Origin of the sequence: Brevibacterium sp. CT2-23B, assembly GCF_013168765.1 — a bacterium.
Taxonomy (GTDB): Bacteria; Actinomycetota; Actinomycetes; order Actinomycetales; family Brevibacteriaceae; genus Brevibacterium; species Brevibacterium sediminis.
Genome location: NZ_JABBYK010000005.1, coordinates 285,389 through 343,059 on the forward strand (window position 1 = coordinate 285,389; position 57,671 = coordinate 343,059).

50 protein-coding genes, 1 tRNA gene and 1 pseudogene (1 of these 52 cut by a window edge) are annotated in these 57,671 nt (G+C 64.6%); 35 read left to right on the forward strand and 17 right to left on the reverse strand.

Features of this window, described 5'->3' with window-relative positions:
* The 5 genes from dnaB to HIM68_RS14250 all read left to right on the forward strand — a co-directional run.
* On the forward strand, positions 1–1,180 hold the 3' portion of the coding sequence (gene dnaB / locus HIM68_RS14230) for a replicative DNA helicase (RefSeq protein ID WP_039211746.1). It extends 158 nt beyond the left edge of the window; the window shows 1,180 of its 1,338 coding nt (coding positions 159–1,338); its start codon lies off the left edge, out of view; the stop codon is at positions 1,178–1,180.
* Between the two features lie 14 nt (positions 1,181–1,194).
* Positions 1,195–1,896 (forward strand): hypothetical protein, encoded by a 702-nt coding sequence (locus tag HIM68_RS14235; RefSeq protein ID WP_172173212.1) that lies wholly within the window; start codon positions 1,195–1,197, stop codon positions 1,894–1,896.
* A gap of 91 nt (positions 1,897–1,987) precedes the next feature.
* On the forward strand, positions 1,988–3,160 hold the full coding sequence (locus tag HIM68_RS14240) for an MFS transporter (protein ID WP_172173215.1): 1,173 nt from the start codon (positions 1,988–1,990) through the stop codon (positions 3,158–3,160).
* An 85-nt stretch (positions 3,161–3,245) separates the two neighbouring features.
* Entirely contained in the window at positions 3,246–4,151 is a 906-nt protein-coding gene (locus HIM68_RS14245) for a LysR family transcriptional regulator (protein WP_172173218.1), read from the forward strand.
* A gap of 23 nt (positions 4,152–4,174) precedes the next feature.
* On the forward strand, positions 4,175–5,005 hold the full coding sequence (locus HIM68_RS14250; protein ID WP_172173221.1) for a uroporphyrinogen-III synthase: 831 nt from the start codon (positions 4,175–4,177) through the stop codon (positions 5,003–5,005).
* Positions 5,006–5,007: 2 nt separating this feature from the next.
* Here the strand turns inward: HIM68_RS14250 and HIM68_RS14255 are convergent, their stop codons facing one another.
* Positions 5,008–6,216, reverse strand: coding sequence for a winged helix DNA-binding domain-containing protein (locus tag HIM68_RS14255; protein ID WP_172173224.1), 1,209 nt, complete (start codon positions 6,214–6,216; stop codon positions 5,008–5,010).
* Between the two features lie 92 nt (positions 6,217–6,308).
* On the opposite strand from HIM68_RS14255, the gene HIM68_RS14260 reads away from it, so the two are divergent.
* The 6 genes from HIM68_RS14260 (at position 6,309) to HIM68_RS14285 (ending at position 10,436) form a co-directional block, all read left to right on the forward strand.
* A complete protein-coding gene (locus HIM68_RS14260; protein WP_172173227.1) occupies positions 6,309–6,812 on the forward strand; it encodes an SRPBCC family protein in 504 nt (167 codons plus the stop codon).
* 81 nt (positions 6,813–6,893) lie between these two features.
* Complete coding sequence (locus HIM68_RS14265) at positions 6,894–7,340, forward strand: acyl-CoA thioesterase (protein WP_367647548.1); 447 nt, start codon at positions 6,894–6,896, stop codon at positions 7,338–7,340.
* Positions 7,341–7,431: 91 nt separating this feature from the next.
* On the forward strand, positions 7,432–8,343 hold the full coding sequence (locus HIM68_RS14270) for a helix-turn-helix domain-containing protein (protein ID WP_172173230.1): 912 nt from the start codon (positions 7,432–7,434) through the stop codon (positions 8,341–8,343).
* On the forward strand, positions 8,340–8,753 hold the full coding sequence (locus HIM68_RS14275; protein WP_172173233.1) for a cupin domain-containing protein: 414 nt from the start codon (positions 8,340–8,342) through the stop codon (positions 8,751–8,753). The genes HIM68_RS14270 and HIM68_RS14275 overlap by 4 nt, the downstream gene beginning before the upstream one ends.
* A gap of 56 nt (positions 8,754–8,809) precedes the next feature.
* A complete protein-coding gene (locus HIM68_RS14280; protein ID WP_172173236.1) occupies positions 8,810–9,832 on the forward strand; it encodes a zinc-dependent alcohol dehydrogenase family protein in 1,023 nt (340 codons plus the stop codon).
* 34 nt (positions 9,833–9,866) lie between these two features.
* Complete coding sequence (locus tag HIM68_RS14285) at positions 9,867–10,436, forward strand: DapH/DapD/GlmU-related protein (protein ID WP_172173239.1); 570 nt, start codon at positions 9,867–9,869, stop codon at positions 10,434–10,436.
* A 90-nt stretch (positions 10,437–10,526) separates the two neighbouring features.
* Here the strand turns inward: HIM68_RS14285 and HIM68_RS14290 are convergent, their stop codons facing one another.
* The 3 genes from HIM68_RS14290 to HIM68_RS14300 all read right to left on the reverse strand — a co-directional run bounded on the left by HIM68_RS14290 (position 10,527) and on the right by HIM68_RS14300 (position 14,523).
* Positions 10,527–11,750, reverse strand: coding sequence for an amidohydrolase (locus HIM68_RS14290; RefSeq protein WP_172173242.1), 1,224 nt, complete (start codon positions 11,748–11,750; stop codon positions 10,527–10,529).
* A 241-nt stretch (positions 11,751–11,991) separates the two neighbouring features.
* Positions 11,992–13,491: an AbgT family transporter gene (locus tag HIM68_RS14295; protein ID WP_253903971.1), complete on the reverse strand. Its 1,500-nt coding sequence runs from the start codon at positions 13,489–13,491 to the stop codon at positions 11,992–11,994.
* Between the two features lie 114 nt (positions 13,492–13,605).
* The gene (locus tag HIM68_RS14300; protein ID WP_139467573.1) at positions 13,606–14,523 is read right to left on the reverse strand and encodes an isoaspartyl peptidase/L-asparaginase family protein; all 918 of its coding nucleotides are present in this window, start codon (positions 14,521–14,523) and stop codon (positions 13,606–13,608) included.
* Positions 14,524–14,631: 108 nt separating this feature from the next.
* Between HIM68_RS14300 and HIM68_RS14305 the strand changes: the two genes are divergently transcribed.
* Complete coding sequence (locus tag HIM68_RS14305) at positions 14,632–15,474, forward strand: MurR/RpiR family transcriptional regulator (RefSeq protein WP_139467572.1); 843 nt, start codon at positions 14,632–14,634, stop codon at positions 15,472–15,474.
* Positions 15,475–15,540: 66 nt separating this feature from the next.
* Here the strand turns inward: HIM68_RS14305 and HIM68_RS14310 are convergent, their stop codons facing one another.
* Positions 15,541–16,170, reverse strand: coding sequence for an HAD family phosphatase (locus tag HIM68_RS14310; protein WP_172173245.1), 630 nt, complete (start codon positions 16,168–16,170; stop codon positions 15,541–15,543).
* Positions 16,171–16,268: 98 nt separating this feature from the next.
* Between HIM68_RS14310 and HIM68_RS14315 the strand changes: the two genes are divergently transcribed.
* The gene (locus HIM68_RS14315; RefSeq protein WP_172173248.1) at positions 16,269–16,913 is read left to right on the forward strand and encodes a GNAT family N-acetyltransferase; all 645 of its coding nucleotides are present in this window, start codon (positions 16,269–16,271) and stop codon (positions 16,911–16,913) included.
* A 71-nt stretch (positions 16,914–16,984) separates the two neighbouring features.
* On the opposite strand, the gene HIM68_RS14320 is transcribed toward HIM68_RS14315, so the two are convergent.
* The 3 genes from HIM68_RS14320 to HIM68_RS14330 form a co-directional block, all read right to left on the reverse strand.
* The gene (locus HIM68_RS14320; protein WP_172173251.1) at positions 16,985–17,482 is read right to left on the reverse strand and encodes a GNAT family N-acetyltransferase; all 498 of its coding nucleotides are present in this window, start codon (positions 17,480–17,482) and stop codon (positions 16,985–16,987) included.
* A gap of 49 nt (positions 17,483–17,531) precedes the next feature.
* Positions 17,532–17,720 (reverse strand): hypothetical protein, encoded by a 189-nt coding sequence (locus tag HIM68_RS14325; RefSeq protein WP_172173254.1) that lies wholly within the window; start codon positions 17,718–17,720, stop codon positions 17,532–17,534.
* A 227-nt stretch (positions 17,721–17,947) separates the two neighbouring features.
* Positions 17,948–18,151: a cold-shock protein gene (locus HIM68_RS14330; protein ID WP_062240453.1), complete on the reverse strand. Its 204-nt coding sequence runs from the start codon at positions 18,149–18,151 to the stop codon at positions 17,948–17,950.
* Positions 18,152–18,700: 549 nt separating this feature from the next.
* Here HIM68_RS14330 and HIM68_RS19210 point away from each other — a divergent pair.
* From HIM68_RS19210 to HIM68_RS14370, 7 genes and pseudogenes are all read left to right on the forward strand, one after another.
* A complete protein-coding gene (locus HIM68_RS19210; protein ID WP_172173257.1) occupies positions 18,701–19,792 on the forward strand; it encodes an LCP family protein in 1,092 nt (363 codons plus the stop codon).
* 138 nt (positions 19,793–19,930) lie between these two features.
* Positions 19,931–20,368, forward strand: coding sequence for a thioredoxin (trxA, locus tag HIM68_RS14340; protein WP_172173260.1), 438 nt, complete (start codon positions 19,931–19,933; stop codon positions 20,366–20,368).
* On the forward strand, positions 20,365–21,087 hold the full coding sequence (locus tag HIM68_RS14345) for a class I SAM-dependent methyltransferase (protein WP_172173263.1): 723 nt from the start codon (positions 20,365–20,367) through the stop codon (positions 21,085–21,087). Before trxA ends, HIM68_RS14345 begins: the two co-directional genes overlap by 4 nt.
* A 173-nt stretch (positions 21,088–21,260) precedes the next feature.
* Positions 21,261–24,437 (forward strand): annotated as a pseudogene (gene fdnG, locus HIM68_RS14355) (formate dehydrogenase-N subunit alpha); the annotation flags it as partial.
* A gap of 395 nt (positions 24,438–24,832) precedes the next feature.
* Complete coding sequence (locus HIM68_RS14360; protein ID WP_172173269.1) at positions 24,833–25,960, forward strand: 4Fe-4S dicluster domain-containing protein; 1,128 nt, start codon at positions 24,833–24,835, stop codon at positions 25,958–25,960.
* On the forward strand, positions 25,957–27,252 hold the full coding sequence (nrfD, locus tag HIM68_RS14365; protein ID WP_172173272.1) for an NrfD/PsrC family molybdoenzyme membrane anchor subunit: 1,296 nt from the start codon (positions 25,957–25,959) through the stop codon (positions 27,250–27,252). Before HIM68_RS14360 ends, nrfD begins: the two co-directional genes overlap by 4 nt.
* A 320-nt stretch (positions 27,253–27,572) precedes the next feature.
* Positions 27,573–27,791, forward strand: a complete 219-nt coding sequence (locus HIM68_RS14370; RefSeq protein WP_172173275.1) for a hypothetical protein — start codon at positions 27,573–27,575, stop codon at positions 27,789–27,791.
* A gap of 77 nt (positions 27,792–27,868) precedes the next feature.
* Here the strand turns inward: HIM68_RS14370 and HIM68_RS14375 are convergent, their stop codons facing one another.
* Both HIM68_RS14375 and HIM68_RS14380 read right to left on the reverse strand, forming a co-directional pair.
* Positions 27,869–29,515, reverse strand: a complete 1,647-nt coding sequence (locus tag HIM68_RS14375; RefSeq protein ID WP_172173278.1) for an amidohydrolase — start codon at positions 29,513–29,515, stop codon at positions 27,869–27,871.
* Positions 29,512–30,777: an MFS transporter gene (locus tag HIM68_RS14380; protein WP_172173281.1), complete on the reverse strand. Its 1,266-nt coding sequence runs from the start codon at positions 30,775–30,777 to the stop codon at positions 29,512–29,514. Before HIM68_RS14380 ends, HIM68_RS14375 begins: the two co-directional genes overlap by 4 nt.
* Positions 30,778–30,951: 174 nt before the next feature.
* Between HIM68_RS14380 and HIM68_RS14385 the strand changes: the two genes are divergently transcribed.
* The gene (locus HIM68_RS14385; RefSeq protein WP_172173284.1) at positions 30,952–31,560 is read left to right on the forward strand and encodes a TetR/AcrR family transcriptional regulator; all 609 of its coding nucleotides are present in this window, start codon (positions 30,952–30,954) and stop codon (positions 31,558–31,560) included.
* A gap of 4 nt (positions 31,561–31,564) precedes the next feature.
* Here the strand turns inward: HIM68_RS14385 and selD are convergent, their stop codons facing one another.
* Together selD and HIM68_RS14395 are read right to left on the reverse strand one after the other, a co-directional pair.
* Positions 31,565–32,551 carry a selenide, water dikinase SelD gene (gene selD / locus HIM68_RS14390; protein WP_172173287.1) on the reverse strand — a complete coding sequence of 329 codons (987 nt, stop codon included), beginning with the start codon at positions 32,549–32,551 and terminating at the stop codon, positions 31,565–31,567.
* Between the two features lie 111 nt (positions 32,552–32,662).
* The gene (locus tag HIM68_RS14395; RefSeq protein WP_172173290.1) at positions 32,663–36,655 is read right to left on the reverse strand and encodes a phosphodiester glycosidase family protein; all 3,993 of its coding nucleotides are present in this window, start codon (positions 36,653–36,655) and stop codon (positions 32,663–32,665) included.
* 199 nt (positions 36,656–36,854) lie between these two features.
* Here HIM68_RS14395 and HIM68_RS14400 point away from each other — a divergent pair.
* The 3 genes from HIM68_RS14400 to selB all read left to right on the forward strand — a co-directional run bounded on the left by HIM68_RS14400 (position 36,855) and on the right by selB (position 40,229).
* Positions 36,855–36,949, forward strand: a tRNA-Sec gene (locus HIM68_RS14400).
* Positions 36,950–37,012: 63 nt separating this feature from the next.
* Positions 37,013–38,332, forward strand: coding sequence for an L-seryl-tRNA(Sec) selenium transferase (selA, locus tag HIM68_RS14405; RefSeq protein WP_172173293.1), 1,320 nt, complete (start codon positions 37,013–37,015; stop codon positions 38,330–38,332).
* Entirely contained in the window at positions 38,325–40,229 is a 1,905-nt protein-coding gene (gene selB, locus HIM68_RS14410) for a selenocysteine-specific translation elongation factor (RefSeq protein ID WP_172173296.1), read from the forward strand. Before selA ends, selB begins: the two co-directional genes overlap by 8 nt.
* A gap of 35 nt (positions 40,230–40,264) precedes the next feature.
* On the opposite strand, the gene HIM68_RS14415 is transcribed toward selB, so the two are convergent.
* Complete coding sequence (locus tag HIM68_RS14415; protein ID WP_172173299.1) at positions 40,265–41,230, reverse strand: YafY family protein; 966 nt, start codon at positions 41,228–41,230, stop codon at positions 40,265–40,267.
* A 123-nt stretch (positions 41,231–41,353) separates the two neighbouring features.
* On the opposite strand from HIM68_RS14415, the gene HIM68_RS14420 reads away from it, so the two are divergent.
* Together HIM68_RS14420 and HIM68_RS14425 are read left to right on the forward strand one after the other, a co-directional pair.
* Positions 41,354–41,749: a RidA family protein gene (locus HIM68_RS14420; RefSeq protein ID WP_172173301.1), complete on the forward strand. Its 396-nt coding sequence runs from the start codon at positions 41,354–41,356 to the stop codon at positions 41,747–41,749.
* Between the two features lie 394 nt (positions 41,750–42,143).
* Positions 42,144–43,520, forward strand: coding sequence for an NAD-dependent succinate-semialdehyde dehydrogenase (locus tag HIM68_RS14425; protein ID WP_172173303.1), 1,377 nt, complete (start codon positions 42,144–42,146; stop codon positions 43,518–43,520).
* A 78-nt stretch (positions 43,521–43,598) separates the two neighbouring features.
* Here the strand turns inward: HIM68_RS14425 and HIM68_RS14430 are convergent, their stop codons facing one another.
* A complete protein-coding gene (locus HIM68_RS14430) occupies positions 43,599–44,459 on the reverse strand; it encodes a nucleotidyltransferase domain-containing protein (protein WP_172173306.1) in 861 nt (286 codons plus the stop codon).
* A 125-nt stretch (positions 44,460–44,584) separates the two neighbouring features.
* Here HIM68_RS14430 and HIM68_RS14435 point away from each other — a divergent pair, with 125 nt between their 5' ends.
* The 7 genes from HIM68_RS14435 to HIM68_RS14465 all read left to right on the forward strand — a co-directional run bounded on the left by HIM68_RS14435 (position 44,585) and on the right by HIM68_RS14465 (position 50,320).
* On the forward strand, positions 44,585–45,685 hold the full coding sequence (locus HIM68_RS14435) for a MerR family transcriptional regulator (RefSeq protein ID WP_172173309.1): 1,101 nt from the start codon (positions 44,585–44,587) through the stop codon (positions 45,683–45,685).
* Positions 45,686–45,696: 11 nt separating this feature from the next.
* Entirely contained in the window at positions 45,697–46,908 is a 1,212-nt protein-coding gene (locus HIM68_RS14440; RefSeq protein ID WP_172173312.1) for an MFS transporter, read from the forward strand.
* 240 nt (positions 46,909–47,148) lie between these two features.
* Entirely contained in the window at positions 47,149–47,715 is a 567-nt protein-coding gene (locus HIM68_RS14445; RefSeq protein WP_308423777.1) for a hypothetical protein, read from the forward strand.
* 88 nt (positions 47,716–47,803) lie between these two features.
* Positions 47,804–48,406 carry an NlpC/P60 family protein gene (locus HIM68_RS14450; RefSeq protein ID WP_172173318.1) on the forward strand — a complete coding sequence of 201 codons (603 nt, stop codon included), beginning with the start codon at positions 47,804–47,806 and terminating at the stop codon, positions 48,404–48,406.
* Between the two features lie 562 nt (positions 48,407–48,968).
* Positions 48,969–49,562 (forward strand): hypothetical protein, encoded by a 594-nt coding sequence (locus HIM68_RS14455; RefSeq protein WP_172173321.1) that lies wholly within the window; start codon positions 48,969–48,971, stop codon positions 49,560–49,562.
* A 105-nt stretch (positions 49,563–49,667) separates the two neighbouring features.
* Complete coding sequence (locus HIM68_RS14460) at positions 49,668–49,913, forward strand: type II toxin-antitoxin system prevent-host-death family antitoxin (RefSeq protein ID WP_172173324.1); 246 nt, start codon at positions 49,668–49,670, stop codon at positions 49,911–49,913.
* Positions 49,910–50,320, forward strand: coding sequence for a type II toxin-antitoxin system VapC family toxin (locus HIM68_RS14465; protein WP_172173327.1), 411 nt, complete (start codon positions 49,910–49,912; stop codon positions 50,318–50,320). Before HIM68_RS14460 ends, HIM68_RS14465 begins: the two co-directional genes overlap by 4 nt.
* 12 nt (positions 50,321–50,332) lie before the next feature.
* On the opposite strand, the gene HIM68_RS14470 is transcribed toward HIM68_RS14465, so the two are convergent.
* The 3 genes from HIM68_RS14470 to HIM68_RS14480 all read right to left on the reverse strand — a co-directional run bounded on the left by HIM68_RS14470 (position 50,333) and on the right by HIM68_RS14480 (position 54,886).
* The gene (locus HIM68_RS14470) at positions 50,333–51,601 is read right to left on the reverse strand and encodes a M20 family metallo-hydrolase (RefSeq protein WP_172173330.1); all 1,269 of its coding nucleotides are present in this window, start codon (positions 51,599–51,601) and stop codon (positions 50,333–50,335) included.
* A 116-nt stretch (positions 51,602–51,717) separates the two neighbouring features.
* Positions 51,718–53,466 (reverse strand): thiamine pyrophosphate-dependent enzyme, encoded by a 1,749-nt coding sequence (locus HIM68_RS14475; RefSeq protein ID WP_172173332.1) that lies wholly within the window; start codon positions 53,464–53,466, stop codon positions 51,718–51,720.
* An 88-nt stretch (positions 53,467–53,554) separates the two neighbouring features.
* Positions 53,555–54,886 carry an MFS transporter gene (locus tag HIM68_RS14480; RefSeq protein WP_172173335.1) on the reverse strand — a complete coding sequence of 444 codons (1,332 nt, stop codon included), beginning with the start codon at positions 54,884–54,886 and terminating at the stop codon, positions 53,555–53,557.
* Positions 54,887–55,076: 190 nt separating this feature from the next.
* On the opposite strand from HIM68_RS14480, the gene HIM68_RS14485 reads away from it, so the two are divergent.
* Entirely contained in the window at positions 55,077–56,291 is a 1,215-nt protein-coding gene (locus HIM68_RS14485; RefSeq protein ID WP_172173338.1) for a helix-turn-helix domain-containing protein, read from the forward strand.
* A gap of 268 nt (positions 56,292–56,559) precedes the next feature.
* The gene (locus tag HIM68_RS14490) at positions 56,560–57,588 is read left to right on the forward strand and encodes an LLM class flavin-dependent oxidoreductase (RefSeq protein ID WP_172173341.1); all 1,029 of its coding nucleotides are present in this window, start codon (positions 56,560–56,562) and stop codon (positions 57,586–57,588) included.
* The last annotated feature ends 83 nt before the right edge of the window (positions 57,589–57,671 follow it).

The window sequence follows — 57,671 nt, forward strand, 5'->3', positions numbered from 1 at the left end:
CATCTACGAGGCGGTCCTCGACCTCTACTCCAGGGGTGAGCCCGCGGACTCGGTGACGGTGGCGAACTACCTGACGAAGACCGGTGACCTCGCCCGCGTCGGCGGTGCCGCCTACCTGCACACCCTCATCTCGTCGGTGCCGACCGCCGCCAACGCCGGCTACTATGCCGCGATCGTCAGCGAACAGGCCGTGCTGCGCCGCCTCGTCGAGGCCGGCACCCGCATCGTGCAGATGGGCTACGACGCCGAAGGCGATACCGATGACGTCGTGAACTCCGCTCAGGCGGAGATCTACAAGGTCACCGAACGCCATACGACAGAGGATTACGTCATCCTCTCCGACATCCTCGGCGAGGTGGCCCAGGAGATCGAACGCAACGGCAACACCGATGGGCAGACCGCGGGTGTGCCCACCGGTTTCACCGAGTTCGACAACCTCACCAACGGTCTGCATCCGGGCACGATGATCGTCATCGCCGCGCGTCCCGGTGTCGGCAAGTCGACTCTGGCGCTCGACTTCATCCGTTCGGCTGCGATCCACAATGATGCGGCCGCTGTGTTCTTCTCGCTCGAGATGGGCAAGAACGAACTCGTCATGCGTCTGCTCTCGGCCGAGTCGGAGATTCCGCTGCAGAACCTGCGCCGCGGCGAGCTCAGTCCGCACGACTGGACGACGCTGGCCGCGACCGAGGCCCGGATCAACAATGCGCCGCTGTTCGTCGACGATTCGCCGAACATGGCGCTGACCGAGATCCGCGCGAAGTGCCGCCGGCTCAAGCAGCAGCACAATCTGCAGATGGTCTGCGTCGACTACCTGCAGCTGATGTCCTCGGGCAAGCGCGTCGAGTCCCGTCAGCAGGAGGTCTCGGAGTTCTCCCGTTCGCTCAAGCTGCTGGCCAAGGAGCTCGAGGTGCCGGTCATCGCACTGTCTCAGCTCAACCGAGGCAGCGAGCAGCGCACGGACAAGCGGCCGATGATCTCGGATCTGCGTGAGTCCGGTTCGATCGAGCAGGACGCGGATATGGTCCTCCTCATCCACCGTGAGGACATGTACGACAAGGAACACGAACGCGCTGGTGAGGCCGACATCATCGTCGCCAAGCACCGTGCCGGTCCGACGATGGACATCCCCGTGGCGTTCCAGGGCGCGAAGTCCCGATTCGTCAACATGCCGCAGTGACGAACGGGGCTTGAATGGACGCCTACTGGATGCGCGGCAAGTGGGGTGACGGCGGGAAGAGTGAGCGCCGCTGGAACCAGGGCAGCCGGAATCCGCTGACCATCATCATCACCGGTGCTGTCTTCTTCGTCGGCACGGGTGCGGTCTTCACGATCGGATACCTGTATCCGGACCAACTGCTGTTCACGATCATTCTCGGATGCTTCGTGTTCCTCGGCGTCACTTTGGCGATGCGCAGGTTCATGGGACACACGCCGGCGTATTGGTACACCGGACCGTTCGTGGCCATTGCACTCATCGGCACTGTGATGCTCGGCGAGGATCTTGCTTTGTCTCAGGCGGGCGAACTCACCGAGGTGGTCGTCGCCGATCACAAAGTCGAGCAGAAGACCGTGCACAGTTCCAATCCGCCCAGTTCGCGGCAGGTCTATGTTCATACCTACAGCCTCGAACGCACCGACGGCACCCCCGTCGCCGAACCGCTGATCTACCGCGGTAAGGACGGATACGACGACTTCGATGAGGGCGACACGATCTCCGTCCTCATTGATCCGGAGGGGAAGGCACCGACCAAACCGGCCGAGGACGTGGATCTGCCTGCCGATATCGGCATCCTCGTCACCGGACTGGTCACCTCGGGGATCGTGTTCCTCATCTGTCTGATCGTCGTGCTGCTGCGCTGGACGCGCTCGCCGTCGCAGCAGCACGTGCGCTGAGCAATGGGAAGGATAGTCCGGAAGGTCCCCGCTTGATCGTTGATAGATCGGGAAGTGTGCGGTCGGAGCATCGGGCGTATGGTTGTCGACCGTGAGTGAGAAACCTGCTGATTCGTCGGCGACCAAACCCCCGTTTTCGATCGCTGCGGCGGCCTTCGTCTCGAGCTTCGACCGGTTCGCGGTCAGTCCGCTGCTCGTCCTCATCGCCACCGACCTCGGCGCAACTCTCACTCAGAGTCTGTCGGTCGCCAGCCTCTATTACCTTGCATACGGGTTCAGCCAACCGCTGTGGGGAGTGCTCTCCGACCGGTTCGGCCGCGTCCGTCTCATGCGTCTGACGCTCATCGCCGCCGCGCTCGCCGGACTCGCCTCAGCGCTGGCGCCAGGGCTGGTCACACTCATCATCGCTCGGGCCTTCGCAGGTGCCTTCTACGGGGCGATCGTCCCGACTTCGCTGACCTATGTCGGCGACACCGTTGCCGAGAAGCACCGCCAGCCGGCCTTGGCCGATCTCATGGCGGCCATCGCCATCGGCACGGCTTTGGCCACGGCGGCCTCGGGCCTCATTGCCGACTGGCTCGACTGGCGGATCGTCTTCGCGGTCCCCGCAGTGCTCGCCGTGGTCTGCTGCTTCGGACTCAGCGGACTCCATGAGATCCGCAGCGAGGACGCCGTCGGAATGCTTCGGACACTGTGGTCGGCGATCAGCCACCGCTGGGTTCTGCTCGTCGTGGGCTTGGCTTTCGTCGAGGGCGCCGCAGTGCTGGGCGTACTGACACTGCTGGCACCGGCGCTGCAGGCGCAAGGAGTCGGTGCCGGACCGGCCGGTCTGGCGACGGCCGCCTATGGTCTCGGGGTCATCATCACCAGCCGCATGGTCAGGTTCCTGTCCTCACGGCTGACGATGCCGCGCCTCATGGCGCTCGGCGGGTCGACCACCGTCATCGGCTACGCGCTGGTTGCCGTCCACGTATCGATTCCGACGATCTTCATTGCCGCTGCACTGCTCGGTGCTACCTGGTCGTTCCTGCATTCCTCCCTGCAGACATGGTCGACTTCGGTGCTGCCGCAGGCCAGAGGCACAGTGGTCTCGCTCTTCGCCGGGTGCCTCTTCGGCGGCAGCGCCCTGGGTGCTGCCGTCGGCGGTGCTGTCGGTGCGGCGGGTCAGTGGACGGTGCTCTTCGCCTCGACCGCCGCGGTCATGCTCGTCCTCGTGATTGTCACCGTGATCAGCCGCAGAGTCTACGAACGACGAGCCGGCTGAGTCTGAACGGTCGCACCCCGGGGCCATCAGGCACGGAGAATGCTGAGGATCGGACCGTCCATGCAGGTGTGCCACCATGGCAGGCATGGACACCACTCCTAACGATCTGCTCGTGCTGCTGGCCGTCTCCCGCACCGCCAAATTCACGACGGCGGCACACAACCTCGGTCTGACCCACTCGACGGTCTCCCGCCGCATCGCCGCGTTGGAGAAGTCCTTGGGCGGACGCGTTCTGGCTCGCTCGGATGACGGATGGGAGCTGACCGACCTCGGGGAACGAGCCGTTGTGGTGGCCGAACAGATGGAGACCGCGGTCGCCGAACTCGAGAGTCCCGGCCAGGGCCCGGAGACGGTGTCCGGAGTGGTGCGGATGACCGCGACGGATGGGTTCAGCGCCTATATCGCCTCCCCGGCGGTCGCGAAGCTGCGACGTCGGCATCCCGGGCTGAGTGTCGAGATCGTCACCGTCACCAGGCAGGCCCTGCAGCAGCGGTCCGGTCTCGATATCGAGGTCGTCGTCGGCGAACCGCGCGTGCACCGGGCGGAGGCGATCGAGCTCGGTGACTACGAACTCGGTCTCTACGCCTCGCGTGACTATCTCGCGGCCAACGGCACCCCCGCCTCGGTGGAGGAAGTCAGCGACCACCGGCTCGTCTATTTCGTCGATTCCATGCTCCAGGTCGACGACCTCGATGCGCCGAGGCGGCTGTTTCCCGAGATGAAGGATGCACTGACCTCGACGAACGTTTTCGTTCACGTCGAAGCGACGCGTGCGGGTGCCGGAATCGGCTTTCTCCCGTGTTTCATGGCCGACCGTCACCCCGACCTCGTGCGACTCTTCCCCGATTCGGTGGCCGAGCGACTGCCCTACTGGATGGTGCTCAGACCCGATTCGATGCGGCGACCGGCGATCGCCGCCGTCGTCCAGGGACTCAAGGATGAGATGCTCGCCCACCAGACTGCTCTCGAAGGCCGGAAGTTGCCCCGGTGACGCGGCGCGACCAGGATGTGAGCATGAACCAGCCCCAAAATGACATCGGCGACGAGCTGGCCGGACGTCGCATCGTGCTCACAGCTCAGCGGCGCGCGGAGCAGCTTGCCTCCGCCCTCGAGCGTCACGGTGCCAAGATCGTGCACGCCCCGACCCTCTCCGTCATTCCTCACATCGATGACCCTGAACTCGTCACCCGCACCCGTGAACTCATCGAGGACCGGCCGGACATCGTCGTGGTCACGACCGGAGTCGGATTCACCGGCTGGGGTGACGTGGCTGAAGCCGCGGGTCTGCGCGAGGAGTGGCATTCGATGCTCGCCGGAGCACGGATATACGCTCGCGGTCCCAAGGCACGCGGAGCGATTCAAGCGGCCGGACTGAGGGCTCACTGGGTCGCCGAATCCGAGACGAGCGCAGAGATCCAGCAGGTCCTCCTCGGCGAGGGCGTGGACGGTCAGCGCATTGCCGTACAGCATCACGGTGCCGGCGCCGACGGACTTGATGAGGCCTTCGCCGCAGCAGGCGCCGATGTCCGTTCCCTCGTCATCTACCGGTGGGGCCCGGCCCCCGTTCCGGCCGCCGTGGTCGACGCGGTCCGACTCGTCGCGGAGCGCAGGTGCGATGCCGTGGCCTTCACCTCAGCACCCGGGGCGGCAGCCTTTCTCACCGCGGCCGACGAGCAGGAACTGCTGCCGGCCGTGATCGAGGCGTTCAACGAATCGGTGGTGGCGGCAGCAGTCGGCGACGTCACCGCAGCGCCGCTGCATGAACAGGGCATCAGAACCGTGATTCCCGAGCGATTCCGACTCGGAGCCCTTGCTCGCGTGCTGATCAGCGAACTCGCCGTATGATCTCAGTCTGACGCGAACTCGATGTCGACGGCATCTGCCTCGCGCAGTTCGCCGATCGCCTCCGCCTCAGCGGTCAGTGCGCTCTTCATCGACTTCGGGACGGTGCCGAACGGTGCGATCGTCATGCTCAGCCGTCGATTCCGCTTCCGCGCCCTCCAGGTCCCCGCGACCCGACCGTCGACCAGCAGCGCTCCTGGATCGCCCACGGTCTTCCAGATCTCCCGATGGAACTCCTTGGACGCGATCGTCTCCCGATCCCGCATCTGCGTATAGGGATCGTGTGAGGGAAGCAGACGGACGCCGTGCGGAAGCTGCGCGCGATGCAGCTGATCGACATCCTCGGCGAGCATCCAGGTCCGTCGCCCGCGATCGATTTCGGTGATCTCCCCAGCGATCAGATCCCACCAAGGTGTCGCCTCCGTGGACCGGATTCCGATCCACGCGGCGAAGTCGGCGCGTGTCGACGGTCCATAGCAGTGCAGATAGCGGCGCAGCAGTTCGGACCTGGCCCGGTCGCGTTCACTCTCGGTGGGTGCGGTCGAGGGCATCGAACGCGGATCGACCCATTCGTCGAGCAGAACGAACGGAGCCGTGTTTCCCTCGCGCGGGGCGAAGCAGAGGATCTGCCGCAGAGTGAGCAGCCGAATGCAGAAATGGATCACGCCGGCACCGAGGCTCTGGCCCTTCGCATACGGGCCCTGAGATTCCCAGGTGCTTCGCTGTTTCGTCGTCAGGGAGTCTGCGAGCACGTCGGCGAGTTCCTCGCCGAGCTCGGTGATCGTCATCCTCCGCCCTCTGAGCACCCCGGCGACCTCCTGCTCGACCCGATCGAGGATCTGGCTCAGCGGGATCCCGAGCGAATCGACCGACTGTTCGACTCCGAGGACGAAATGGCGCATCGCCTTCTCATTCGTCGGTTCGACCCCGGTGGTGAAGACCGGGAGATCGGCAGCGGGAAAGAAATGGGGTGCCCCTCGCATGCACCAGCTCTGCAGCAGCGACTTCTCCTCTTCGACGGCCGAAGCAAACGCTGTCGCACTCATGTCCTCGACCCGCGCATGGAGTGCGGTCAGCGCGGATCCCGGTGGGCTGTTCTGGATGCCGCAGGCTCCCGCGGCCTCAGTGAGTGAGTTGCGGCTGAGTCGCTCATCGAGGTGATGGGCGCGGAGGCGGAAGGCGATGATCTCGTCGTTCGTCGCGGAGTCGGCCATGTGCCCAGGCTAGCTCAGGACCCGTGTTTGAATGGGGCCACGTGCTCGGCCGGCATCTGGTGCGTGCACGACCACAATGAGAAGGGACGACGATGACGCGAACGATGCAGGTCAGCGACAGTATGGTGATCAAAGCCGACGCCGCCGGGCTCTGGGAGCAGATCGCCGATCCGACCCAGATGGCCCGATGGAGCCCGGAGAACACGGGCGCAAGCACGCGCACGACTGCAGGTCCGCTGCAGACAGGCGACGTCTTCGAAGGCACGAACCGTCGCGGGCCGGCGACGTGGGTGACCGAATGCGTCGTCACCGAATCTGTGCCCGGCAAACGGTTCGCCTTCACCGTGCGCCGGATCGGGCCCCGAACTCCGAGCATCGAAGGGGCGAACGCGAGTTGGGCATACGAGTTCGAGGACCTCGGTGGGACGACTCGAGTGACGGAGTCGTGGACAGACGATCGTCGCGGTTGGCCCGACTGGCTGGCCTGGGTCTTCGACCACATCGTCACACGTGGGAGGAGCTTCGCGGACTTCCAGCGATTGAACATTCGGCGGACGCTCACGACCATGAAGGACGATTTCGAACGCGAAGGATGACTTCGACAATTGAAAGACGACGTCGCACAGCGGTGACGTGATCGAAACGAGGGCGAAACAACTCCTCGCTACTCTGATCGCATGACAGCGACGGCACAGTCCACAGAGAGCTCCGCCCGCCACGATGTGGAGGGGATGAACTTCTATACCCGCAAATGGGTGCGGCCTGAGGACCTCAACGCCAACGGCTCCCTCTTCGGCGGCAGCCTGCTGAGGTGGATCGACGAGGAGGCCGCGATCTACGCGATCATCCAGCTCGGCAACCATCGAGTTGTCACGAAGCTGATCTCGGAGATCGACTTCCAGGCTTCGGCGAGGGAAGGCGATCTCATCGAGATGGGACTCATTGCTACCCAGTTCGGGCGTACGTCGCTGACGATGAAGGCGAGGGTGCGCAATATGATCACCCGGAAGACGATCCTCAGCATCGAGAAGATCGTATTCGTCGGAGTCGACGAGGACGGCGCACCGGTTCCACACGGGTACACGACGATCACCTACGATCGCGACCGAATGCCCCACCCATAGCCGTAGACACGCTCGGTGCTGCGAGAGTGATGCGCAGAGGTGCCCTGACAGGGTATCCCTCTCAGATGAGAACGCGTCTAGCCTGGAGAATATGGACAACCGGGCCGAAGTACGCGAATTCCTCATGTCACGGCGGGCGAAGATCACCCCTGATCGGGTCGGCCTTCCCACCCACGGCACGAGGCGAGTGCCGGGCCTGCGTCGCAGCGAGGTCGCGGCCCTGGCCGGACTGAGCGTCGAGTACTACTCAAAACTCGAACGGGGCGCGATCGGAGGGGCTTCCGCGGCTGTCCTCGAAGCGCTCGCCGAGGCTCTGCTGCTCAACGACACCGAGCGGGGCCACCTCGTTGATCTCGCCCGTGCCGCCGACGGCATTCCGACCTCGGGTCGCAGACGACGTCCCGTGACCGCTCAACGTCCACCGCACGAGACGCTGTTCTGGATGCTCGATTCGATCAAGGAATCGATCGCCTTCGTCCGCAACGATATGCAGGACATGGTCGCCGTCAACGAACTCGGCCGAGCTTTCTACTCGCCGGTCATCGGGGATGGGGGACGGACACCGAACCTGGCGCGATTCCAGTTCCTCGATCCCGCATCGAAGGACTTCTATCCGGACTGGGAACTCTTCGCGCAGATGTGCGTGGCGATCATCCGCAGCGCGGCAGGAAGGGATCCGCATAATCGCGGAATCCAGGACCTCGTCGGGGAACTGTCGACTCAGAGCGAGACGTTCCGAACCCTGTGGGCCCAACATGATGTCCGCACGCACGGGACGGGGATGAAGCGGTTCAACCATCCGGTCGTGGGCGAGCTCGTCCTCGCCTTCGAGGAGCTGCGGATCACCGCCGAAGACGGCCTCGCGCTCCTCATCTACACAGCAGAACCTGGCTCGGAATCGGAGCAGAAGCTGCGTCTGCTCGCCTCGTGGGCGGCACCGACGACCGAGACCGAACGACCACCCGAGAACCAACTTCCTGAGAGCAGAGCACACCGATCATGAGCCACCGCATTCTCCCAACGACACCGACAGCGAAGAACCCGCCCGAGCAATTCAGCGGCGATGTGTGGGTCGACCCCATCGCCTCCCCGCAGGAGGACGGCCAGACCATGGTCGTCGCACGGGTCCGATTCTCCCCTGGCGCACACACCGGATGGCATTCGCACGCCAAGGGTCAGACTCTGCATGTGACCAGCGGAACCGCTCTGTTCGGCACACGCGACGGTGACGTTATCGAGGCCCGCCCGGGGCAGACCGTCTACTGTCCGGCAGGCGAGGAACACTGGCACGGAGCCGCCCCCGAGACATTCATGGAACACATCGCCATGCTCGAGAACGCCGAGGATCCCGCTCAGACGACCACCTGGCTCGAGCACGTGGACGAGGCGGACCTGAATCGTCCGCGAGGCTGAGCCCCACGACCAGAACCGAACAGCAGCGAACAACCGAACTTTTCAAGGAGAGAACAATGCGCGGAGTGATCATGCACGGGCCCGGCGACGTCCGGGTCGAAGAACGACCCGATCCGACCATCGAGGCACCCACTGATGCCGTCATCCGGATCGTGGCCGCATGCGTCTGCGGATCGGACCTGTGGCCCTACCGTGGTGCCGACGCACCGGATCAGCAGCTCATGGGCCACGAATACGTCGGCATCGTCGAGGAAGTCGGCGACGAGGTGCGCACCGTCAAACCCGGTGACTTCGTCGTCGGATCATTTGTCATCTCCGATAACACCTGCTTGATCTGCACCGCCGGCTACCAGTCCCGCTGCGTCAACGGAATCTTCGTCGACGGCGGGATCGGCACCCAGGCCGAATTCGCTCGCATTCCCCATGCCGACGGCACCCTGGTCGCCACGCCGGGACAGCCTGATGACGATCTCATCCCGTCGCTGCTGGCCGCATCCGATGTGCTCGGCACCGGGTGGTTCGCCGCAGATGCCGCCGAGGTGGGCCCCGGTAAGTCGGTCGCCGTCATCGGCGACGGCGCTGTCGGACTGATGGGAGTCCTTGCCGCCAAGCAGATGGGAGCGGAGACGATCATCGCCATGAGCCGTCACGTCGACAGGCAGAACCTCGCCCGCGAATTCGGTGCCACCCACATCGTCGAAGAACGCGGCGACGAGGGCGTGGCGAAGATCAGAGAGCTCACCGACGGACTCGGCGTCCACAGCGCCATCGAGGCGGTCGGCTCACAGGAATCGATGATGCAGGCGATCCGGTCGACCCGACCCGGCGGTCATGTCGGCTATGTCGGTGTCTCACACGATGTCGAGCTGCCCGGAGGAGAACTGTTCTTCGGTCTGGTTCATCTGCACGGCGGGCCCGCACCGGTTCGTCGCTTCCTGCCGAACCTCATCGAACTCATCTGGAACCGAGAGATCGACCCGGGTAAGGTCTTCGACCAGACGATGAGCCTCGACGACGCCGCTGCCGCCTATTCGGCCATGGACAGCCGCGAAGCCGTCAAGGTCCTGCTGCGGCCCTGATCTCTTCATCTGTCAGTACAGGAAAGGTGACACCGTGGACACAGCAGATCTGCTGAAAGCCCTCAACGCCGGAGAGATGATCACGGGCGGCTCGCCTCTTCATGAGGTCATGCACCGCACCAGCCAGGAAGCCCTGCGCATCACGGCGGAAATCAACGGCAGCTACCATGAACCCGATGAGGTTCGCGCGCTGCTGGCCGAGCTGACGGGACGCCCGGTCGATCCGACTGTGACCATGTTTCCCCCGTTCCACACGGACTTCGGGAAGAACATCACTTTAGGGCAGCGGATCTTCATCAACTCCGGGTGCAGCTTTCAGGACCAGGGCGGGATCACGATCGGCGATGACACGCTCATCGGACACAACACGGTTCTCGCCACCCTCAATCATGGGATGGAGCCGGACCGTCGTGCGGACATGCACCCGTCTCCGATCGTCATCGGACGCAATGTCTGGATCGGGTCGAACGTGACTGTCCTGCCAGGCATCACCATCGGTGATGACGCCGTCGTCGCCGCGGCGTCTGTGGTGACCAGAGACGTTCCGGCTCGCGCCGTCGTCGTCGGCTCACCGGCACACGTCGTGCGCACGATCGACGAGTGACTCACCCGACGAGGGAGCCTGCTGTCTCCGCGCGACCGATCACAGGCCACGTGGAGACTGCTCGGGGTCGCCGGTCGAAGCAGTTAGGGCTCAGCCGCCGAGGTAGGCCAAAGCGCCGACGACCTGCGCCTTGGTCGCGATCTCGAGAGTCGGCTCGAGTTCGGGGGCGAAGAACGGCGAATGATTGGCCGGAACATCCGTGAGCACGGTTCCGGCCTCCTCGGCGGCCTGGTACTTCTCTGCATCGAAGGACCCCACGAACCAGTAGGCGTAGGGAATGCCGAAGGCCTTCGGCAGTTCGCTGAAGTCCTCCGACGCGGTCGCGGGGGTCGCCTCGAGTACCGCCTCGGTGCCGAAGAACTCGGTGAGCGCCTCGGTGATGGTGTCATTGACCGCTTCACTGTTGTCCGTCAGCGGGAACTGGTCGAAATACTCGAACGTCGGTTCCTTCGGGGTTCCGGCGGCCTCGCATTCGCCGCGGACGATCCGCTCGATCGATGCGATCACCCGCTTGCGCACCGCGGTGTCGTAGGTGCGGACGTTGAGCAGCAGCTCGGCCCGATCGGGGATGATGTTCGACTTCGATCCGGCGTTCGACGCACCGACCGTGACGACGGCGAACTCACCCGGTTCGGTCTCCCGGGACACGATCGTCTGCAGGACCAGAACGATGGAGGCCGCGAGGACCACGGGGTCGACGGACAGGTGCGGCATGGACCCGTGGGCGCCGCGACCGAAGACCGTGATCTTCACCGAATCCCCGGCCGACATCACTGGTCCGGCAGCGGTGAAGATCTTGCCGGCCGGCAGCGGCATGACGTGCTGGGCCAGGGCCACATCGGGGGTCGGAACCTTGTCCGTCAGCCCGTCATCGATCATCGCCTTCGCCCCGGCCGCGTTCTCCTCTGCCGGTTGGAAGAGCGCGATATACGCGCCTGACCAGGCATCTTGGTTCTCTTTGAGAAGCCGGACTGCGCCGAGCAGAGCAGCGGCATGCATATCGTGACCGCAGGCGTGCATGACACCGTCGACCTCGGACGCGAAGTCGAGGCCGGTGTCCTCGGTGACGGGGAGAGCATCGATGTCGGCTCGTGCGAGAACGGTCGGTCCGGTGCCGTTGTCGATGACGGCGACCAGACCGGTGGCTGAGATCCGGGTGACCTCGAGGCCGAGTCCCTCGAGTTCGGCCGCGATGCGGTCGGCGGTCTTGTGCTCGTCGAGGCTGACCTCAGGATTGCGGTGAAGGTCTTTGTAGACCTCGCGCTGCCAGTCGAGCTCGGAATCGATGGAGTCGAGGAATGAAGGTGTCGTCATCGTGTCTCCTGTTCAGGCGGCGGGTGGACTCTCCAGGCGCGGACGTTTCTCACGGTATCAGCGGGGATGACGCCTCGAACGGTGCGAATTTCTCAGTTGTGCGAAACGTTGCGACAACTGCAGGTGGCGGAAGAGACGTGCAGAGACGGACGGGAAGTGCACAAGGATTGGATTGGCACCTGCCGGATCAAAACGGTGCGCGGTTGGTGGCGAGAAGACCAACGCGGCACCAATCACGGCGCTACCGAGCGGCTACTCCTGGCCCCAGAGGCAGACCCACGAGATACCACAATATGAAAAGGACCAGCCAGACGACGAGATTGACCAAGGCGATCGGAAGAACCAGCGACATCAACGTGCCGACACCAGCCGTGGGTCGATGTTGCCGGATGAATCCGAGGGCAAGAACGAAGTATGGGCTCATCGGGGTCAAGCTGTTTGTCGGCGCATCGGCGATGCGGAACATCGCCTGAGTGGTCTCTGGCGCAATGTCGAGGAGCATGAGCATCGGCACCAGGACCGGTGCTACGAATGCGTACATAGCCGAACCCGAGGTGAGCACCAGATTGAGGCAGCTGATAAACAGCACGGCGACAACAAAAATGACGATTGGAGCTGCACCTATGCGATCGAGGAGCCCTGCCCCCTCAATCGCAATGACTTGCCCCATATTTGTCCATTTGAAGTAGGCCAAGAATTGTGAAGCGGCGAAGAAGAGAACCACGACTGGAACGAGAGCAGCGACGCCAGGAGCCATGAGTTCGGGGATGTCGCTGAACTTCTTGATTGAGCCGACGATGACACCGTAGACGATTCCCACAGCACTGAAGAACAACATCATGATGACGGCGATATTGTTCATCAGAGGTGAATCGACAACACTCCCACCCTCTCCGCGGAGGGGCGAACTCGCCGGTACTGTTGCCAGGACAAGGAGGCCGAAGAAGAGAACAGTGGCGATTCCTGCGCCGATCATGCCACGTTGCTCAGAAAGCTTGAGCTTCATGTCCGGTAACGGATCAGCGTCTATTGAAGGTTCTGCCGCCTCAAGGGACGCGACTCGTTTGGCCACAACCAGTTCAACAACCAAAGTGATGGAGAGAGCCAGCACAATGGACGATGAAGCCGAGAAATAGTAGTTAGATAGCGGGTTGACGTTATAGCTCGGGTCGATCGTGTGGGCAGCGGCGGTCGTCAGACCGGCAAATACCGCGTCGGTTCCGGTGGGAATCAGTCCAACGCTGCTTGCTCCACCCACAGCAACATATGCCACGACAGCCCCGATGATCGGACTGCGCCCGACCGCGCGGTAGGCGATCATCGCCAACGGAATCATCACTGCAAAGGCGGCGTCGCCAGCAATTTGGGCGGCCATTGCGGTAATCGCGATCATGAAGGTCACGTAGCGAGGATTGACCTTGGAAAGCATCCCCCTCATCAGGGAAGGTAATAATCCTGTTGCGTCTGCAATAGACACTCCAAGTGCGACCACGACAATCAACCCCAGCGGGGGAAAGTTCACGAAGTTCTCGATCGCACCGTCGAGCATCATCTGAATGCCTTCGGACGTGAGCAAACTCTTGACGGCCACTGTTTTGCCGTCAGTGGGATTGACTGAAGAAAGATCCAAGCGAGCGAACAGTGCGCTGAGCAGGGCGACGATGACGGCAAGGCCCACAAAGATCCAGAATGGGTGAGGCAGTTTGTTGCCTGCACGGTCTACTGCTTCGAGGAGTTTCATCACTCCTCGGGACAAGCGACTTTGCCTGTCCTCGTCAGTGGGTGCTTGAACTGACATATCTCTCCTAATCAAGTAATCGTCAACTCCAGCTACCGGTTTCCCCGGGCTGGACGTTCACACGTGCGTGTATGTACCTGTGGAATCGAATGACCCGTAGAACATATCGCCGCTGTTGTACGCCGCGAGCCCCGTACCAGACGTCGGAATGACGATCATTCCTCCCATCCCGCCGCGAATTGCGATTCGGTCGAGGACTGCGACTGCCGCCTCATTTGGAGAGGCTCCTCCGAGAGAAACTCGATCGTGCACGCTGTGAGCTGCGACTTCAGTCATGAATACTTCTCCCGTGCCGGTGCAAGAGACAGCCACTGTTCCGTCGTCAGCGAATGTCCCGGCACCTACCAGCGGTGTGTCGCCTACCCTGCCTGGCTCCTGATTGACGATTCCACCGGTGGAAGTTGCTGCTGCCAGATTCCCGTCTGCATCGCGAGCGACGGCACCGACTGTGCCGTGCTGGAGCAAGGCGTCAGGCTGCTTCTGAAAGGCGGCGAGCTCCTCTCGCCTTTTCTCCGTGATGAAGTATTCGGGATCGACTGTTTCGACGTCCCACTTACTCAGCTGTTCGTGAGTCGGTGTCGCGAATAACAGGTGGTCGGTTTTGTCCATCACCGCGCGAGCAACCGAAATGGGGTTGCGAGCGGTAGATACACCGGTGACGGCCCCCGAGCGGCCGTCACCAGCCATGATCGAAGCGTCGAGTTCAACGGTTCCTGACGCAGTGAGTGCGGCCCCGTGGCCCGCATTGAAATCGGGGGCATCCTCGAGTTCGCGGACCGCGGCAACGACTGCGTCGACTGCAGAGCCGCCCGCGCTGAGTACTGAGTAGCCTGCTTCGAGAATTTTCTCCAACGCTGCATGCGCGCTGGCTGTACCATCCGAGGTAAGGGGAGTCGATCGATGTCCGGCACCGCCATGAACGATGAGAAGCGGCTCGGTACTCTGGCCAAACGATCGGAGGATGGTTTCAGTCATGTGATGTTCCTTTCATTTGTGCTGAGCGAGATCAGCTTGGCATAGTTGTTTCATAACTGCAATGTGGATCACATTTGAAATGTACGCTTCATTCTCGGGAGTCATACGATGGAAACAGTCGCGGAGACGGTCAATTCGTCGATTGATTCGCTCAGCCCCGCCAGTCGCCGGATTGCTCGTGCTCTGCTGGCCGACTATCCGAGTGCTGGTTTGGGGACAACATCGTCACTAGCGGCCTTGGCTAGTTCGAGTTCTGCTTCGGTCGTGCGTTTCTGTACGCAGCTCGGATTCAACAGCTTCGTCGAAATGCAGGATCGTCTGCGGACCGAATTGACGACGAGATCGGCGAGTCCGCTTATACGGGCTGAGGCAGAGACGGCTGGGCGAGATTTTTCAGACGAGTTCTCCTCGAGCGGGACGGACCGGGCGGATCTCATCACTAGAACTTTTCAGCAGAATCCACGTTCGGAAATCGACCGCTTGGTGAAGATGCTGACAAAGGTATCGAATCGCGTGGTGGTTGTTGGGGGACACTACAGCGGGCTGGTTGGCCGCGTAGCTCAGCTGCAGCTATCGAAGGTGAGGCCGAACGTCTCGTTCTTGGAAGATCCGATGGGACGTGACCTTCATGTTGTCACCGATCTGCGGCGGCAAGACGTTTTGCTTGTTCTTGACGTCAGGCGATATCAGGAGCATCTTTTCCAGGTTTCTGAGGCCGCAAAGAGAAACTCTGCTTCGGTCGCGTTGATCACCGACCAATGGTTGTCGCCGGTCGCTGGTATTTCCGACGTCGTACTGCAGGCCGCCGTCGACGTTTCATTCTTTGATAGCCAAGTGGGATGCCTGGCGTTGGTTGAGGCAGTGGTTCACGAGGCCGCAACCAAAATAGACGGTGCGCTAGAACGACTTCGGACGCTGGAAGACCTTCGACCTTCGCAGAGACTCAAGTGAAGGTTCGGATCTAAGACTGTCACCTCAGTCGGACTGAAAGTCCAACAAGTAACCGGACGCAATGTCTTAGTAAGACTTAAACAGACCGAGCTCGGACAGTTCCTCGCGCAGTGAGGCGGCTCCTGAGAAGACGTGGCCGATGAAGCCGAGTCGTTCAGCTGCCTCCACGTTGGCGGGCAGATCATCGACGAAGACCGTCCGGGCCGGGTCGAGGTCGAATCGGTCCCGGGTCAGTTCGAAGATCGCCGGATCGGGTTTGACCAGACCGACTCGACCGGAGACGACGATGTCTTCGAGTTCGCTGATCGTCGGGGCGACGACAGGGGCATGGTGGATGGTCTCAGCCGACCAGTTCGACAGCCCGAGCAGGCGGACGTCGGCGGCCTTGAGATCTGCGACGATCTCGGCCATGCCGTCGATCGGACCGGTCAGGGACTTGTCGAAGTTCTCGTAGTAGCCGGCGACGATCTCACCGTGGCGGGGGTCCGCCTCGGCGGCTCGGGCGACGATATCGGTGATCGGAACGCCGGAGTCAGCTGCGGTGTTGAGCGTGGGGAAGTCGGCCGCCTCGGCGAAGGAATGCCATTCATCGGCGCTCATACGATCGGCCAGGGGACCTGTCTGGTCCCAGCCGATGAGCACATTGCCGAGGTCGAAGACGACGGTCGTCGGGGTCGGGCGATCGGGTTCGGTCATGGGCCACCACCTGTTATCGGCATCCTGGAGTCGAACCCCACGCTACCCGGAGTCGTCGGACCATTGTGGATTCGGGCCGGCTGGCCTAGGTTGGTTGCATGATCGGCTACCCGCCATTGCAGATCCGGGTGAAGACTCCCCGACTCGAGCTCGTCGGTGCTGCCGATGAGATGCTTGCGGCGCTCGCCCCTCTTGTGCGGGACGGCAAGGTCTTCGCGGAACCCGCCCCCTACGACGATCCGATGTCGTTCTACGAATCCGACCCGGACGTGCGGGTGAGCAGGTGGCTCCAGAACGTGTGGCGCGGACGCGGGCGGTTCTCTCCCTCTGATTTCCGGTTGGCTTTCGCCGTCCTCGTCGATGGTGAGGCCGTGGGGATGCAGGACCTCATAGCGGAGAAATTCGACTCCTGCGGGACGTTCGCGTCATTCTCCTGGCTGTCGACGGATGTGCGCGGTCGCGGCCTCGGCACGGAGATGCGCAGTGCTCTGCTCCACCTCGCGTTCGCGGGGCTCGGGGCGAGTGAGGCCGGTTCCGATGCGTTCGTCGACAACATCGGATCGAACAAGGTGTCCGAAGCCTTGGGGTACGAGCGCAACGGCCTCGACTGGGACATCCGCCGAGGCGAGCCGGGACGCATCCAACGCTGGCGCCTGACCCGCTCGGCGTGGGAAACCAGACGGCGGAACGACATCGAGCTCAGCGGAGTCGAGGACTTCTGCACTTTCCTAGACCACCACTAATTGCTACCTGACGGCGGCCCAGCAACCTGGCGCGAGGTATCTGGGCCCCCGTCGGGTAGCAATTAGGGCGGTCACAGGCCCATGGAGAACACCTCGTGGTCGGGGGACTTGTGTCGGAGTTCGGGGTTGCGCTGCATCCCGAGCTTCTCGGCCACACGCTGCGACGGTCGATTGTCTCGGTGGATGATGGCGGTCAGTATTGCAGCCACCTCGAGCTCCCGAGCGTGATCGACGCAGGCCAGAGCCGCCTCGGTGGCGAACCCATTACCTTGGTCGGACGGCTTCACATGAAAACCGACCTCAAGGTGAGGTGCGCCGTTGACGGTCTGCCAAGTCAGGCCGCAGTCGCCGAGGAACTCACCTTTGTGCGTCTCCACGATCCACAGCCCGAACCCGTGCTCTGCGTAATTGCGTCGGTTCCACCGGATCCACGCAGCCGCCTCGGTGCGGTCTTTGGGGTGAGGGTAATACTCCATCACCTGCGGATCACTGAGGAGGGCGGCCATATCGTCGAGATCGTCGTCGGTCATCTCCCGCAGGCGCAGACGAGGAGTGTCGCAGGGCGGCATGAGTTCAGGATAACCGGGCGGGCCGATGTGCGTGGAGCTGCCGGAGTGTTCAGCCAGATCGGCGTCGCCGGCGATCACGGATGACCGCGAGTATCGTGGCTGTGATCATGAGCACGAGGGCGAAGAACCACAGAAACGCGGCGAAGTCATGGAACGGGGCCGTCTGCGAACTCAGAAAGCAGGCAGCGGCGAGCAGGATGAATGCGACGATCCAGCTGGTGAGTCGCGAGTGCTTCATCGCTCCTCCAACGTCAGGGTTCACGGTCGTTGGCACTGACTCTAAATAGAGCAAGGGTACCTGTCAACGCCGGTGACGGCGGCCCAACAACCTGGCGCGAGGTTGCTGGGCCGCCGTCAGGTAGCAATTGGGGAGGAGATGACAGCGACCCTGCGTTCACACCAAATGGGTGAACGCAGGGTCGCTGGTGAATCTCAGAAGTCTCTAGGTGAGACTCTCAAAGAGTCTCAGAGGCCGCGGACGCGAGTCGCCTGCAGGCCCTTGGAGCCCATCTCAGAATCGAACTCGACGTTCTGACCCTCGGTGAGCTCGCGGTAGCCGGAGGCTTCGATCGCGGAGAAGTGAGTGAACACGTCAGCCGAACCGTCGTCAGGCTGGATGAATCCGAAACCCTTTTCCGCGTTGAACCATTTCACGGTACCTGTTGCCATAATCTTTGTATCCTTATTTTTTAACTGATGACCGCTGCTGCGATCGTGATGGTCGAACCCATTGCTGGATCCGGCTTTCCCGCTGGCTGGACTGGATCTTCAGACGCAGATCCAACGAAAATCTGTGGGTGAACCGAGGACTCGGAATCGCTGGTGAGGATGAGTTCTCTGATGTGAGGTCTCTGTCTCAGACGAAATCGTGGGGATACTCGGTTTCGATCATGCACTCGAAGGTGCTGGACGGAAGTCGTCAGACGACTGAACTGGGAAAAATCATGAGGGGCGCGGAAGGCAGACACGCGCCGATGGGCAAACACATGGTGACGAGCGAATCTACCTGCTCTTCAGACACCATCTGCTCCGCACATTTCTGTGCGAGAACGATTCCAGCTTAACAGAGTGATCGCTCTGCGGGTGATTTCGGCCGAATGATTTCAGTCGAGAGATGGAACACAGCGATGTGCACTCGACCGCGCAGGCATCTAGGATTGTATACATTCCGTTTTGTATGCAATCCGCTGTGACCCCGGACGCAGGAGCACCCGAACCGTGGACAACGAAGAATCGTCACCGCCGCCAGGACCCCGCCGACAGCGACGCCTCGCCGCGAAGTACCGGCGCCGGCGCACCTTCGTCGCCGTGGCTGCGGTCCTCATCATCGGTGCCCCCGTGACGATCGCGGTGGCGGTGCACAACCTCGGCGCGAATATCTCCTCGTCCCCGCTGCGCGCCCACGGCGGTGACGTTCCCGAGAAGCTCACGGATGAGACGAACGTCCTCATCATCGGATCCGACACTCGCGATCTCGCCTCGGCGAAGGACGCCTCCGATGACTCGGGCACAGGTGAAGGCGCGAACTCCGGGACCGCCTCGGCGCAAGGATTCGGCAGTGCCGAGGGTGCCCGCAGCGATGCGATGATCCTCGCTCACGTCGCCGCCGACGGCGGCCGCATCGACGCCGTGCAGATCCCACGTGACACGATCATGGACATTCCCGCCTGCGACGATACCGGCCACGGCGCATCGGCGGCCACGCACGGGATGATCAACTCGGCCCTCAATGCGGGTCCGGCCTGCTCCGTATCAGCGGCGGAGGAACTCACCGGGGTGCGCGTCGACCACTTCATCAACGTCGACTTCGACGGATTCTCAGCGATCGTCGACGCGCTCGACGGGATCAACGTCGACCTCGACGAACCTCTCAACGACCCGAAGGCGAACCTCGACCTGCCCGCCGGCCACCAGACGATCGGCGGAGACGACGCCCTCGCCTTGGCCCGGACACGGCACGCCGTGGGCGATGGCAGCGACATCTCACGGATGGGCAACCAGCAGATGGTCATGGAGGCCATCATCGACCGCGCCAAGAGCGGCCAGGTCCTCACCCGGCCCGACCGCCTGTACGGATTCCTCGACGCTGTGACCTCGACGATCGGCGTCGACGACGAACTCGACTCGATGCGTTCGCTGGCCTCCCTGGCTACGACGGTGGCCTCCGTGCCCGAGGACGGCATCACCTTCGAGATCATGCCGTGGACACCCGCACCGGAAGACCCCAACCGGGTGGTCAAATCCGCCGAGGCGGACGCCGTGTTCACCGCCATCATCGACGACGAACCGATCGCCGACCTCGGCAGGTGAGCATCGGGCACCCGCTGAGTTGATCCCCGTCGTGGCGGTTGTCAGCTCCGTTTCAGCCGCCCCGTTGTCCCGGACATCGGCCCCGTCATGTGATCTCCGTCCAGGCGATATTCATCCGCGGCTCCTAGACTGGACGGCATGTCTACGATCGAAATCACGCAAGACAACTTCGAGTCGACCATCAACGACAACGAGATCATCCTCCTCGACTTCTGGGCCGATTGGTGCGGCCCCTGCAAGCAGTTCGCCCCGGTCTTCGAACAGGCCGCCGAGGCCAACCCCGACATCGTCTTCGGCAAGATCGACACCGAAGCCCAGCAGCAGCTGGCCGGACTCTTCGCGATCTCCTCGATCCCGACCCTCGTCGCCTTCCGCCAGGGCATCGTCGTCTTCGCCCAGCCCGGCGCGCTCGCCGGCCCGCAGCTCGAACAGGTCATCACCGCCGTCAAGGGACTCGACATGGACGAGGTCCGTGCCGAACTGGCCAAGCAGGAAGCCGCCGCTGCCGCAGAGACCGACAGCGCGGACGGTGCCGCCCCCGATTCGATCCCTGCCGACCCGGGCGTCGACAAGTGACAGCGACCAGCAGCCACAACGACCACACCCACGCAGACAGAACCGGCGCAGACACTACCGGCGTACCCGATTCCGTCGCCGCCTGGGAAGAGCGCTACGCCGAGGCCGACGACGCCATCTGGTCCGGAAACCCGAACGAATCCCTCGTCGCCGTCGTCACCGATATGACCCCCGGCCGCGTCCTCGACGTCGGCTGCGGAGAAGGCGCCGACGTCGTCTGGATGGCCGAGAACGGCTGGGACGCCACCGGCATCGACCTGTCGACCACGGCCATCGACCGAGCCCGCCGGGCCGCCGAATCCCGCGGAATCTCCGCCGAATTCGCCGTCGCCGACGTCTCCACCTGGGAACCGGACGACCCCGATCGCCGAGGCGGCTTCGACTTCGTCACCGGATCCTTCCTCCACACCCGGTTGCCCGACACCCGGGAAGAGCTCCTCACCCGCGTCGCCGCGCACGTGGCACCGGGCGGGGCCCTCCTGCTCGTCTCCCATGTGACGATGCCGCCGTGGGCCGCCGAACACAGCGAGAAGTTCGAGCACGGCATAGACCACCACCATGAACTGGTCAGCCCGAACGGAGACTTCGCCCTCCTCATCGGCGCCAGCCCGCACCGCTGGGAGATCGAACTCGCCGACACCCGCACCCGAGAAGTGACCTCCCCGTCGGGCGAACCCGCCGAACTCGAGGACGCGATCCTCCTGGCCCGCCGGGTCTGAGCTCAGCGATCCCAGGGACCCGAACCCGGAACCCAGCACCGAGGCGGCTGCGCGGTCGATCATGACCGCGCAGCCGCCTCGGCGAACCGGGCGATTCCCAACCCCCTGAGATGGGGTCGAAAACCCGGTCTCACCTGGTGCATTTCCGCCCCGTGAGGGGCTAAGGTGGTGCCATGGCTCGGTTCAGCTTCCTCGAGTGGCCGGTACTCCGGCAGCTGCGCACGTCGGATAAGACGGGACGCGGCGAATCCGTCGTGTCCCAGCAGACTCGGGACACCACTCCACGCACGGTCACGGCCGACAAGGTCGTCCAATCCGTGTGCCCCTATTGCGCCGTCGGCTGTGGGCAGAAGATCTTCGTCAAGGATGACAAGGTCGTGCAGATCGAAGGCGACCCGGACTCACCGATCTCTCGCGGCCGCCTGTGCCCGAAGGGCGCAGCCAGCGAACAGCTTGTCAACGCTCCCGGTCGTGTCACCGACGTCCTCTACCGGGCCCCGAAGGCCAAGGACTGGACGAAGATCGACCTGCCGACGGCGATCGACATGATCGCCGACCGATTCATCGAGGCCCGCCGCAACCACTGGGAGGACTTCGACGACAAAGGCCACCCGCTGCGGCGGACGATGGGCATCGCCAGCCTCGGCGGGGCGACCATCGACAACGAGGAGAACTACCTCGCCAAGAAGCTCTACACCGCGGCCGGGGCGATACAGATCGAGAACCAGGCGCGTATTTGACACTCCGCCACCGTTCCCAGTTTGGGAACTTCGTTCGGGCGCGGCGGCGCCACACAACCCGTCCAGGATATGGCGAATGCGGACTGCATCATCATCCAGGGTTCCAATATGGCCGAGTGCCACCCGGTGGGCTTCCAGTGGGTGAGCGAGGCCAAGGCCCGGGGTGCCCGCATCATCCACGTCGATCCTCGTTTCACGCGCACCACCGCGATCGCCGATAAGCACGTGCCCATTCGGGCCGGCTCCGACATCGTGCTGCTCGGTGCGCTCATCAACCGTGTGCTCACCGAGGGCCGTTACTTCGACGAGTACGTGCGCGCCTACACCAACGCCGCGAACCTCATCAGCGACGACTATGTCGACACCGAGGATCTCGACGGACTGTTCTCCGGGTTCGACCCGGACACGAACTCCTACGAGAATTCGACGTGGTCGTACCAGACGGATGAGCACGGTGCACCGCTCAAGGACCCGAGCCTGAAGGACCCGAAATCGGTGTTCCAGATTCTGCGGCACCACTACTCGCGCTACACGCCTGAGATGGTCGAGGAGAACTGCGGAATCAAACCCGCAGACTTCGACTACCTCTACGAATCGGTGACCGAGAACTCGGGCCGGGAACGGACCACGTGCTTCGCCTACGCGGTCGGGTGGACCCAGCACAGCCTCGGCGCGCAATTCATCCGCACCGCCTCGATCCTCCAGCTGCTGCTCGGCAACATGGGCCGACCGGGCGGCGGAATCATGGCGCTGCGCGGGCACGCGACGATCCAGGGATCGACTGATATCCCGACCCTGTTCAACCTGCTGCCCGGCTACCTGCCGATGCCCAGTGCCGGAGTCCACGACACCTTCGACGACTACGTCGCCGCCGTCGGCACCCCGGAGACCCACAAGGGCTACTGGGCCAACGGCCGTGCCTACGCCACCAGCCTGCTCAAGGCCTGGTGGGGCGACGCGGCCACGCAGGACAACGACTTCGCCTTTGACTATCTGCCGCGCATCAACGGCGCCCACGGCACCTACCAGACCGCGGTGCGCATGCTCAACGACGGTGTCGACGGGTACTTCCTGCTCGGGCAGAACCCGGCCGTGGGCTCGGCCAACGGGCGCATGCAGCGCATGGCCATGAGTCACCTGAAGTGGATGGTCGTCCGCGACTTCAGCCTCATCGAATCCGCCACCTGGTGGAAGGACGGCCCCGAGATCGAGACCGGGGAGCTGAAGACCGAGGACATCGACACCGAGATGTTCTTCCTGCCCGCAGCCAACCACACGGAGAAGGCCGGCACCTTCACGCAGACCCAGCGTCTCGTGCAGTGGCGCCACAAGGCCGTCAACCCGCCCGGGGACGCACAGAGCGAACTCGACTTCTTCTACGAACTCGGCCAAGCCGTGCGCGAGAAGCTGAGGGACTCCGACGACCCCCGCGATCGACCGCTGCTCGACATGACCTGGGACTACCCGGTCGACGAGGAGGGCGAAGTCGACGCCGAGGCGGTCGTCAAGGAGATCAACGGCTACTTCATCGGCGGCGACCGCGACGGCGAGCCCTTGGACAACTTCAACCAGATGACCGACGACGGGACCACCGCCGGAGGCTGCTGGATCTACGCCGGCGTCTACGCCGGAGGCCAGAACATGGCCGCCCGCCGCAAACCGCGGGATGAGCAGGACGAGACCGCCGCCGAATGGGCGTGGGCATGGCCGGCGAACCGCCGGATCCTGTACAACCGTGCCTCGGCCGCACCCGACGGAACTCCCTGGTCGGAACGGAAGAAGTTCGTGTGGTGGGACGACGAGACCGGGAAGTGGACCGGCAAGGACGTGCCCGACTTCCCGATCGACCGCGCACCCGCCGCCCGATCGGATGCCGCCTATGGCGGACCCGCGAACCTCGACGGTGACGATCCGTTCATCATGCAGGCCGACGGCAAGGGATGGCTGTTCGCACCAAGCGGCATGATCGACGGGCCGATTCCCACCCACTACGAACCGCAGGAATCGACGGTCGCGAACCCGCTGTACTCCCAGCAGAACAGCCCGACCCGGATGGTCATGCGCCGTGAGGACAACCTGTCCGCTCCCGGTGCCGGGGTGCCCGGATCCGAGGTCTTCCCCTATGTGTTCACGACCTACCGACTCACCGAGCACCACACCGCCGGAGGCATGTCCCGGTGGCTGCCGTACCTGTCGGAGCTGCAGCCGGAGATGTTCTGCGAGATCTCACCCGAACTCGCCGCCGAGGTGGGGCTCGAGCCCTACGGTTGGGCGACCTTGGTCTCCCCGCGAGCGGCGATCGAAGCCCGCGTCCTCGTGACGAAGCGGATGACCCCGCTGACCATCGGCGGGAAGACCGTCCACCAGATCGGCCTGCCCTATCACTGGGGCGTGGGCGGTCAGGATGCCGTCGTCGAAGGCGATTCCGCCAACGACCTGCTCGGAGTGACGATGGACCCCAACGTCTACATCCAGAACAGCAAGTACGTGGCCGGAACGATCATGCCCGGCCGCCGTCCCCGCGGACCCGAACTCGTCGACTTCGTCGAGAAGTACCAACGCGAGGCCGGTCTCAGCCCCGAATCCGGCAACCAGCAGGTCACCGTTCCCGCCGAGGATGTCGAGGCCTCCCATCACGCCGGACAGGGTCGCAGCGCCGGTGGGCACGCTCACCGAGGCGGCGACTCGGCCGTCGGCGTCACCCCGGGCAAGACCCTGGACGGGGGACGCGATGGAGCCTCCGACGGGGACGGCACGACCGCCTCGGCGACGGTCGACAGCGCCGATGATCGCAGCGGTAGGATCACCATCGAACCCACCGAGGCGACCGAACCCGCCGAGACTGCGGTGTCGAACCGTGCCGACGACGGGGACCCCAGCGACGGCGACCCCGACCACGGCCGGCACGCCGACGGCAGTGCGATCGCCGAAACCGAGGTGGCCGAAGCGGAAGCTCGCGCCCGTGCGGCTCGGGATCGGCAGGAGAACGAGGAGGAGGACGACTGATGTCGACACCGACGATCGATGACGGCACGTTGGCGGACGGGCACTGGCACGATTCCGCGCACAGCCGCAAGGGATTCTTCACCGACACCTCGATCTGCATCGGCTGCAAGGCCTGCGAAGTCGCGTGCAAGGAGTGGAACCGCAACCCGCAGGACGGCACCTTCGAACTGCTCGGTTCCTCGTATGACAACACGGGCAGCCTCGGGGCGAACACGTGGCGGCACGTCGCGTTCATCGAACAGGATTCCGAACGCATCGAGAAGGCGCGGGAATCCGGGCGCAAGCTCGTCAATCTCGGCATGCCCACGATCCGCCCGCGCACCGATGAGTCTGCCGCCGCGCAGCCGCTGGACGGGGCCTTGGGTGCGGCGGCCGAGGGCCGAACCTCCGCCGGTCTGCCGACGACCCCCGACCTCAACGTCGATCTGCTGGCACCGGGTGCCCTGGAGCCGACCGACCTGTCGAACGTCGACACGACACCCCCGGACACCGCGGACTTCCGCTGGCTGATGTCCTCCGACGTGTGCAAACACTGCACGCACGCCGGCTGCCTCGACGTGTGCCCGACCGGTGCGCTCTTCCGCACCGAATTCGACACCGTCGTCGTCCAGAACGATGTCTGCAACGGCTGCGGAACCTGCGTGGCCGGCTGCCCCTTCGGCGTCATCGAACGCCGCGACGACGGCACGATCAATACCCCCACCGACCGGGATGATCGCAAGGCCGCGGACATGGATGTGCCGAACGCGGGCACCGCGAACAAGTGCACCCTCTGCTACGACCGCCTCGTCGAGGGTCAGGAACCAGCCTGCGCGCAGACCTGCCCGACGCAGTCGATCAAGTTCGGCGACCGTGAGGACATGGTCGACCAGGCGCACGACCGTGTGGCCGAACTCCACGCGAAGGGCCTGACCGAGGCTCGCCTCTACGGGGCGAACTCGAACGACGGGGTCGGCGGCACCGGATCGGTGTTCCTCCTCCTCGACGAACCCGAGGTCTACGGCCTGCCGCCGGACCCGCGGGTCGCGACGAAGGATCTGCCGAAGATGTACGCCAACGCCGGGATCGCGGCGCTGGGCATGGTCGCCGCGGCCGGTCTCGCGTTCCTCGGGAGCCGCCGTTCATGAGCACTTCAGAATACGATTCCTACCGCCCACCCGAGCCGGAAGGCGGACGCAGAAAACGTCGCCGAGGCGGCCGCGGAGGTCCCAGCGGACCTGACGGTTCCGGTGGTCGACGGGGCGGTCGCGGCGGCGGGTGGAAGAACCGTGGTGCCGACGGCAACCGTGAGATGCCGATGGTCGAGGATGTCGAGTTCACGTCCTATTACGGTCGACCGATCGTCAAGGCTCCACCGTGGGGCGATGAGATCGGGGCCTACCTGTTCCTCGGCGGTCTGGCGGGCGGTTCGTCTCTGTTGGGCTTCGGCGCGCAGCTGACCGATCGGCCCGGTCTGCGCATCGCCTCCCGGATGACTGCGATCGCCGCGACCGGCATCGGCGGTGCCGCTCTCGTGGCTGACCTCGGCAGGCCCGAGCGGTTCCTCAATATGATGCGCGTCGTCAAAGTCTCATCGCCGATGAGCTTGGGCACCTGGATCCTCTCCGGCTTCGGCGTCGGATCGGGAGTGACCTTTGCGATCGAACTCGACCGGATCACCGGTGAGAAGCTGCTGCCTCTGGGCCCGCTGCGCAAGGTGCTCCATGCGATGGAGACGCCGGCGGCCGTCGAGTCCGCCTTCTTCGCCACTCCGCTGGCCGCATATACCGCTGTGCTTCTCGGGGCGACGGCCGTTCCGACCTGGAACGCCGCCGGTCGCAACGGTCTGCCGTACGTATTCGTGTCCTCGGCGTCGATGGCCGCCGGAGGTGCCGCGATGGCATTGGCACCGGTGGCCGAGACCGGCCCGGCCCGACTGCTCGCGCTCGCCGGGACCGCCGGAGAGGCTTATGCGATGTCGGCGATGAGGAAGCGCATGCACCCGGCCGAGGTCGATCCGTTGGACGACGGCGAACCGGAACACAAGCTCCACCGCGCCGAGAAGCTGCTCATCGCCGGAGCCGTCGGAGCCGCCGTCGTCGAGGTGGGGGCGCGCGTGTTCGCGAAGAAGCTGGCCCGTGGTGGTGTTGGTGGTTCCGGCGGAGGAGTCGCCGGTGCGATCGCCGATGCTGTGGGCACTGTGGCTGGATCCAGCGTCTCGCGAAAGCGGAGTTGGAAGACTCGTGCTGTGCTGCGGGGACTGTCCGTCGTCTCCGGTGCGGCCTTGGCGGCCGCCTCGGCGTACACGCGTTTCGGTGTGCTGGAAGCCGGCATCGAATCGACGAAGGACCCGCGTCACGTGGTCGAACCGCAGCGCGCTCGCCTCGAAGAGCGTCGGGCTCGCGGCATCACCGACGACTCCATCACCACCGGCCGGTAGGCGCGCGGGCGGGACATCACCGCTAAGCGCGAGCGCCCCTCACCGTGAGCACCCCTCACCGTTCGTGTTGCTGGGCACCGGCAGTGCCAGCACCCACTCGCGAGTGGCTCTTCATACAGTTCCGGCGGAACCCCTCGCCTTCAGTGCGAAAACACCTCGGTGTAACGGGGTGGTGTGCGACGACCGATGAAGGATGCTCGAACTCGCTGCGCGAAATCTCCCTCGGCAAACGCTGATCGGCGTCAAAAACAGCCTCACCAGGCACCTTATTCAGCAACATTGCTTGCAAATTGAAGCGCGTCGGGTAGCGAGAGAGGCCTATGAAGAAGCTGCTCGAGGATCGTCAGAGCCTTAGGTTCGGTGTGGCGGTCGCGGTGGCCTTTCCGCTGATCTACTTCCTAATGAATTTCCTTGGTTTGAGCAATGGGATGTTCAGTTTGTGGGAGACACTGTTGTTCGGACTCGTCCAGGGGGTCATCTTCTGGTTCTGTATGGCCAGCTTCCGCCAGTTCCGCGACGAGGACGTCACCCCGCGCTGAGTAGGCATCGGAGCGACGCCGAGTCGCAGCACCGTCATTTCAAGAAACGGACTGTGGGCAATGGCTCTTCTTCCAAGTCAGCCATCTACGACTGCTTCTCTGTTCTGCCACACCACCTCACCGTCGACGAAGGTGGCGCGTACCTGAGCCTCGAGTAGTCGGTCCTGATCATCGGAGAAGGGATCGACGTCGAGAACGACGAGGTTGGCACGACCCCCTGGGGTGATCCGGCCAATGCCGTCGGCGAATCCCCCTGCCCGCGCCGCGGCATGCGTGAGCGCACTCAATGCTTGGGCTGGCGTGAAGGCTCGCTCCGGATGATAGTTGGTATCCCCAGGTTCTAGTGCCGAGCGGGTGGTCAAGGCGATGAAGAGGTTGTGCGACATCTGATGCGGTGCCGTCGGCGCATCCGTGCCCAGAGCAATGTGGACTCCGGCCTCACGGAACTTCTGCCACGGGAACCCGTTCTCGGCGCGTTGCCCTCCGAGCACCGTCATCCAATTGCCCATGATCGCCGGATCGCAGTGCACCGGCTGCATCGATGCAACGACGCCGAGGCCGGCCATGCGTGCGATCGTCTCATCGGTCACCGACTCGAGGTGTTCGATCCGCGGGGACCGGATTCGGGGTCCATTGACGCGCACGCATTCGGCCGCAAGGTCGAGGGCGATCTCACTGGCGTGGTCACCGATGGCGTGCATGGCAAGCTCGAGTCCATGGGCATCGGCAGCGACAGCGACCGGAGCCGCCGATTCGAACGACCAGATCGGCCCGGCCTGCGTTCCGTCGACATAGGGGTCGCGCATGGCTGCAGTGCAGGCATCGATGACGCCATCGAGGATGAACTTCACGCCGACGATGCGGAACCATTCGGAGCCGGGAAGGTCGGCGAACTGGTCGCGAATCTCGGCGGCTCGTGCGACAGCGGCGAGATCGCGGGCCGGATCGCCGGTGGGCCGCAGCAGCCAGTGAGCAGTGATGGGAAACGGCAGTCGTCCGTCCCTCTCGAGTCGACGGCGGAAAGTCGCCGCCTCTGCTTCGCCCACCGCCATGTCGGTCGCCGAGGTAACTCCGTTCTCCAGATAGACGCGGAAGGCGCTGTCGAGGAACCGATCACGATCCTCATCGGTCGTGACGGACTCGAGATAGGACCATGCGTACTCGATCGCCGCGTTTTCGAGGAGGAACCCTGTCGCCTGCCCCTGCCCATTACGGACGATTTCGCCGCCGTGCGGGTTCGGTGTCGCCTCTGTAATGCCCATGGCCTCAAGCGCTGCTGTATTCACCCAAGCGGAATGCACATCATTGGAGTCGAGGAGCACGGGGACGTCGCTGACCACCTCGTCGATCATGTCAGCCGTGGGCCGGTCGCCGGGGATAACGTCGAACATCCAACCCGAGCCCAGCACGCACGGGGCTTCGGGCTGCTCCTGCCGCTTGAGCGCCAAGCGCTCTTGGATCTCCTCGAGACTCGTGCAGTCCCGCAGCTGAACTTTGTCGAGCGTCTGGCCGAGCATCATCAGGTGCGTGTGTCCCTCGACGAATCCGGGAGCGAGGAGGCTGCCTTCGAGGTCGATCCGCTGCGCGGAGTCTCCCGCGATATCGAGGACCGCTGAGGTGTCTCCGACCGCGAGAATACGGCCGGCGTCGATCGCCACTGCCTGGCCGATCGGTGCGTGTTCGTCTCCGGTGAAGACAACGGCATTCTCATAGACCGTGGTCATGGTGTCCTTTCGTGGGTTGCTGCGGCCTCGTCGAGGCTGTTGAGCGTCTTTTCTACGCGGGTTGATACGCGTGCGATGAGCATCGTCGGAATGATGAGGACGAAGCTGACGAGACCCACGATCAGTCCGAAGGTCGGAATTCCGACACCGTCGATGATCCAAGCTCCGATGATCGGGGCAAAGCTCGAACCGACGATATAGGCCCCGATCAGCGGTCCTGACCAGTTTCCTCGCGCATCGAGACCGGCGGCAGTGGCAATGAAGAGCGTGAAGGCGAAGGCGTAGATGGTGTTCACCGCGATGATGAGAGTGGCGAGCATTGCGGGGTCCGTCTCCACACCGATCCAGATCTTGATCGCTCCTCCGAGTGCCAGTGCGATGCCCAAGGGCAGGGCGCGTCCGATTCGGCTGCCGAGCAGGGTCACAACGAGCATTGCTCCGGCGCCGATGCCCGCAGCCGCGCTGAGCGCAAAGCCGAGGGTCTGATCGAACATGCCGACCGCATCACCAAGAGTCGGGGCAAGTGTCCAGACAGAATCTTCGCTGGTTCCCCACAGGGGGAATACTATGAGCACGCCGATTCCTGCGAGGAGGACTGTGCGCGGTTTGCGTGGTCGACTCGATAAGGGTGTCGCCTCGGCTCGGGTTTCGGCGAGCACCTCGGTCGTCGATGTTTCAGGTGTGCTCGGCAACCAGACCGTCACGGCGAAGCTGACCAGCGATAGCAGGGCCAGTGATCCGAAGACGGTGATCTGGGCCAGGCCGAGGATGGGAATGACGGCGAGGACGACCATGACGAGGAGTCTGTTGACGACTCCGGACGATGCGCTGACCCGGTTGGGGTTCCGCAGTGCGGCAATCGCGGCACCTGAGGTCGATACCGCAGTGCCGAGTCCCGCCGAGCCGATGAGGAAGCTGATGACGATGAGCGCAGTCGGCCCGGTGACCAGCGCAGCGACGAGAAAGGCAATAGTCGCAATGCCGAGTCCGCTGGCGGCGATGGTGCGTCTCCTGGTCCCGGCTGCGGCACGGGAGGTCGCCAACCCGATGATCGCCGAAGTGAAGAGTCCCCACGTGAGGATGTTGCCTGAGGCGACGACGTCGAATCCGATCTGCTCGAAGACCGACATGATCAGCGGAGCGAGGTTGGCAAGCATGAGTCCGGCGAGAGAGACGAGGAAGACTGCAGATCCGTTCCGCGGCCTGAGGGGGACCCGCGGATCATCCGGTGTCGGCGGTGCGGAGGTGGAAGTGGAACTCATGGGTCGGCCCCTTTGCCAGTGCGAGTTTCGCGACTTAAACGAAAAGTTTTCGGTTATCTAGAATGGTGCCCGTACACCGAGACCTTGTCAATGCGTAGACGAGTAGCGTTAGTCCAGATTTCGGGCCCCTTAAGCGCCTGGGCGTCCGGACGTCCTTGAGGAAGTGAGCACTTCATGGCACGACCTAGTTCCCCACTGCTGAGCCGGGAGAAGATCGGACGCGCAGCGATTGGGATGATCGATGGCGGCGGTGAGCTCAAGATCCAGCCCTTGGCCAAGAAGCTCGGGGTCAGTCTGTCCTCGATCTACCATCATGTCGACGGACGTGAAGGGGTCATCCACGCGATGCGTGAGGTTCTCAGCGTCGAATACGCCCTGAACATCCCTGATCAGGGGTCATGGAAAGACAACCTGAAGGCAATGGTGGATTCGCTGTGGCGGCTGTATTCGGATCATCCGCGGGTGATGATCCACCTGCTCGGAGTCACAGTCGAGGAACCCGGGACGTTGACTCTCTACGAGTCCCTCATCGACGTGTTGGCCGATGCGGGTGTGCCGGAGACCGAGCTTCTCACGACGATCGAGGTGCTCGATGCGTTTGCCTTCGGAGCCGCACTCGACGCGCTGTCGCCGCAGGTGATCTTCGCTCCTGCGTCAGAGGACTCGCGGCTCACCAGTTTGATTGAGAATCACCCTGCGGGCACCGAGCGCAATCACCGGCTCTACCGACGCGGTCTCGACATCATCATCGCCGGCATCGAGGCTGGGATCCCTCAGCCCTAGCCCTTCACCTCACGTGCACGCCTGAACCGGCGACGATCTCACCGATGACGGGGTGACCAGGCAGTTCGCCGACGACGAGCAGTCCGCCGGAGGTCTGCGCATCGGCCAGAAGCAGCAGGTCGTCCTCGGTCATGGAATCATCCGCGGTCAGATGAGGCCGCACCCAGTCGAGGTTTCGCCTCGTCCCGCCGGACACATACCCGTCAGCGATCGACTCATCGACACCGCCGAGCCGGGGCACCGCGGCCGCATCGATGACCGCTCCGACCCCGGAGGCTCGCGCCATCTTGAACAGGTGCCCGAGCAGACCGAAACCGGTGACATCCGTGGCCGCTCGTACACCTGCAGCCACGGCCGCCCGTGACGCTTCGGCATTGAGCGCGGTCATCGTGGCGATTGCCTCGTCGAAGGTCTCACCAGTGACTTTGTGCCGATTGTTGAGGATCCCCACGCCGATCGGCTTGGTCAATGTCAGGGGCAGCCCCGCCTCGGCGGAATCGTTGCGCATGAGTTCATCCGGATGCGCCACCCCAGTCACGGCCATCCCGTACTTCGGTTCGGGGTCGTCGATCGAATGCCCGCCGGCCACGGGGCAGTTCGCCTGTGCCGCAACGTCGAGCCCGCCGCGCAGAACCTCGGTGAGCAGCTCCATCGGCAGCTTCTCCCGCGGCCACCCGACGAGGTTGATCGCCGTGACGGGGGTTCCGCCCATTGCGTAGATATCGGAGAGCGCATTGGCCGCCGCGATCCGTCCCCAGTCGTAGGCGTCATCGACGACCGGGGTGAAGAAATCCGCGGTCGAGAGCACCGCGAGGTCATCGCGGACTCGCACCGCCGAGGCATCATCGCCGTCATCGAGGCCGACGAGGACATCCGGGCCGGGCTGACCGACCAGGCCGCGCACCGCGTCCTCGAGCTCGCCGGGAGGGATCTTGCAGGCGCATCCTCCACCGTGGGCGAACGAGGTCAGACGGTCCTGAATCGCAGTCATACTGCGAGACTAACACCGGCGGTCAAGGGCGTCGACGGACGCCCGATTCCACTCCGTCGCCGAGGCGGCCGTGCACCTCCGTACGGGCGTCCGGCCGGCCGTTCGCCCGGGTCAGTGCCTCCCCGCCGGGCGGCCGGCCCGCCGCGCGCGGGCCGCGCGGACGGCGATGATTCCGCCGATGACCAGCAACGCGCCGAGCAGTGCGGTGAGCAGAACCGGTCCGCCGGTGCGTGGCAGATCGCCGTTCCCGTCAGACGACCCGTCCGCGTTCGCATCGCTTCTCGACGAGGCGGTCGACGAAGTGCCGTCCGATTCGCTGTCCGACGAGCCGCTCGCCTCTCTGCCGCCCGAGGCACTCGAAGAGGCATTCGACGAGGCTCCGTCCGAACCGCTTCCCGCCGAGGAATCCTCATCGGCACCGGCCGAGGCCTTGGTCGAGGCGCCGTCATCGTCCGACCCCTCCGATGAGCCGTCCTCGCCTCCCGCGGAGGAAGCGTCGGAGCCGTCCTCAGCTCCCGCACTGTCGGCCGATGCGCCGCTGTCCTCAGATCCGTCGTCATCGCCGGGACCCGGAGGCGGTTCTTCACCCGCGACCTCGACGGTGGCCTTCGCGGTCTTGCCGTTGACGGTGACCTCGAGGGTCGCTGTTCCCGGGTTCTCCGCGGTGATCTGACCCGTCGCCGGGTTGACGCGGACGACGTCGGAGGCCGCCTCGGGGACCCCCGATTTCACTGACTGGGCACTGACCTTCGCACCCGTCGCCTGCTGCATGTCCACCTCGGCGCCGGAATCGACCACGACACCGTCGCCGCCCCATTGGGCGGTCGCCGGCCAACCGACGGGCACGGTGCGCTCACCCTGTGTGAAGGATGCCGCGACATCCGCGGATTGACCCGGGGCCAGGGAGCCGGGTGCCTCCAACGAGATCGAATCCACGCGCGGCTTCGTCTCCGCGGCCAGCCAACCGACCCGATCGGCCGTGCTCGGATCGTCACCGACGTCGCCGACTCCGGGATCGACGCCGAGCATCGTCCACCCGGTGAATCCGCCGGTCGCCGGAGTGCCGGCCGGACCCTTCCCGGAGTTTCCGTTGATCAGGTAGCTCACACCCTCGACCGCGGACCCGTGGAACGCCCCCACATGCCCGTTGATCACGGCCGCGGACTTCCCGCTGTCCTTGCGGAACTCTCCGAGCTTCTTCTCGAGTTCCTCGGCCTCCCGCCGGTCCCCGAGCTGGCTCGTCTTCGACGGCAGCGGATCCTGCGGGGGATGGTGGAAGAACACGGTGATGCCGGTGAGCTCGTCACGTTCGGCCACCTCGTCGAGGGCGTCTTCGAGCATGTTCAACTGTGAATCATTGCTGCCGTTCAACGTTCCGTCCGAGGAATTCAGGGTCACGATCTTCGTCCGCCCCACGGTGCGCTCGCCCGTCGGGGAACCGAACGCGGCCTCGAAGTTGTCGATCTCCCCACCCATGATCTCGTGGTTGCCGGGCACGTAGATGTAGGGGATCGACTCATCCCACTCCTCGTCGATGATCGTCTTCGCCAGCTCGAAATCCTCCGGAGAGGCCTCGTCGACGAGGTCGCCGTTGATGACGAGCAGGTTCGGCTTTGCGGCACGGATCTCCTTGAGCGTCCGCCTGGCACCCTTGACAGCTTCGGAATCCGGGTCGGTGGCGACGAACTGGGCGTCGCTCATCACGGCGATGTTCTGCGGACGGTCAGCGACGGTCCCGGTCGTCAGCAGCGCCGGATCATGCAGCGCCGAGGCGGCCGGATCGTCGGTCTCGGGCGTGGAGATCGCCTGGAGGTCCGAGATCGAAATGTCCCCCTTGTACTTCTCGGCAGACCGGGTCTCCATCATCCGGATCCGTTCGAGGGTGAGCGGTTGGGAGAGCCCCTCGGGGACGGTGAAGCGGACCTTCTGCCACCCGTCGAAGGTGATGTGGTCGCCGTCGATGTTCGTCACCGTGCCGTCGGGAGTGCTCACCTGCAGCCTGGGCCAGGCCCCGGTGCCGTCGCCGCGGACCATCATCTCGAACGCCACCGTGTTGCCTTCCAGTTTCACCGGCTCCTTCGGGATGAGGTAGTAGCCGCGCGTCGCCGAGGAGGTGGTGAAGTCATACGTGAGATCGATGCTCGGCTTACCGTCCGGGCTGGGCTCCCCGGCTGCGAACGATCCGCTCGCCCGATCCTTCCCGTCGGTGAACGCCGAGGTGTCGGAGAAGTCGAGGACCTCGGTCGTTTCGGTGCCGACGGTCACCGGGATCGTCGTTGTCACGTCTCCGACGGTGAGCTTCACGTTCCCGGACGTCGGTTCGTCGTCGCGGGAGTCCTTGCCTTTCCCAGCCGTCGACGAATCGGCGGAGACGACGAGTTCGCCGAGGCTGTCGGTGTCGACCCTCAGCCCTTCGTCGGCGTCGACCTCGATGTCCCCGGTTTCGATGAGAGAACGCCTGCCCTCGGAGTCGAAGCCGGTCAGGGACACCGTCTGCGAGTCCTCGTCGTCCTGCAGGTTGATGCTACGCGCGCTCGGCCAGAGTCCGACCGGTTCGCCGAGCACATCGAGGTCCTGTCGCGCGGTGTGCCCGTCGACGGCATAGCTCACGCGACCCTTGCCGGTGGTCTCACCGGTCACGCGGGCGTTCGACTCATCGGAGTCGGCGAGCTTCACTCCGCCGTCGGCGGAGAACGTTCCGGAGGAGGCGATCGGTTCGAGATTCTTACCGAGCCCGGTGCCCTTCATTGATCGGCTCAGCCCCTTGAGCACGGTGGTCTGTCTGTCGAGTTCGGGTTCGATCTGCGCATCGGCCAGTTGTTCTGCGGGGGCGTCTGAGTAGAAGACGAGGGCATTGGCGACGGTGCGCTGCTTACCGTCGGACGGGTCGTTCTGCAGTGCCGGAGCATCTGCGCCGGCTGTGCGGGCGAGCATCGTCGTCGACCCGCCGCCGTCGAGGTTGACCGCGTTGTAGGCGCCGATGTCAGAGAAGAACTCGCCCATGTCCTCGAGACTCATGCCTCCCGAGGACTCGCTGCGTCCGTCGATGGTGGTGACGAACAGTTCCGAACCGTCCTTGCTGATGCCCACCGCGGTGCGCGGGTGTTCGGTGTCTTCAAGGTCGCCGGCGGGGAGGTCGGGAACCGAGCCGTCGGCCAGGATCTGGTGGCTGCCCGCGATCCCCATGTCGACGTCCTCACTCGGTCCGATCTCGACATCGACGTCGTCGCCGACTTCGAGTTCCGATAGCGTCTTCGCCCCGGCATCGCGGCCGAGAAGGACCTGTCCGTCTGCCGGGATTTCCGGGTCGCCCGCTTCGTCCACCATGCCCGAGGTTTCGGTGACCTTTTCGTCGACGACAGTGACGCGGGCGATCTCGGCGGCTATGTCATCGGGGCCGCCGACCGGACGGTCGAGCGTATGGTCTCCCCACGCCTCGTTGTACACACCGATGGTGTCGGGGCTCAGCTCCGGGTTGTTCAATCCGCCGAGTTCCGTCTCCTGCCCGTCATGGGTCAGCGTTCCCGCAGCGGAGAGCATCGACACGGCTGCCTTCTTGTCCTCGAGCGTGAGCGCCGGTTTGGCCTCCTTCGAGCCGATGCGCATTCCCTCCTGAGACACCGAGGTGTAGATCGGTGCCCACGACTGGTTGATGTCGAAGAACGTGCCGTTGACGGCGGCCACGGCCTTCTTCCCCTCGGGTCCGCCCGCCATGATCTCGCTGGTGGTACCGGCGCCGGCGACCTTTCCCGTGTCGCGGACGTCCATCGACAGGGAGTCCGTGGTGAGGTCCGCGGTGAGCACATTGCCGTTGTTCCATCCTCCGTCCTCGAGACGGGAGAAGTTCGTCAGGTCGAGTCCCGGAGCCACGCGTTTGGTTTCGACGTCGCGCAGTGCCGACCCGTCCCTGCCGAGGTCGTCCTCGCTTGGTGCTGCAGCATGGGCCGGTGTCGAGGCGGGACCCGGAAGACCGGTGAGCGTTCCGATGGGTGCGACATGGGCAGCGAGGACCGCCAGTGTGGCGAGTATGGCGGGGATGAACAGTCGCCCTCCGGTGGGATGGGGTCGGCGGTGTGACCAGGCAGGGTGAAGCGAAGAGGGCATGACGACCTTCGAGCGGTGATGGCTGGGAACCTTGTCACCTTAAGCCGCGCTCGGAGAAGCCTGAGCGAATGGTGAGTGAACTCGGTCGGAAGATCGGTACCGGCGCGCTCGATACTGGTTCGTTTGGTCAATCGAGCGCCGCCCCGGCCGCATCGGCCCTTCGCTTCACCTCGCTCATACCCGCGATAGGATTCCTTATGGAGGCGTCCGTGTCCTGGTGGGCGCCCTGGTCTTCAAAACCAGTGAGACCGAGTATCTCGGTCTGGCGGGTTCGATTCCCGTCCGCCTCCGCCAACCGTTTCGCGGTCCCGCCGACCAAGCGGAGCCGCCGTGACCCCGCACAGAGGAGGAGGTCAGATGGTCGAGTCCGACCCGCGTCGATCCATTCCGCGCACGGATCATCTCCTCGCCCTTCCCGAGGTCATCGCAGCAGGTGAGCGCCTCAACCAGGCGACCATCAAGGCCATCATCTCCGAGGTGCAGAACGCCGCCCGAGCCGGCGAGATCCCCGTCGCCGAGGTGGCCCCCGCCATCACCTCCAAGCTCAGCTCCCGTTCGGCTTCCTCCCTGACCCCAGTGCTCAACGCCACCGGCATCCTCGTCCACACGAACCTCGGCCGGGCACCGCTCTCACCTGCGGCAACCCAGGCGATCACCGAGGCGGCCGGATATGTCGACGTCGAAATGGACCTCGGCACCGGTAAACGCAGCAAGCGGGGCACCGGAGCGAAGGCCGCCCTGCTGCAGGCGAGCCCGGCTGCCGAGGATGCCCTCGTGGTCAACAACGGTGCGGCCGCCCTGCTGCTGGCCGTCACTGCGGTGCGCGGCCGCGGCACAGGTTCCGGCGAGATCATCATCAGCCGCGGCGAACTCATCGAAATCGGTGCCGGGTTCCGCCTCACCGACCTCATGACGACGACCGGCGCCAGCCTGCGCGAGGTCGGCACGACGAACCGCACCCACGTGGCCGACTACGCCGAGGCCATCAGCGACGACACGTCCTGCCTGCTCAAGGTGCACACGAGCAATTTCCGCGTCGAAGGATTCACCTCCTCCGTCGACGTGGCTGAACTGCGCGGACTCGCCGACGAGCACAACCTGCCGCTCATCGTCGACCTCGGCTCCGGACTCTTCACTCCCGACTCGGCATTGCCCGACGAACCCGACATCGACACCGCCCTGCGCGCCGGCGCCGACCTCGTCATCGTCTCCGGCGACAAACTCCTCGGCGGCCCGCAGGCCGGACTCATCCTCGGCCGCACCGAAGCAGTGCAGACACTGGCCAAACACCCTCTGGCCAGAGCGATGCGCACCGACAAACTCACCCTCGCTGCGCTGGAAGCCACGATCACGCACACGGCGAACCCGATCCACGACGCCCTCCACATCGACACAGTTCACCTGCGGAAACGCACCGAGACTCTCGCCGAGGCGGTCGGTGCCACGATCGTCGACCACGACGGACGAGTCGGCGGCGGGGGAGCCCCCGGAGTGCCCCTGTCCGGCTGGGCAGTCGAACTGCCCGAAGCCTTCGCCGAACCGCTGCGCCGCGGCGATCCTGCGATCGTCGCCCGAGTCCACCAGGGACGATGCTTGGTCGACCTGCGCTGCGTACCCGAAAGCGAAGACAACCGCATCGCTGCCGCCATCAAGCGAGTCCGTGCTGACAATGCCTGACACTTTCGTCATCGCCACCGCCGGACACGTCGATCATGGGAAGTCGACGCTGGTCAATGCCCTGACCGGAATGGAGCCCGATCGGTGGGCCGAAGAGAAGAAGCGCGGGCTGACCATCGACCTCGGTTTCGCCTGGACGACCCTGCCCTCGGGCCGCGAACTCGCCTTCGTCGACGTTCCGGGGCACGAAAAGTTCCTTGCGAACATGCTCGCCGGGCTCGGCCCCGCCCCCATCGCCTGCTTCGTCATCGCCGCAGACAAGGGCTGGCAAGCCCAATCGACTGACCATCGCGACGCGATCAATGCGCTCGGCATCACCCACGGCCTCGTCGTCATCACCCGGGCCGACCTCGCCCCCGACTCCGTCGAGACCACAAAAGCTCAGGTCAGAGCGCAGCTGCGTGGAACACCACTCGAAGCAGCGCCGATCGTCACGGTGTCAGCCACGACCGGGCAGGGCCTGCCCGAACTCATCAGCGTCCTCGACGAGGTCACGGCCACGGCCGAGCCTCCGACCACCTCGGGGAGGGTGCGTTTGTGGGTCGACCGGGCCTTCACCATCAAGGGAGCCGGCACCGTCGTCACCGGGACCCTCACGGCAGGCACACTGACCACGGGCGATACAGTCGAGCTGCGCGGAGAGACCATCGACCGGATCGTGGGTGTGCGGGGTCTGCAGTCCCGTAATTCCACCACTACCGAGGTGGTCCCGCAGGCCCGCGTGGCCGTCAACCTGCGCGATGTCCCCGCCGACGACCTCCACCGCGGCGACGCACTGCTCACGAGTGGGACCTGGCCGATCGTCGACACGATCGACGTGCGCCGCACCATGGGCGAGACCCTCGACTCCGGCATCCACAAACTCATGGCCCATATCGGCACCGCCGCCGTGCCCGCACGATTGCGGGCATTCGATGCCGACCACGCCCGGCTCACCCTCGACCGACCGCTTCCCCTGCAGGTCAGCGACCGGATCGTGCTCCGCGCGCCAGGAAGCCGCAACGTCTTCGCCGGCCTCCTCGTGCTCGACGTCGACCCGCCCGAACTGTCCCGACGAGGCGACGGCGCCAGGCGAGCTCATGAGCTTGCCGAGCATCCTGTGAAAGGCGATATCCTCGCCGAGGTGGCCCGCCGCGGAGCCGTCGAACGCACCATCCTTACCCGGTTCGGACTGCAGGTGCCCGTCGACGAATCCTTGCCTGCCGATGTTGAGGAAGTGGGTGAGTGGCTCGTCCACTCGCCGACGCTGACCTCCTGGGTCGGGGCGACGAAATCCCTGGTCCGAGGCGAACTCGCCGCCACGCCGATGGCCGCGGGAGTGCCCGTCAAAGCCGTCGCAGAGGCACTTCAGCGAACTCCGGACTCAGGTCGCAGACGCGGCGCCGAACCGAAACGCGACTCCCCGGCGAAGGCGAAAATCCAACCGGCTCTGCCTCTGCCCGAAGGCTCCGGCGGCGCGATTCGCGCACTGCTCAACCAGATCATCTCGCGAGCCGGGCTCGAAGCCGTCGACGGAATGGTCCGCCCGCCCGGGCATACCGCAGGCCTCGGTGCCGCCGAAGCCGGTATCGCCGAGATCGAGCGCCGACTCGCAGCCGACCCGTTCGCCGCACCGGAAGCCGATGATCTGCGCGAACTCGCCCTCGGAGCGCGGGAGCTCGCGGTCGCCGAGAAGGCGGGACGGATCCTGCGCCTCGGCGACGGAATCATCGTGTCTCCGCGCACCCCTGCACAGGCGATGCGGATCCTCGCCGGTCTCGACCAGCCCTTCACGACGAGCCAGGCGAGGCAGGCGCTGGGGACGACCCGACGCGTCGTCATCCCCCTGCTCGAACACCTCGACGGCCGGGGCTGGACGCGCCGACTCGACACCACACACCGCGAAGTCGTGCGCTAGGTTCACTTGCCCCTCGTGTCGGTCGGGATGGATGCTCAGGATCGATAGAGAGCGGTCAGCTTACTGGCGCGCATGTACAGCGCATCACAGAGAGACTGCGGCGATAGAACTTCGGCGTCCGTATCCAACTGCCACGTCGCCCACACCGCGTGACGCAGGTCTTCGTAGTTCACGTCGAGGCGGACCCAATCGTCCTGCTCGGGTTCCTCACCCCGGACTGCGCTCACATTCTTCAGCACCTCCTCGCGCCGTGCGGTCTTGACGCGGACGACGACGGGGAGGTGATCGTCGGAGAGGAAGTGTGCGACTCGGTCGGCCCAGACCTGGTCGAGGTCGACCTTTGCGGACCGTTGCGCAGCTTCCGGGAGCGACTCGGCGCTGAGCATCCGAGATAGACGGTAGGTCCGATCTTCCCCGGACTTCGTGGCAATCAAATAGGTGCGTCCGCGGACAGTGACCAGTCCGATCGGGTCGACAGTTCGGCGGCTCGGTTCCTGACCCGGTGCCGAGTAGTCGAACTGCAGTCGGCGGCCGTTGAGCACCGCGTCGCGGACCTCGCTCATGATCCCGGTGGCCAAGTGTTCCGTGGTAACGCGTCGGGAGAGCAGATCGGCCTCCGGCTCGACTAGGAACCGTTCGGTTGCATCATCGAGGCGCATCCTGTGGCCTTCGGGCAACGCGTCGACGACCTTGCGCATCGCCGAGGCCAGCGATGCGCTGAGGCCGAATACCTTCTCGCCGCGGTCTGATCCGGCAGTGAGAAGTGCGAGTGCCTCGTCATAGTTGAGTCCGGTCAATTCGGTGCGAAAGCCTGGCAGCAGGGAATAGCCGCCGTGTCGGCCGCGGTCGGCGTAGACGGGAACACCTGCGGTTGAGAGAGCGTCGATGTCGCGCAGAACTGTGCGTGTGGAGACTTCGAGCTCACCGGCCAGCTGGTCGGCGGTCATTCGCTTTCGCTGGCGCAACAGCAACACCAACGAGACGAGGCGGTCTGCTCGCATAAATCAATCTGTACCAGAAATCACGCCACAAGGTGTCGTGATTAGTTGGGAGGCTGTCAGTGCAACGTCTGAGAAGGCGGCCACAGGGCAGGCGGCGTTGCCTAGCAGACGAACGGAGCAGCAATGGAACGCACAGCAGTGAATCCGGTGACGTGGTCACAGGAATTGGGATTCAATCAGGGCGAGGTCGTTTCGGGGGAGACTCGGACCCTCTACATCTCGGGACAGACAGCGATGAGCAGTGACGGCCGACCACAGCACGATGGTGACATCGAAGCCCAACTGTCGCTGGCCACAGCGAACCTTGAGGCCGTACTTGCCGAAGCTGGCATGTCATTGTCGAATCTGGTCCGTCTGAACGTCTACACCACCGATGTGGACGCACTGTTCCCACACTATGGGCTGCTCGCCGGGAAGCTCGGGTCAGCAGGCGCTGCGCCGACGACTACGATGCTCGGAGTCACTCGACTGGCGATCCCTGGCCAGATGATCGAGCTCGAAGGAACTGCCGTCGCATAACTCACTGCTCGTTCCGCAATTCATTTCGGACGGCCAGTTGGATCATCCTTTCTGGCCGTCCGTTTCTTCTGAGCAATGCCTTTCCCGAGATGGGGCCGCCTCGATGACGGATCTATTCTCGGGTCGGTGGGCGGCCGCCTCGGCGAAACTCCGTGACCTGTATTACGATCAACTCGGAATGATCGTTCGCGCCGATTCGGGCGCTTCCGTCGATGGTATGGGTGATAACTGACTGCGGTGATGGGGCCGCAGCGACGCCATTCATCGCCTCACAATCCCCATATCCGGGCGCGCTGCCCTGGTCGCAGCACTGACCGCCCACCAGAAATTCTCACCATTGACCGTCTCCGGTCGCGCAGATGCAATTCCGACCCGAGACTGCGAAGGAGCAACCATGTCGAACTATCGTGTTCAGAATCCCGCCACTGGCGAGGTCGTCGAGACCTTCCCCGAGGCAACGAATGCCGAGATCGAGTCCACAGTGACTGCTGCCCACTCCACGTACCTGATGTGGAAGGACACCGATATTCAGGAGCGGGCGTCGGTTGTGCGTCGGGCTGCGGAGATCTTCCATGAACGCAAAGACGAACTCGCCAGAACGATCTCGGTGGAGATGGGCAAGTCGTATGCCGAGTCCGTTGACGAGGTCGAGTTCGCTGCCGACATCATCGACTACTACGGCGTCCACGGCCCCAGTCTGGTCACGGATTATCAGATCCCGTCGACCATCCCCGGTACCGCGCGGATCGAATCTCTGCCGGTCGGTGCCCTGTTGGGTGTGATGCCGTGGAACTTCCCTTACTACCAGGTCGCCCGGTTCGCTGCCCCGAATCTCGTGTTGGGCAATACGATCATGCTCAAACATGCCGATATCTGTGGACGGTCGGCACTGTTGATCGAGGAGATCTTCCACGCCGCCGGAGTCCCAGCGGGTGGATATAGCCACTTGTTTGCGGGGCATGATCAGATCGCCTCGCTCATTGCTGACCCTCGGGTGCAGGGTGTGTCGTTGACCGGGTCGGAGCGGGCGGGTGCGATCATCGGTGCCCAGGCGGGTCAGAACCTGAAGAAGGCCGTGCTCGAGCTCGGTGGCATCGATCCGATGGTTGTTCTCGACGCCGACGATGTTGCGGCGGTGGCGCGTGAGGCGTGGGAGTTTCGGACGTATAACGCCGGTCAGGTGTGCAACTCGAACAAGCGCCTGATCGTCATGGACGACATCTATGACGACTTCGTTGCCGAACTCGTGCGATTGGGTACCGGACTTACTCCGGGGGATCCGATGAATCTGGGTGAGGGTGAGTATGTGCCGTTGTCGAGCCGTGCTGCTGCCGAGACCGTTGATGCGCAGGTGAAGAAGGCCGTGTCCGAAGGTGCTCGGGTGCTCATCGGTGGTGAGCTGGGAGAGGGCCCGGCGGCGTATTATGCGCCGACGGTGCTCGTTGATGTGCCCCGGGATTCCGAGTCGTATGGTGAGGAGCTCTTCGGGCCGGTGGCCACTGTGTTCAAGGTCGGCAGTGACGAGGAGGCTCTCGAGTTGGCCAATGATTGTGCTCTTGGTTTGGGTGGGTCGGTGTTCTCTGCTGATGAGGGGCGTGCTGATCGTGTGGCGGCTCGTCTTGAGGTGGGGATGACGCATGTGAACACGATTGCGGCGGAGGCGGCTGAGTTGCCGTTCGGTGGTGTGAAGCGGTCTGGTTTCGGTCGTGAGATGGGTCCGATCGGGATGGGTGAGTTCGTGAATAAGCGCCTCCACTTCATCGCGAAATAGGGGCAGTTCGGCTGACCCCAAGATCACCGCAACCGTCGTCGAGTTCCCGGCGGCCGCTCAACCCACCACGGTCGTCGATCAGCCGAGTGATGCGGTGATCATGTCCTCCATCGCCGAGGCGGTCAATGCCCGCCACTGTGCACGTGACGGTGCGGACGGGATCCGCGCGCCGCGCACCTTGGCCAGGGCCACCTCGGTGATGGGGGCATGCTGAGGAAATGCGTCCAATGCGTGGCGACCCGCTGCCTCCTTGCCGATGATCTCACCGGTCGCGAGCGTGTGATGCATGCGCGCGGGACCGAGCACGCACCACGCAACCGTGCCGGCGCTCAGTCCCCGTGGGGACGTGAGGAGACGGTGGACAAGCGTGCGTGGAGTTCTCTGCGGTCGGTCGCGCAGCTGTGCGGCCAACGGAGTCCAGTACTCGCGCAGGTTCGTGCGGACCCATGGTCGAAGAGCCTCCGGCTGCGCATCGAGATCCCATGCAGCGATCGGTCGTCCCCGCACCGTGATGCCGCCGTCGACGAGCTCCCTCCAGATCACCGGATTGACGTCGAACGCGCCGTGCGCATCGAAGATCTCACCCGTATGGGAAGCGATCGGCCGGATCTCGGTGACGGGGCGACTGACCTCGGATTCGGCGATGAAGACGGTATTGCAGCACGCACTCACACCTCGTCCGCGCGCCGTCTCTACCACCAGGCGGGGCACCTGCGAGAGGTGGAGCAGCCGCAGCCGCCGAATGAGATCCGGACGGTCCAGCCACTCATCGGCGATGACCGCGACGAGGTCGATGTCGCTGCGGCCCGGACGATAGGCGCCGAGGGCGATCGATCCGGTGACGGCGCAGGCGATGACGCCGCCGGGCAGGATCCGATCGGCGGCACGCAGGTAGGACCTGATGGCGGTTGCGGCATCTGGCGGCAGCGGCGCGGACATGGGATCAGCGTACACAGGGGCAGGGACCTGGACTCAGGAACTGTCCTGTGTGTCCGACGTGCCTGCGCAACGACTTTCTCCCGCACTCTTGACCTTCAGTCAGGGTGAAAGTCGATGATGGGTCCATGGATCCCACCCGCGAACCCGACACCGCACGAGTGCCGCAGTCGACGAGCCGGTCGCTGCAGACGATCGGTGACTTCGCTCGTGCCGTCGGGCTCAGCGCCAGCGCCCTGCGCGGGTACGACAGCAGCGGTCTTCTGTCGCCCGCACATGTCGAGGACCGGACCGGCTATCGGTACTACGCGCTCGACCAGCAGCAGCGTGCGATCTGGATCCGACGTCTGCGTGACGCGGGTTTTCGGCTGAGCACGATCAGGACCATCCTCGACAGCGAACCGGCGATCGCCGAGGCCATCCTCGACGACTGGCTGGCCGAGGCCGTCGGACGAGCCGAGTCCGCCGCGGCGCTGGTCGACGACTTGAGATCGGTGCTCCGATCCCGGACCGAGACGACGACGCTCAGCCGCGCTCGGGTCGACTCCGCCGTGCTCGCCGCCGCGGTGCGTCAGCTGGCGCAGCCGAAGGGGACGGCCCCCGCCGATTCGCCCTTCGACCACCTGAGCGTGGAGATCAAACCCGACGCCCTCACCTTGGCCGTGACCGACGGTTATGTGCTGATGGCGCGCACGCACATCCCCGCCGAGATCGATGCTCCGACGCCCGCAGACGGTCCGAAGAGGCCGGTGGGGGTGTCGACGGTTGTCACCGCCTCGGCGCTGCTGTCGCTCCCGACTACGAGCTGCGAGGTGACCCTCACGATCGCTGTCACCGGAGGATCCGTCGACCACCCCGAACAGGTGCGCATGTCGATCGGGCACTCCGACGGAGAGTCGACGATCCTGTCGCAGTCCGACCGCCGGTTCCCCGACATCGGTCGCACCGTGGAGGCGGCCGCCGCGCGCCGCAGAGGCAGAAGCCGGTTCTCACGCCAAGAGATCCTGCGGCTCGTCGACGAAGCCGCAGGCCGGTCCCCTGAATCCGGAGTGCGGCTGCCGAGGGACGCGTCGAGATTCGAACTCTCCGCCGGCTCCATGAAGTCGATCGTCGACGCGGGAATCGGCGACGAACTGATCTGCGACTGGGGCAACGAGGACGACCCCCTCATCTGGCGTGCTCCCAGCCAACCCGACTTCCTGGCGCTCCTCATGCCCCGCAGAGCCTGAGCCCCGTCGATATGGGAGTCTCAGGCAGGGACCGGGTCCCGCTGCCGAAGGGATTCAACGCCTGGGTGCTCACCTCGGTCGTCACCGAACTCGGCACCGGGATCCTCGCGTTCGCTCTGACCTGGGTAGCCTCCGGCCACGGCCCTCATCTCGCCGCCTGGGTATTCACGCTCACCGTCCTGCCTGCGGTGCTGCTCGGGCTGCTCGGCGGCGCGGTCGCCGACAGATTCGGGCCGTGTCGGGTGATGCTCGCGTGCACACTCGCCTTCGTGCTCATCGGCTCGGGGATCGCGCTCGCCGTTGCCGTCTGGTCGGCGGCTCCGCCGGTGCTCCTGGCGGCCGCCGTGCTCATCGGGTCGGCGGCAGCGTTCTATCGGCCCGCCGTCGGAGTCTTCCCACGGCTCTTCGTCCCCGAGAGATCATTGGGCACAGCCATGGCCCGATCGGGCATGGCCGGACAGCTGGCGCGCACCATCGCCCCGCCGCTGGGCGGAATCCTCATCGGGATCATCAGCCTGTCCGGGGTGGCACTGCTCGATGTGCTCGGATGCCTGATCATGCTCATCGCCCTGCTTGCGATCCGACCGCCTCGGCGAGGGGATCACCTGCCCGACCCGGTCAGCGTGCGCGGAATCGTCGACGGGGTGCGAGCGGCGCGGACGACGCCGGGAGTGCCGGCGCTGCTGACCGGTGTGTCCCTCACGGCCGGAGCCGTGATCCCGTCGGTACTCCTCGGCATTCCCCTTGCCGCCCGCGAGCGCGGCTGGACCGCCGCCGAGGCGGGGCTCATCGAATCCGGATGGATCGCCGGGGGCCTGCTGACGAGCGCCGTGTTCGCATGGCGCGGCATTGCGAATCGGGTGTGGACTCCGATGGTCATCGGTCCGTGCGTCGTGGCCCTGGGGCTCATCGTGCTGGCTGTGTCGGCCGACTGGCGAGTGGGTCTCGCAGCGACCGTCCTCGTCGGGGCCGGGGTCGTGGTCTTCACTGCGCATGTCTTCCCGGTCTATGTGCTGCTGGCACCTGCGTCCAAGGTATCGAGATTTCAGAGTCTGCTCATCGTCGTCCAGCAGGCACCTCAAGTCATCGTCAATCCGCTCATCGGTCTCATCGTCGGACTGCTCGGCACCGGCGCCATGATTGCGGCAGCGAGCGTCATCGCAGTGGGTGCCTCCTTCGTCGTCGGGCGAGATCGGACGCTGCAGGCTTTCAGGTCCGAGTGACCTGGTTCACGTGGTGTTGAACTCGTGTTGAGAACCCTGTGACGTGATGTTGAAACGGAGTTTGTTGAGGCCTCTCATCGGATCGGACAGTCTGGATGACGTGAGCGAAACGACAGGATCGCTTGCGTGATCGATGCTGGTTTCCGATCGCTTCCCCACTCAGCTGGTCTCGAGTTCTCGCTCACGGCAACTGCCCCTCAAGAGAACAGGAAACCGATGAAACTCGTACGCAAAACTGCAGTGACAGCCCTTTCCGCGGCTGTCATCGCCGGCGGTGTCTCCATGGCGACCGCCGCGTCCGCAGAGCCGGCTGCAGTCTCAAAGGAGGCCGCTCCGTTCACGAGCAAAGCACTCGACGGCGGCAAGGTTCCGAGCGCTCAGGACGCCACTCAGCTCACCCAGGAGCAGATCGACAATGCGCGCACGATCATCGCCGTCGGCAAGGGCGCGGACCTGTCGACGCAGGCACAGAAGATCGCCGTGATGACGGCCCTGCAGGAATCGAGCCTCTACAACCTCGACGGCGGAGACCGCGACTCCGCCGGACTGTTCCAGCAGCGTCCGTCCATGGGCTGGGGCACTCTGGCCCAGGTGACCGACCCGGTCTACGCCTCGAAGTCGTTCTATGGCGTCAACCCCGAAGGCTCGAACCTCGGCCTCATCCAGATCGAAGGATGGGAGACGATGGTCCCGGGAGCCGCAGCTCAGGCAGTGCAGGGCTCCGCCTTCCCCGCCGAGTACGACAAGTGGGATCCCTTGGCGACCGAGCTCGTCAACGGCAATCAGGATGTTGCCCCGATCAGCTGAGACCCGTTCCGCTGACCTGAAGTCGCACCACCCGAAACCGCACATTCCGAAATCACACATGCACACCCGAGAACGATCAGGAGAGATGATGAAGGTTTCACGCACACTCACCACCACCGTCCTCACCGCAGGTCTCCTCGCAGGCGGCACCATGATGGCCACCGCACCCGCTCAGGCCGACGCTGCCCCGGCACACAACTACGCAGCACAGGGAGATTCCGGCAAGGCCACGACCGCGCAGTCGGAGTCCGGCCAGAAGACATCCACCCAGGCCGATGATCGTCGCGATGAGATCATCAGCCGCGCCCAGACCTGGGTCGACCAGGGGGTGCCCTACAACTGGGACACCACCCATCCGGATCCACAGGGAAAGCAGTACCGCATGGACTGCTCGGGATTCGTCTCGATGGCCTGGGGACTCGACGACAGCCTCAACACCGTGACCCTGCCGGATGTCTCCCACAAGATCGATAAGGACGAACTGAAGCCCGGCGACGTCCTGATGAAGGGCGGCCCCGGCACTGAAGGCGCCAACGGCCACGTCGTGATCTTCAACGGTTGGGCCAACGACGATAAAACCGCCTATCACGCCCTCGAGGAGAACGGTTCGCTCGGCTCGGTCGCCCACGAAGTCTCCTACCCGTACGACCAGGACGACAGCTTCGTCCCCTACCGCCTGAACGGTCTGTGATCTGAACGGCCCGTGATCCGGCACTGATCCGATGCCGATCCGGCGGCACCGATCCGCCGACCGTACTCTGCGCACCTGAGCGCACATCGTCGCCGCGCCCCTCGCCTGGGACGCGGCGACAATGCATGTGACGAGGAGGGCCGCCTCGGAGGAACAGGGCCGGCCTCGAAGTGCAGGATCGCCGAGGATCGACCCCATCGATCGCCGCCGGCGCCTGAAATTTCCCTGGCTCGCGCCTGCGAACCGCCGGACGAGCGGATCGAGACCCCGGTCACGGGCGGGTGGGAGCACTGCTGGTGACCGCGCGGCGTTCAGCGAACTCTGATCGCATGCACACGGATCCGTGACGATTCGTTGCGGCGAGAATAAGTCATCTCGAAGTCTCTCTGCATTGAACAGGGCCAATCGGTCCGTCAGTGTTGTGTGGGGCGATTCCACGGCACCTTCTGCATTGGTGTTCCTGTGCCGACCACAGGGCAGATGCCGCAGAACCCACCACGTGTGCCGCGCACCAGGAATCGCCGACCGGGTCGAGCACCCGATCAAGAGAAAGTGAGAACAGATGAAACGTGCGCGCACACTTGCGGTGACTGCACTGTCCGCAGCCGTCCTCACCGGGGGAGTCTCCCTGGCAACGGCGACCTCGGCCACGGCCGACCCGATCTCCGGAGGCGTCAGCCAGGAGGGTGAAGCAGCCCAGTCCGACGCCGGCTCGACCGGAGGGATCGACGACCCCGATGAGCTGAGCGAGGAGCAGATCGACAATGCGCGCACCATCATCGGCGTCGGCAAGGGCGCGGACCTGTCGAAGGAGGCTCAGACGATCGCCGTGATGACCGCGCTGCAGGAATCGAGCCTCAACGACCTCGACGGAGGCGACCGCGACTCCGCCGGCGCCTTCCAGCAGCGTCCCTCGATGAACTGGGGATCGGCCGACGAAGTCACCGACACCGTGTACGCATCGAAAGCCTTCTACGGCGTCGACTCCGGAACCGACAATCCGGGGCTGACCCAGATCGACAACTGGGAGAGCATCGAACCCGGTGACGCCGCACAGGAAGTGCAGCACTCCGGATACCCCGACGCTTACGACAAGTGGGAGCCGCTGGCGAAGAAGCTCGTCGACGAGAACCAAGACGTCGACTCCATCGACTGATGACCGCGGGTCCGAGAGTCCTGTCCACTCGGCATCTGGCTATGGATTCGTCCACAACCCCGAGATAGAATGTACCTACAGTAGTGACATTTCGGGAGGTGGATGATGACCACGATGTCGAGTCGGGAATTCAACCGGGACGTATCGGCGGCCAAACGTGCGGCCAGACACGGACCGGTCACCATCACCGAACATGGTCGTCGCGCGCACGTTCTGCTGACTGCCGATGAGTACGATCAACTCAGCGGCAGATCGGACCTCGTCGGAGATGCCCTCGTCATCCACGACGATGATTCGGACCTCGATCTGCCGCACCGTTCTCAGCGATCGCTGCGGGTGCCCGAACTGTGAGATATCTGCTCGACACCAACATCATCAGTGACGCTCGCCGCGGCAACCGGACTCCCGTCGGCTCCTGGATCGCCGCACAGAGGATCGACGATCTGGCCATCAGCGCCATTACGGTCCTCGAACTCGACGTCGGAGTCCGACGGAAAGAGCGGCGGGACGCACGCGCTGGATCCGTCCTTCGGCAGTGGTTCGACCAACAGGTTTCTCAGCTCTTCGACAGAAGAATTCTTGCCGTCGATGCCGAAGTGGCTGTGCAGGCATCGCAATTGCACGTCCCTGACCCGATGCCCGACATGGACAGCCTGATCGCAGGGACCGCACTCGCACACTCTCTGACCCTGGTGACGAGGAACGTCGCTGACTTCGCGAATACGGGAGTCAGGTTGCTCAATCCCTGGGAGGACTGACCTCCTTCGCGGTCACTCTGCCAGCGCGCCGGCGGCGAGCCGGCGAACCACCTCGGTGAGGTGATGGAGACCCGAGACGAGGTCCTCGTCCTTCGTGAACTCGGCCAGACTGTGCGAGACCCCGTCGACGCTGGGAATGAAGAGCATGACGGTGGGTACTTCGTCCTTCATGTTCGTCGAATCGTGCCCGGCCACGGTCATCACCTTCGCCGAGGTGAGTCCCAAGTCCTCGGCAGCGGTGCGTGCCAGTTCGACCCCGTCTTCGGAGTACGGGTTCTGATCCCAGCTGTGCTCGGCGACGATCTCGATCTCCACGCGATCATCGGCGCTGACCTGGGCGATCGTGGCCATGAGCTTCTCATGGGCGGCGGCGATCACCTCGGCGCTGGGGGAGCGCAGATCGAGCAGCAGGCTGACTTCGCTGGCGACGACGACCGGAGAATTCGGGTAGACGGTGAGCTGACCGCACGCGGTGTGCAGGGCACCGGGCTCGAAGTCGTCGACGAGTTCCCGTGCGGCCACGACCAGACGTGCCGCACCGAGCAGGGCATCCTGCCGATCGGCCATGAGCGTCGACCCGCTGTGCGCCTGTGCGCCGGTGACCTTGAACTCGTACTTGTGCGCCGCCCACGTGGCATTGACGAGCCCGATCGTCACTCCGTCCTCTTCCATGCTGCGGCCCTGCTGGACGTGGATCTCCGCATAGGAGGCGATCTCCGGGGCCGTGAAGTCTCCGCGTTCTCCCAACTCGTCGAGCGCCTCGGCGACGGTGATTCCAGCAGCGTCACGCGTGGTCAGTGCCGCTTCCAGCTCGGCCTTGCCGGTGAAGACATTCGATCCCATCATGGAGGGCTTGAACCGGGAGCCCTCTTCGTTGAACCAGTTGACCACGGCGAGGTTGAACTTCGCCTTCGATGGGTCCGCTCGCATCTCATCGGCGATCGCGAAACATGCATGCGCCGAGGCCATCACCCCGTAGGCACCGTCGAAACGGCCGGCCGTCGGCTGCGAATCCATATGCGAACCAGTCAGCACATACGGGGCCCCGGGCGCGAGTTCGAGGAGCCCGAACTGATTGCCGATCGGATCCCGGTGCACGCTGAAACCGTGCTTGACGAGCAGCTCTTCGAACCATTTCCGCTGCTGACCATCGGCCGCGCTCGCCGCCTGCCGGTCGACGCCGTTCGTGCCCTCGACGGCGCCGAAACGCGAATGCACGGCCCAATCGGCGAGGAACTCGGCTTCGCGATCGGCGTTGATCAGAGAGGGTGAAACGGTCATAGCGGGTCCTTTCGAGAGGCCTCGCGGGCGGGTGGGTTGCGACTGTGCGGGGGAGGTGTGCGGCGCCGGCGGTGCCGGTGTCAGGTCGGTGGTGCCGGGTGGGCACCCAGGATGGATCAGGCGGTTTCGTCGGCGGCCGGCGGCATCGTCGCCGGATCGATGAGCACATGGATGAGGGCGGGCCCGTCGTGGGCAAGGGCCCGGTCGAGCGCCGGCCCGAATTCCTCGGTCGTTTCGACGCGTTCCCCGTGCCCGGTCGGCCCGGTTACGGAGGCCCCGTCGCCGTTCATGGACGCTTTGCTCGCCGAGGCGGCCCCGGAACTGCTGAGATCGAATGCCGACATCCACGCCGCGAAGTTCGGATTGACCATGCGCGTGCCCGAGGGCCGTCCCGGATAGTGATTCTCCTGGTGAGACACGATCGTGCCGTACACGCCGTTGTCGACGACGATGATGAGCGGTGATCCGCCGTGGGCGAAGGCCGTGGCGATCTCCTGACCGTTCATGAGGAAGTCCCCATCGCCGCAGACCGCGACCGCACGCCGCTCCGGGTACGCCAGAGAAGCGGCCACCGCGGCGGGAACGGCGAGACCCATCGCCCCGTTGCGGGCTCCGACGAGGCTGGACGGGCGCTCATGCCGGATGAACCGGTGCCCCCAGATCGTCGCATTGCCCGCCCCGTAGGTGAGGATCGCCTCCCCTCCGAGGCGGTCATCGAGAATCCCGAACGCCACCCCGAGATCGACCCCGGCGCGGCCCGGATTCTCCGGTGCCGCCTCGGCGTCGGGGCGGTGAGCGGCGAACCGGGACTGCGCGTCCGCGCGTCCCTGCATCCACTCATCCGTCCGGTCACCGCGCAGCTGGTTCGCATCCCGAGCATCAGCGGCATCGGTCCTGGTCAGGGCGCGAGTGAAGGAGTCTGGGGAGGCGATGATGTGCTCATCGATGCGCCCTGCGTGCTGGGTGGCCTCCATATCGAGGGAGACGAGAACGGTCTCGGCGTCGAAGCCGATCGTGTAGCCGTCGCTTAAGACATCGGAGCGGGTGCAGCCGACGAAGATGACGAGGTCCGCCTCGGCGAAACCGGCCGCCACAGCATCGGCACGACCGTAGCCGAGCCAACCCGCCCACGCCGGTGAGGAATGCGGAATCGCATCGTAGGCGCGCCAATCGCAGAAGATCGGCACCCCCGCCGAGGCGGCCAGACCGGCCAGCTCGACTCCGCAGCCGTTGTGCCACCCATCCCCGCCGAGCACGAATGCGGGACGCTTCGCCGCCGCGATCCGCGAAGCCAAGCCATCGATGACGGCGGGGGCAGGGGTCGGTGGGGCCACCTCGGGGAGGGTCGGAGTCGGGGCCTCGGTGAGACGGACGAGGACATCCTCGGGCAGGCCGACGACGACGGGCCCGGGGCGACCGGATGCGGCGATGTGCAGGGCATCGGCGGTGATCTCACCGGCACGGTCCTCATCATCGATGGTGAGCACGCGCTTCGCCGTCGAGGAGAACCACTCGGGCAGGCTGAACTCCTGGAAGGATTCGCGGGAGCGATCGTTGAGGGGGACGAGGCCGACGAACAGGACGAGCGCGGTTGCATCCTGCCAGGCGGTGTGGACAGCGATCATCGCATTCGCCGCCCCCGGACCGCGGGTGACCATGGCGATTCCGGGACGGCCGGTCAGCCGGGATTCGGCCAGCGCCATGAACCCCGCACCGCCCTCCTGCCGGCACACGACGGTCTCGATCTTCGCGTCATACAGTCCGTCGAGGACGTCGAGGTAGGACTCACCGGGGACCGCGTAGACGCGCTCGATGCCCGCGCTCTCCAGGGTGTCGACGATGAGGTGGCCGGCGGAACGCGACATGGTATGGGTGTCCTTTCGACGATCGAACGGTGTGAGGTCCGGGGCTCCCGGCCCGGTGCTGCGCTGGGTTCTCAGCGCTGTGCGGTTCTCAGTGTTTGAAGCCGGGGAGGTCGACGCTCATCCGAGGAGCGACAAAGCCGGCGAACGCCGTGAACAGGGAGAGGAAGACGAGCATTGCGGCGGCCGGCCACCAGTGGTCTCCGGCGGAGGCGACGAAGCTCGTGGCCAGCAGCGGGATGAACCCGGAGAGCATGCCTGCGGCGTTCTGCGCCATGCCCACACCCGTGTAGCGAGTGGTGGCGGGGAACAGTCCGGTGAGCACGGTGCCCGATGCCGCGTAGGGCAGGGACAGAGTGGACACGGCCAGGGTCATGGCGATGACGACGAGGACCGGATTGCCGGACTCGAACATGAAGAATGCAGGAACGGCGACCACCGCCGAGGCGACACCGCCCCAGAGGATGACCTTCGAGGCTCCGAACTTCGTGCCCAGGGCACCGCCCCAAAGGAGGGCGAGGATCTCGACGGCGGCGGCGACCATGCTGCCGAGCAGGAGGAGCGAATCGTCGTAGCCGAGGACGTTGACGCCGTACCAGACGCAGAATGCGGTGACGAGGTAGAAGCCGCCGACTCCGAGCAGGGCGGCTGCCATTCCGATGATGATCTGCTTCCACGAGTCACGGAAGGTGGTGCGGATAGGGCTCTTCTCGACCTCGCCGGACTCTTCGAGCTGACGGAAGACCGGGGACTCCTCGAGGCGGGAGCGGAGGTAGACGGCGACGACGAGCAGCGGCAGGGCCACGAGGAATGGGATCCTCCAGCCGAACGAGTCGAAGCTGTCCTGTGAGAACACCAGGGTCATGATGAAGAAGCCGCCGGAGGACAGGATTGTGCCGATCGGGGAGCCGATCTGCGGGATCGCTGCATAACGGGCACGCAGGTGGAGCGGGGCGTTCTCGACGACGAGGGTCATCGCGCCCGACCATTCGCCGCCGACGAAGAGACCCTGGAGGATGCGCAGGAGCACGAGCAGGGCGGGGGCGGCGAAGCCGATCGCAGCATAGGTCGGCAGGAGGCCGATGAGTCCGGTGACGACGCCGATGCCGATGATCGTGATGAGCAGGACCTTGCGGCGCCCGATCTTGTCGCCCATGCGGCCGAAGATCAGACCGCCGATGGGACGAGCGGCCAGCCCGACGCCGAAGGTGGCGAAGGAGGCCATGGCGGCGGCCGTGGCGTTCTCGCTGGTGAAGTACTGGACGTTGAAGACCAGGGCGGCCGCTGCCGAGAAGAGGAAGAAGTCGTACCACTCGAGGGCGGTGCCGATCAGGGCGCCGGCGGCGACCTTGTTCGCGTCCTTGATGCTCAGTTCCGTTGTGGCATTGAGCTCGGCGGACGCCGTGGTGTTCTGCTCGCTCATGGATTCTCTCCGTCGAGTCCGGGGACCTGGGCCTGGTCGGCCGAGTCCGGGTGCGGGTGGTGCATCGGTCGATCGTTGCGATCGACCGGCAGGTATCGACCTTACAGAGTGCCACATGTCCTGATCCAGGCACATTTGTCGCCGAAAAGTGGGCAGTGCTTGTGCAGATGCACATATTCTGGAGTGTGTGATGGATGAACAGGTTGGAATTGCGGGCACACGACAGCTTCGGGACCGTCCGGAGCCCGGAGACGAACGTCGCTGGCTCGAGCTCCTCGACGCTCTCGATCTCGACGAGCTGACCGATCGGTTCATGACCCGCGTCGTCACGGTCTCCGGCTACGATCCCGCACCGATTCCGGTCTCGGAGCTGCGGCGGACCGGTCGGCTCTCCTTCTCCACCCTCATCGAGGGACTGCGCGCCGGCGGTTTCGATGGGCCAGTGGCGGTGTCGACGGAGGTCGGGGTCTCCCGGGCACGGGCCGGAATTCCGCTCGAGGCGCTGATGACCGCGATCCGCCACGACTTCAATGTGCTCTGGGAGGTGCTCACCCGTGTGGCGAATCAGGAGGATGCCGAACTCGTCATCCGGCACACCGGCATCGTCTTATCCACCGTCGACGAATACGTCTCTCAGGTCCAACAGGCCTATACCGCCGAGCGCACGCGGATGCGGGCGGAAGAGGATTCGGTGCATGCGGGCCTCATCGCAAGCCTCTTCGACGACCCCGACCCGACTGCGGAGCGCCTGTCGAGAATCGCGACCGGGCTCGGTCTCGATGTCGACTCTCCGCTGCTCGTCATCGCCGCCACCGGGGACGACGTCCGGGCGCTGCGGGTGATCATCTCCGATCATGCCCGCGCGGGCGGGACCATGTTCACGCACCACCTCGGCGAGGTTCTCATTGCGTTCACGCAGATTCCGGGCGGTGCGGGCCATGCTTCCACTCCGGTCGGGGGCGGAACCGGCCATTCGTTGGGGGCGCTCGCCGGCAAGATCGCCGAGGCCAGGGTGGGGTATGTCCGCGCCGACGGGATCGGCACCCTGCGGCGGTCGGCGCTGACCGCGCGTGACCTCGCCGATGTCATCGCCGCTGATGAGACGACTGCGATGACATGGCGCAGTGGATGGGCGCGGTTGGCCGCACGGTCGCTCAATGCCGCCGGCAATCCGATCCTCGCCGATGTCGAGTCCGCGCTGGCCGCCTGTGGTCCGGTTGAGCGGGAGCGCCTCATCGAGGCGGTGCAGGTCTATCTCGCTTCGGGGAGCATCGGTGCGTCTGCCGCGCAGCTGTTCTGCCATCGCAATACTGTGGCCAATCGTCTGCGCCGCTTTGCTGACCTCACGGGAGTCGATCCGATGATCCCCGCCGAGGCGGCCCGCCTCGTCGTCGGTTGGGCGTGATTTCGCGATCTGGGAGTCATCGGGCGACCACGGCCGCATCGTTCATAGCGGCCCTCGCTTTTCGAAACCAAGCTCCGTCGTTCAAGGCGGCGCGCACTTGTCGAAAGGTGCACAGTTCGACATCCGCGCTGCGGCTTGAACGACGCCCCGCGATCACTTCGAGGGCCGAGTGTGACGAGCCTGGCTAGAGTTCTCAGGCGGAGCTGATAGAAGTCAAGCATTCAACCATCGTCGGACGATGCCTTCAAGGCATCAGAAGAGAGGCACCGTGAGCGCGTCGACAAATGACCGAGTCGGCCATCTCGGGTTCATCCACCTCGTTCCCTTCGATCGCGATGATCCTGGTCGCGGCCTGGCCGAGGGTATCGAACTGTTCCGCTTCGCCGAGGAGCTCGGGCTCGACAGCGGATGGGTCCGAACTCGGCACATGCAGTCCGGTCTGCCGTCGCCGGCAGTGTACTTCGCTGCTTTAGCCCAGCACACGCAGCGGATCAGGCTGGGCAGTGCGGTGATCCCCGTCGGTCATGAGAATCCGTTTCGACTGGCCGAGGATCTCGCCGTTGCCGATGTCCTCTCCGGAGGCCGGGTTCTGGCTGGATTGAGCGTGCATCCGCCCGCATTCGCCGAGGAGGTCAATGACATCGTCCATGGTGAGGGATGGCGCGGTGAAGACTACAGCTACGCGCGCATCGAGCGTCTGCGTGATCTCCTCGCGGGAGGATCGGTACGGGAGAAGCCCGAGTACAAAGGCTTCGGCGGGGACATCGATTCCGAACGGGTAGAACCGCATGCGTCCGGACTGAGCGATCGCCTCTGGTACGGAGGGGGATCGCTGCGCTCGGCCACCTGGTCGGGCGAGGCTGGACTGAACTGGCTGATGAGCAACATCACCTCGGCAGAGGACGGGATCGAGGACTTCTCTCTCAACCAGGTCAACCAGATCGAGACTTACCGCGAATCGCTCTCTGGTGAGAATGGACGAGTGAGCCTGGCACGCGTGATCGTTCCAACCGATAGCGCGAGTCCGGTACAGGCGGCCAAGTACCGGAAGTACGCAGAGGAGCGGACTCCGCGGACGAAGCAGGTCCACGGGAAGAACACGATCATCGCACCGGACCTGCTCGGCTCGACCGAGGAGATCGTCGACTACCTGCTGTCCAACCCGGCTTTCCAGGCTTCGGATGACTATCTCTTCGAACTTCCGTTCGAGTTCGAACTCGATGACTGGAAGCACATCCTCCACCAACTTGCCACTGAGATCGGCCCGAAGCTCGGGTGGACGCCAGCAAGCTCTTAGACGTCTCCCTCGGTGGGCACTGTCCGCCGCTGTTCGCTGCCTCGCTGCCTCGCTGTCGACGCTTCGTTCAAGGCTTCGCTCTT

Bases quoted from the DNA above. Each gene is read 5' to 3' on its own strand.
- HIM68_RS14235 (WP_172173212.1), top strand. From the start codon at position 1,195: ATGGACGCCTACTGGATGCGCGGCAAGTGGGGTGACGGCGGGAAGAGT.
- HIM68_RS14245 (WP_172173218.1), top strand. From the start codon at position 3,246: ATGGACACCACTCCTAACGATCTGCTCGTGCTGCTGGCCGTCTCCCGC.
- HIM68_RS14250 (WP_172173221.1), top strand. From the start codon at position 4,175: ATGAACCAGCCCCAAAATGACATCGGCGACGAGCTGGCCGGACGTCGC.
- HIM68_RS14255 (WP_172173224.1), bottom strand. From the start codon at position 6,216: ATGGCCGACTCCGCGACGAACGACGAGATCATCGCCTTCCGCCTCCGC.
- HIM68_RS14260 (WP_172173227.1), top strand. From the start codon at position 6,309: ATGACGCGAACGATGCAGGTCAGCGACAGTATGGTGATCAAAGCCGAC.
- HIM68_RS14265 (WP_367647548.1), top strand. From the start codon at position 6,894: ATGACAGCGACGGCACAGTCCACAGAGAGCTCCGCCCGCCACGATGTG.
- HIM68_RS14270 (WP_172173230.1), top strand. From the start codon at position 7,432: ATGGACAACCGGGCCGAAGTACGCGAATTCCTCATGTCACGGCGGGCG.
- HIM68_RS14275 (WP_172173233.1), top strand. From the start codon at position 8,340: ATGAGCCACCGCATTCTCCCAACGACACCGACAGCGAAGAACCCGCCC.
- HIM68_RS14280 (WP_172173236.1), top strand. From the start codon at position 8,810: ATGCGCGGAGTGATCATGCACGGGCCCGGCGACGTCCGGGTCGAAGAA.
- HIM68_RS14290 (WP_172173242.1), bottom strand. From the start codon at position 11,750: ATGACGACACCTTCATTCCTCGACTCCATCGATTCCGAGCTCGACTGG.
- HIM68_RS14295 (WP_253903971.1), bottom strand. From the start codon at position 13,491: ATGAAACTCCTCGAAGCAGTAGACCGTGCAGGCAACAAACTGCCTCAC.
- HIM68_RS14300 (WP_139467573.1), bottom strand. From the start codon at position 14,523: ATGACTGAAACCATCCTCCGATCGTTTGGCCAGAGTACCGAGCCGCTT.
- HIM68_RS14305 (WP_139467572.1), top strand. From the start codon at position 14,632: ATGGAAACAGTCGCGGAGACGGTCAATTCGTCGATTGATTCGCTCAGC.
- HIM68_RS14310 (WP_172173245.1), bottom strand. From the start codon at position 16,170: ATGACCGAACCCGATCGCCCGACCCCGACGACCGTCGTCTTCGACCTC.
- HIM68_RS14315 (WP_172173248.1), top strand. From the start codon at position 16,269: ATGATCGGCTACCCGCCATTGCAGATCCGGGTGAAGACTCCCCGACTC.
- HIM68_RS14320 (WP_172173251.1), bottom strand. From the start codon at position 17,482: ATGCCGCCCTGCGACACTCCTCGTCTGCGCCTGCGGGAGATGACCGAC.
- HIM68_RS14325 (WP_172173254.1), bottom strand. From the start codon at position 17,720: ATGAAGCACTCGCGACTCACCAGCTGGATCGTCGCATTCATCCTGCTC.
- HIM68_RS14330 (WP_062240453.1), bottom strand. From the start codon at position 18,151: ATGGCAACAGGTACCGTGAAATGGTTCAACGCGGAAAAGGGTTTCGGA.
- trxA (WP_172173260.1), top strand. From the start codon at position 19,931: ATGTCTACGATCGAAATCACGCAAGACAACTTCGAGTCGACCATCAAC.
- HIM68_RS14360 (WP_172173269.1), top strand. From the start codon at position 24,833: ATGTCGACACCGACGATCGATGACGGCACGTTGGCGGACGGGCACTGG.
- nrfD (WP_172173272.1), top strand. From the start codon at position 25,957: ATGAGCACTTCAGAATACGATTCCTACCGCCCACCCGAGCCGGAAGGC.
- HIM68_RS14370 (WP_172173275.1), top strand. From the start codon at position 27,573: ATGAAGAAGCTGCTCGAGGATCGTCAGAGCCTTAGGTTCGGTGTGGCG.
- HIM68_RS14375 (WP_172173278.1), bottom strand. From the start codon at position 29,515: ATGACCACGGTCTATGAGAATGCCGTTGTCTTCACCGGAGACGAACAC.
- HIM68_RS14380 (WP_172173281.1), bottom strand. From the start codon at position 30,777: ATGAGTTCCACTTCCACCTCCGCACCGCCGACACCGGATGATCCGCGG.
- HIM68_RS14385 (WP_172173284.1), top strand. From the start codon at position 30,952: ATGGCACGACCTAGTTCCCCACTGCTGAGCCGGGAGAAGATCGGACGC.
- selD (WP_172173287.1), bottom strand. From the start codon at position 32,551: ATGACTGCGATTCAGGACCGTCTGACCTCGTTCGCCCACGGTGGAGGA.
- HIM68_RS14395 (WP_172173290.1), bottom strand. From the start codon at position 36,655: ATGCCCTCTTCGCTTCACCCTGCCTGGTCACACCGCCGACCCCATCCC.
- selA (WP_172173293.1), top strand. From the start codon at position 37,013: ATGGTCGAGTCCGACCCGCGTCGATCCATTCCGCGCACGGATCATCTC.
- selB (WP_172173296.1), top strand. From the start codon at position 38,325: ATGCCTGACACTTTCGTCATCGCCACCGCCGGACACGTCGATCATGGG.
- HIM68_RS14415 (WP_172173299.1), bottom strand. From the start codon at position 41,230: ATGCGAGCAGACCGCCTCGTCTCGTTGGTGTTGCTGTTGCGCCAGCGA.
- HIM68_RS14420 (WP_172173301.1), top strand. From the start codon at position 41,354: ATGGAACGCACAGCAGTGAATCCGGTGACGTGGTCACAGGAATTGGGA.
- HIM68_RS14425 (WP_172173303.1), top strand. From the start codon at position 42,144: ATGTCGAACTATCGTGTTCAGAATCCCGCCACTGGCGAGGTCGTCGAG.
- HIM68_RS14430 (WP_172173306.1), bottom strand. From the start codon at position 44,459: ATGTCCGCGCCGCTGCCGCCAGATGCCGCAACCGCCATCAGGTCCTAC.
- HIM68_RS14435 (WP_172173309.1), top strand. From the start codon at position 44,585: ATGGATCCCACCCGCGAACCCGACACCGCACGAGTGCCGCAGTCGACG.
- HIM68_RS14440 (WP_172173312.1), top strand. From the start codon at position 45,697: ATGGGAGTCTCAGGCAGGGACCGGGTCCCGCTGCCGAAGGGATTCAAC.
- HIM68_RS14450 (WP_172173318.1), top strand. From the start codon at position 47,804: ATGAAGGTTTCACGCACACTCACCACCACCGTCCTCACCGCAGGTCTC.
- HIM68_RS14455 (WP_172173321.1), top strand. From the start codon at position 48,969: ATGAAACGTGCGCGCACACTTGCGGTGACTGCACTGTCCGCAGCCGTC.
- HIM68_RS14460 (WP_172173324.1), top strand. From the start codon at position 49,668: ATGACCACGATGTCGAGTCGGGAATTCAACCGGGACGTATCGGCGGCC.
- HIM68_RS14470 (WP_172173330.1), bottom strand. From the start codon at position 51,601: ATGACCGTTTCACCCTCTCTGATCAACGCCGATCGCGAAGCCGAGTTC.
- HIM68_RS14475 (WP_172173332.1), bottom strand. From the start codon at position 53,466: ATGTCGCGTTCCGCCGGCCACCTCATCGTCGACACCCTGGAGAGCGCG.
- HIM68_RS14480 (WP_172173335.1), bottom strand. From the start codon at position 54,886: ATGAGCGAGCAGAACACCACGGCGTCCGCCGAGCTCAATGCCACAACG.
- HIM68_RS14485 (WP_172173338.1), top strand. From the start codon at position 55,077: ATGGATGAACAGGTTGGAATTGCGGGCACACGACAGCTTCGGGACCGT.